This window comes from Mesorhizobium sp. M1406, assembly GCF_040317555.1.
Lineage (GTDB): Bacteria > Pseudomonadota > Alphaproteobacteria > Rhizobiales > Rhizobiaceae > Mesorhizobium.
This window is the reverse complement of record NZ_JAMYKW010000020.1, coordinates 1-56,200: the sequence shown is the minus strand read 5'-3', so window position 1 is coordinate 56,200 and position 56,200 is coordinate 1. Positions and strand designations below refer to the sequence as shown.

At 64.0% G+C, this 56,200-nt stretch carries 55 protein-coding genes and 1 pseudogene (1 of these 56 cut by a window edge); 37 read left to right on the top strand and 19 right to left on the bottom strand.

Features of this window, described 5'->3' with window-relative positions; all coding sequences use genetic code 11:
* Positions 1-26, bottom strand: partial view of a ubiquinone biosynthesis hydroxylase gene (locus NKH03_RS18340; RefSeq protein ID WP_352969706.1) — the start only. 1,252 nt of this gene lie to the left of the window's left edge; only the first 26 of its 1,278 coding nucleotides appear in the window; the start codon lies at positions 24-26; the stop codon falls past the left edge of the window.
* A 99-nt stretch (positions 27-125) separates the two neighbouring features.
* Between NKH03_RS18340 and tesB the strand changes: the two genes are divergently transcribed.
* From tesB to NKH03_RS18310, 6 genes are all read left to right on the top strand, one after another.
* Entirely contained in the window at positions 126-1,001 is an 876-nt protein-coding gene (gene tesB / locus NKH03_RS18335; RefSeq protein WP_352866249.1) for an acyl-CoA thioesterase II, read from the top strand.
* Between the two features lie 217 nt (positions 1,002-1,218).
* Complete coding sequence (locus NKH03_RS18330) at positions 1,219-1,557, top strand: P-II family nitrogen regulator (protein ID WP_013528889.1); 339 nt, start codon at positions 1,219-1,221, stop codon at positions 1,555-1,557.
* A gap of 32 nt (positions 1,558-1,589) precedes the next feature.
* Entirely contained in the window at positions 1,590-2,945 is a 1,356-nt protein-coding gene (locus NKH03_RS18325) for an ammonium transporter (RefSeq protein ID WP_502913524.1), read from the top strand.
* 427 nt (positions 2,946-3,372) lie between these two features.
* A complete protein-coding gene (locus NKH03_RS18320) occupies positions 3,373-6,027 on the top strand; it encodes a DNA translocase FtsK (RefSeq protein WP_352969640.1) in 2,655 nt (884 codons plus the stop codon).
* A 152-nt stretch (positions 6,028-6,179) separates the two neighbouring features.
* Positions 6,180-6,863: an outer membrane lipoprotein carrier protein LolA gene (locus NKH03_RS18315; RefSeq protein WP_352866246.1), complete on the top strand. Its 684-nt coding sequence runs from the start codon at positions 6,180-6,182 to the stop codon at positions 6,861-6,863.
* A gap of 171 nt (positions 6,864-7,034) precedes the next feature.
* On the top strand, positions 7,035-7,841 hold the full coding sequence (locus tag NKH03_RS18310; protein ID WP_352969638.1) for an exodeoxyribonuclease III: 807 nt from the start codon (positions 7,035-7,037) through the stop codon (positions 7,839-7,841).
* Positions 7,842-7,890: 49 nt separating this feature from the next.
* Here NKH03_RS18310 and NKH03_RS18305 read toward each other — a convergent pair whose 3' ends face one another.
* The 3 genes from NKH03_RS18305 to NKH03_RS18295 form a co-directional block, all read right to left on the bottom strand.
* Positions 7,891-8,985 carry a glycosyltransferase family 9 protein gene (locus NKH03_RS18305; protein WP_352969636.1) on the bottom strand — a complete coding sequence of 365 codons (1,095 nt, stop codon included), beginning with the start codon at positions 8,983-8,985 and terminating at the stop codon, positions 7,891-7,893.
* 263 nt (positions 8,986-9,248) lie between these two features.
* Positions 9,249-9,704: a Crp/Fnr family transcriptional regulator gene (locus tag NKH03_RS18300; protein ID WP_352866241.1), complete on the bottom strand. Its 456-nt coding sequence runs from the start codon at positions 9,702-9,704 to the stop codon at positions 9,249-9,251.
* Between the two features lie 120 nt (positions 9,705-9,824).
* Positions 9,825-10,508: a response regulator transcription factor gene (locus NKH03_RS18295; protein ID WP_352866240.1), complete on the bottom strand. Its 684-nt coding sequence runs from the start codon at positions 10,506-10,508 to the stop codon at positions 9,825-9,827.
* 165 nt (positions 10,509-10,673) lie between these two features.
* Here NKH03_RS18295 and NKH03_RS18290 point away from each other — a divergent pair, with 165 nt between their 5' ends.
* A complete protein-coding gene (locus tag NKH03_RS18290; protein ID WP_352969634.1) occupies positions 10,674-11,189 on the top strand; it encodes a L,D-transpeptidase family protein in 516 nt (171 codons plus the stop codon).
* Positions 11,190-11,261: 72 nt separating this feature from the next.
* Here NKH03_RS18290 and NKH03_RS18285 read toward each other — a convergent pair whose 3' ends face one another.
* Positions 11,262-11,513, bottom strand: coding sequence for a hypothetical protein (locus NKH03_RS18285; protein ID WP_352879839.1), 252 nt, complete (start codon positions 11,511-11,513; stop codon positions 11,262-11,264).
* A gap of 130 nt (positions 11,514-11,643) precedes the next feature.
* Between NKH03_RS18285 and gcvA the strand changes: the two genes are divergently transcribed.
* Positions 11,644-12,564: a transcriptional regulator GcvA gene (gcvA, locus tag NKH03_RS18280; RefSeq protein WP_352969632.1), complete on the top strand. Its 921-nt coding sequence runs from the start codon at positions 11,644-11,646 to the stop codon at positions 12,562-12,564.
* A gap of 12 nt (positions 12,565-12,576) precedes the next feature.
* Here gcvA and NKH03_RS18275 read toward each other — a convergent pair whose 3' ends face one another.
* The 6 genes from NKH03_RS18275 to tsaD are packed head-to-tail and all read right to left on the bottom strand — an operon-like array spanning position 12,577 to position 16,604.
* Complete coding sequence (locus NKH03_RS18275; protein WP_352969631.1) at positions 12,577-12,993, bottom strand: DUF1761 domain-containing protein; 417 nt, start codon at positions 12,991-12,993, stop codon at positions 12,577-12,579.
* Between the two features lie 51 nt (positions 12,994-13,044).
* Positions 13,045-13,743, bottom strand: coding sequence for a class I SAM-dependent methyltransferase (locus tag NKH03_RS18270; RefSeq protein ID WP_352969629.1), 699 nt, complete (start codon positions 13,741-13,743; stop codon positions 13,045-13,047).
* Positions 13,698-14,123: an EVE domain-containing protein gene (locus NKH03_RS18265; protein ID WP_352879847.1), complete on the bottom strand. Its 426-nt coding sequence runs from the start codon at positions 14,121-14,123 to the stop codon at positions 13,698-13,700. The genes NKH03_RS18270 and NKH03_RS18265 overlap by 46 nt, the downstream gene beginning before the upstream one ends.
* Before the next feature lie 42 nt (positions 14,124-14,165).
* A complete protein-coding gene (locus NKH03_RS18260; protein ID WP_352969627.1) occupies positions 14,166-14,462 on the bottom strand; it encodes a YciI-like protein in 297 nt (98 codons plus the stop codon).
* A 37-nt stretch (positions 14,463-14,499) separates the two neighbouring features.
* Entirely contained in the window at positions 14,500-15,522 is a 1,023-nt protein-coding gene (locus NKH03_RS18255) for an NAD(P)H-dependent glycerol-3-phosphate dehydrogenase (RefSeq protein ID WP_352969625.1), read from the bottom strand.
* Positions 15,519-16,604: a tRNA (adenosine(37)-N6)-threonylcarbamoyltransferase complex transferase subunit TsaD gene (gene tsaD / locus NKH03_RS18250; protein WP_352969704.1), complete on the bottom strand. Its 1,086-nt coding sequence runs from the start codon at positions 16,602-16,604 to the stop codon at positions 15,519-15,521. Before tsaD ends, NKH03_RS18255 begins: the two co-directional genes overlap by 4 nt.
* Positions 16,605-16,704: 100 nt before the next feature.
* Here tsaD and hemC point away from each other — a divergent pair, with 100 nt between their 5' ends.
* The 6 genes from hemC to NKH03_RS18220 all read left to right on the top strand — a co-directional run bounded on the left by hemC (position 16,705) and on the right by NKH03_RS18220 (position 22,896).
* The gene (gene hemC, locus NKH03_RS18245; protein ID WP_352969623.1) at positions 16,705-17,631 is read left to right on the top strand and encodes a hydroxymethylbilane synthase; all 927 of its coding nucleotides are present in this window, start codon (positions 16,705-16,707) and stop codon (positions 17,629-17,631) included.
* A 1-nt stretch (position 17,632) separates the two neighbouring features.
* Positions 17,633-18,349: a uroporphyrinogen-III synthase gene (locus NKH03_RS18240; protein ID WP_352969621.1), complete on the top strand. Its 717-nt coding sequence runs from the start codon at positions 17,633-17,635 to the stop codon at positions 18,347-18,349.
* A gap of 109 nt (positions 18,350-18,458) precedes the next feature.
* Positions 18,459-19,946, top strand: coding sequence for a COG4223 family protein (locus tag NKH03_RS18235; RefSeq protein WP_352969619.1), 1,488 nt, complete (start codon positions 18,459-18,461; stop codon positions 19,944-19,946).
* Positions 19,947-19,956: 10 nt separating this feature from the next.
* Positions 19,957-21,558: a heme biosynthesis protein HemY gene (locus NKH03_RS18230; RefSeq protein WP_352969617.1), complete on the top strand. Its 1,602-nt coding sequence runs from the start codon at positions 19,957-19,959 to the stop codon at positions 21,556-21,558.
* Between the two features lie 127 nt (positions 21,559-21,685).
* The gene (locus NKH03_RS18225) at positions 21,686-22,165 is read left to right on the top strand and encodes a tellurite resistance TerB family protein (RefSeq protein ID WP_352969615.1); all 480 of its coding nucleotides are present in this window, start codon (positions 21,686-21,688) and stop codon (positions 22,163-22,165) included.
* 14 nt (positions 22,166-22,179) lie between these two features.
* Positions 22,180-22,896 carry a glutamine amidotransferase gene (locus NKH03_RS18220; RefSeq protein ID WP_352969613.1) on the top strand — a complete coding sequence of 239 codons (717 nt, stop codon included), beginning with the start codon at positions 22,180-22,182 and terminating at the stop codon, positions 22,894-22,896.
* 6 nt (positions 22,897-22,902) lie between these two features.
* Here NKH03_RS18220 and NKH03_RS18215 read toward each other — a convergent pair whose 3' ends face one another.
* The 6 genes and pseudogenes from NKH03_RS18215 to gnd form a co-directional block, all read right to left on the bottom strand.
* Positions 22,903-24,141 carry an MFS transporter gene (locus NKH03_RS18215; RefSeq protein ID WP_352969612.1) on the bottom strand — a complete coding sequence of 413 codons (1,239 nt, stop codon included), beginning with the start codon at positions 24,139-24,141 and terminating at the stop codon, positions 22,903-22,905.
* A gap of 223 nt (positions 24,142-24,364) precedes the next feature.
* Positions 24,365-25,465: an aminotransferase class I/II-fold pyridoxal phosphate-dependent enzyme gene (locus tag NKH03_RS18210; protein ID WP_352969610.1), complete on the bottom strand. Its 1,101-nt coding sequence runs from the start codon at positions 25,463-25,465 to the stop codon at positions 24,365-24,367.
* A 193-nt stretch (positions 25,466-25,658) separates the two neighbouring features.
* Entirely contained in the window at positions 25,659-26,120 is a 462-nt protein-coding gene (locus NKH03_RS18205; RefSeq protein WP_352866216.1) for a Ros/MucR family transcriptional regulator, read from the bottom strand.
* 215 nt (positions 26,121-26,335) lie between these two features.
* Positions 26,336-26,797 (bottom strand): annotated as a pseudogene (locus NKH03_RS18200) (hypothetical protein).
* 12 nt (positions 26,798-26,809) lie between these two features.
* Positions 26,810-28,186: a glucose-6-phosphate dehydrogenase gene (gene zwf / locus NKH03_RS18195; RefSeq protein WP_352879854.1), complete on the bottom strand. Its 1,377-nt coding sequence runs from the start codon at positions 28,184-28,186 to the stop codon at positions 26,810-26,812.
* Positions 28,187-28,206: 20 nt separating this feature from the next.
* Positions 28,207-29,214: a phosphogluconate dehydrogenase (NAD(+)-dependent, decarboxylating) gene (gene gnd / locus NKH03_RS18190; protein WP_352969608.1), complete on the bottom strand. Its 1,008-nt coding sequence runs from the start codon at positions 29,212-29,214 to the stop codon at positions 28,207-28,209.
* A gap of 409 nt (positions 29,215-29,623) precedes the next feature.
* Here gnd and NKH03_RS18185 point away from each other — a divergent pair, with 409 nt between their 5' ends.
* From NKH03_RS18185 to NKH03_RS18145, 9 genes are all read left to right on the top strand, one after another.
* Positions 29,624-30,910 (top strand): sensor histidine kinase, encoded by a 1,287-nt coding sequence (locus NKH03_RS18185; RefSeq protein WP_352969606.1) that lies wholly within the window; start codon positions 29,624-29,626, stop codon positions 30,908-30,910.
* A complete protein-coding gene (locus tag NKH03_RS18180; protein WP_352879859.1) occupies positions 30,910-31,635 on the top strand; it encodes a response regulator in 726 nt (241 codons plus the stop codon). The genes NKH03_RS18185 and NKH03_RS18180 overlap by 1 nt, the downstream gene beginning before the upstream one ends.
* A gap of 150 nt (positions 31,636-31,785) precedes the next feature.
* On the top strand, positions 31,786-32,787 hold the full coding sequence (locus NKH03_RS18175; protein ID WP_502913523.1) for a YihY/virulence factor BrkB family protein: 1,002 nt from the start codon (positions 31,786-31,788) through the stop codon (positions 32,785-32,787).
* Between the two features lie 254 nt (positions 32,788-33,041).
* Positions 33,042-33,932, top strand: a complete 891-nt coding sequence (locus NKH03_RS18170; protein WP_352969603.1) for an SMP-30/gluconolactonase/LRE family protein — start codon at positions 33,042-33,044, stop codon at positions 33,930-33,932.
* A 97-nt stretch (positions 33,933-34,029) separates the two neighbouring features.
* Positions 34,030-35,043, top strand: coding sequence for an ABC transporter substrate-binding protein (locus NKH03_RS18165; RefSeq protein ID WP_352969601.1), 1,014 nt, complete (start codon positions 34,030-34,032; stop codon positions 35,041-35,043).
* A 49-nt stretch (positions 35,044-35,092) separates the two neighbouring features.
* Entirely contained in the window at positions 35,093-36,562 is a 1,470-nt protein-coding gene (locus tag NKH03_RS18160; protein ID WP_352969599.1) for a sugar ABC transporter ATP-binding protein, read from the top strand.
* A gap of 1 nt (position 36,563) precedes the next feature.
* On the top strand, positions 36,564-37,544 hold the full coding sequence (locus NKH03_RS18155) for an ABC transporter permease (RefSeq protein ID WP_352866199.1): 981 nt from the start codon (positions 36,564-36,566) through the stop codon (positions 37,542-37,544).
* 3 nt (positions 37,545-37,547) lie between these two features.
* Positions 37,548-38,495 carry an ABC transporter permease gene (locus NKH03_RS18150; protein ID WP_352969597.1) on the top strand — a complete coding sequence of 316 codons (948 nt, stop codon included), beginning with the start codon at positions 37,548-37,550 and terminating at the stop codon, positions 38,493-38,495.
* A gap of 155 nt (positions 38,496-38,650) precedes the next feature.
* On the top strand, positions 38,651-40,723 hold the full coding sequence (locus NKH03_RS18145; RefSeq protein WP_352969596.1) for a 3-hydroxyacyl-CoA dehydrogenase NAD-binding domain-containing protein: 2,073 nt from the start codon (positions 38,651-38,653) through the stop codon (positions 40,721-40,723).
* Between the two features lie 27 nt (positions 40,724-40,750).
* Here NKH03_RS18145 and NKH03_RS18140 read toward each other — a convergent pair whose 3' ends face one another.
* Positions 40,751-41,563: a helix-turn-helix transcriptional regulator gene (locus NKH03_RS18140; RefSeq protein WP_352969594.1), complete on the bottom strand. Its 813-nt coding sequence runs from the start codon at positions 41,561-41,563 to the stop codon at positions 40,751-40,753.
* 106 nt (positions 41,564-41,669) lie between these two features.
* Between NKH03_RS18140 and NKH03_RS18135 the strand changes: the two genes are divergently transcribed.
* The 10 genes from NKH03_RS18135 (at position 41,670) to NKH03_RS18090 (ending at position 50,879) form a co-directional block, all read left to right on the top strand.
* A complete protein-coding gene (locus NKH03_RS18135; protein ID WP_352969592.1) occupies positions 41,670-42,806 on the top strand; it encodes an ABC transporter ATP-binding protein in 1,137 nt (378 codons plus the stop codon).
* The gene (locus tag NKH03_RS18130; RefSeq protein WP_352969590.1) at positions 42,787-43,950 is read left to right on the top strand and encodes an ABC transporter substrate-binding protein; all 1,164 of its coding nucleotides are present in this window, start codon (positions 42,787-42,789) and stop codon (positions 43,948-43,950) included. Before NKH03_RS18135 ends, NKH03_RS18130 begins: the two co-directional genes overlap by 20 nt.
* A 75-nt stretch (positions 43,951-44,025) precedes the next feature.
* On the top strand, positions 44,026-44,889 hold the full coding sequence (locus NKH03_RS18125; protein WP_352969588.1) for an ABC transporter permease: 864 nt from the start codon (positions 44,026-44,028) through the stop codon (positions 44,887-44,889).
* The gene (locus NKH03_RS18120; protein ID WP_352879878.1) at positions 44,889-45,701 is read left to right on the top strand and encodes an ABC transporter permease; all 813 of its coding nucleotides are present in this window, start codon (positions 44,889-44,891) and stop codon (positions 45,699-45,701) included. Before NKH03_RS18125 ends, NKH03_RS18120 begins: the two co-directional genes overlap by 1 nt.
* Before the next feature lie 10 nt (positions 45,702-45,711).
* The gene (locus NKH03_RS18115; RefSeq protein WP_352969586.1) at positions 45,712-46,473 is read left to right on the top strand and encodes an SDR family NAD(P)-dependent oxidoreductase; all 762 of its coding nucleotides are present in this window, start codon (positions 45,712-45,714) and stop codon (positions 46,471-46,473) included.
* Between the two features lie 299 nt (positions 46,474-46,772).
* Positions 46,773-47,519: a hypothetical protein gene (locus tag NKH03_RS18110; protein WP_352969584.1), complete on the top strand. Its 747-nt coding sequence runs from the start codon at positions 46,773-46,775 to the stop codon at positions 47,517-47,519.
* A 113-nt stretch (positions 47,520-47,632) separates the two neighbouring features.
* Positions 47,633-47,821, top strand: coding sequence for a hypothetical protein (locus NKH03_RS18105; RefSeq protein WP_352969582.1), 189 nt, complete (start codon positions 47,633-47,635; stop codon positions 47,819-47,821).
* A 42-nt stretch (positions 47,822-47,863) separates the two neighbouring features.
* Positions 47,864-48,187 (top strand): hypothetical protein, encoded by a 324-nt coding sequence (locus tag NKH03_RS18100; RefSeq protein WP_352969580.1) that lies wholly within the window; start codon positions 47,864-47,866, stop codon positions 48,185-48,187.
* 5 nt (positions 48,188-48,192) lie between these two features.
* The gene (locus NKH03_RS18095; RefSeq protein WP_352969578.1) at positions 48,193-49,575 is read left to right on the top strand and encodes a glutamine synthetase family protein; all 1,383 of its coding nucleotides are present in this window, start codon (positions 48,193-48,195) and stop codon (positions 49,573-49,575) included.
* A 2-nt stretch (positions 49,576-49,577) separates the two neighbouring features.
* On the top strand, positions 49,578-50,879 hold the full coding sequence (locus NKH03_RS18090) for an NAD(P)/FAD-dependent oxidoreductase (protein WP_352969576.1): 1,302 nt from the start codon (positions 49,578-49,580) through the stop codon (positions 50,877-50,879).
* A 265-nt stretch (positions 50,880-51,144) separates the two neighbouring features.
* Here NKH03_RS18090 and NKH03_RS18085 read toward each other — a convergent pair whose 3' ends face one another.
* Positions 51,145-51,915, bottom strand: a complete 771-nt coding sequence (locus tag NKH03_RS18085) for an IclR family transcriptional regulator domain-containing protein (protein ID WP_352969702.1) — start codon at positions 51,913-51,915, stop codon at positions 51,145-51,147.
* A gap of 115 nt (positions 51,916-52,030) precedes the next feature.
* On the opposite strand from NKH03_RS18085, the gene NKH03_RS18080 reads away from it, so the two are divergent.
* The 4 genes from NKH03_RS18080 (at position 52,031) to NKH03_RS18065 (ending at position 56,076) form a co-directional block, all read left to right on the top strand.
* Entirely contained in the window at positions 52,031-52,888 is an 858-nt protein-coding gene (locus NKH03_RS18080) for a CoA transferase subunit A (protein ID WP_352969575.1), read from the top strand.
* A complete protein-coding gene (locus tag NKH03_RS18075; protein ID WP_352969573.1) occupies positions 52,885-53,691 on the top strand; it encodes a CoA-transferase subunit beta in 807 nt (268 codons plus the stop codon). The genes NKH03_RS18080 and NKH03_RS18075 overlap by 4 nt, the downstream gene beginning before the upstream one ends.
* Before the next feature lies 1 nt (position 53,692).
* Positions 53,693-54,898, top strand: a complete 1,206-nt coding sequence (gene pcaF / locus NKH03_RS18070; RefSeq protein ID WP_352969700.1) for a 3-oxoadipyl-CoA thiolase — start codon at positions 53,693-53,695, stop codon at positions 54,896-54,898.
* Between the two features lie 146 nt (positions 54,899-55,044).
* A complete protein-coding gene (locus NKH03_RS18065; RefSeq protein ID WP_352866160.1) occupies positions 55,045-56,076 on the top strand; it encodes a BMP family protein in 1,032 nt (343 codons plus the stop codon).
* Positions 56,077-56,200: the final 124 nt, after the last annotated feature.

The window sequence follows — 56,200 nt, the reverse complement described above, 5'->3', positions numbered from 1 at the left end:
GTTTTAGCGTCCGCCTTGCGTTCCATCATCTTCGCTCCTTGCGCGCCGGCCGGGTCTTCAACCCTTGACTGCATGTCCGTCCTGTCGGAAACCGCCATAACACTTCCGCGGCGAGGGCGAGAAATATGACGGCAGCCATGGACGAGCTTCTCGGCATTCTCGACCTCGAGAAGCTGGAACACAATCTGTATCGTGGTCGCAGCCCCCTGCTCGACTGGCAGCGCGTTTTCGGCGGCCAGACCATCGCGCAGGCGCTGGTCGCGGCGCAGCGGACCGTCGATCCCGATCGCCACGTGCATTCGCTGCACGGCTATTTCATGCGGCCCGGCGACACCAAGGTGCCGATCGTCTACGAGGTCGACCGCATCCGTGACGGCGGCTCCTTCACCACGAGGCGCGTGGTGGCGATCCAGCACGGCCAGGCGATCTTTTCGCTGGAAGCGTCGTTCCAGCAAGACGAGGTCGGTCTCGAGCACCAGGTGCCGATGCCGCAAGATATTCCGGGGCCAGACACCTTGCTGTCGCAGCGCGAATTGCTGGGCAAATTCGGCGAGGCTGTGCCCGAAGGCATCAAACGTTACTGGGACCGCGACCGGCCGATCGAGATGAAGCCGGTGATGCTGAAGCATTACACCAGCCGCGAAAAGCTGGAGCCGAAGCAGAACATCTGGATCCGCACCACCGGTCCGGTGCCGGCGGATCGCGCCATCCAGTCGGCGGTGCTCGCCTATCTCTCCGACATGACGCTGCTCGACACGTCGACCTTCGCGCATGGCCGCGCCATTTTCGATCGTGACATCCAGGCGGCGAGCCTCGACCATGCCATGTGGTTCCACCGCGGCCACGCGCTCGACGACTGGATGCTCTACACGCAGGACAGCCCGTCGACACAGGGCTCGCGCGGCTTCACGCGCGGGTCGCTGTTTGCCCGCGACGGCACGCTGATCGCCTCGGTTGCGCAGGAAGGGCTGATCCGGCTCAAGCGATCGCCTGCAGAGTAGGCATTTTGCGAAAATTGCCTAATTTTTAAGCAGATGCTTCGCCGCAGCTATGGGCAGGTTGCATCGCGACACTTCCCAATCTCTTTGTTTACAACGGGTTAACCCCCTGCTTCGGCACTTGGCACGGAGCTTGAATCCTCGTGGGCACTCTCCGGCTCTTTGGGATCGGTGAAGTCGTACAAACGCGGGGGACCGCAACAGCAAAGGGTGAAACCTTATGAAAATCGTGATGGCAATCATCAAGCCGTTCAAGCTCGACGAGGTACGCGAAGCGCTTACCGCCGTCGGCATCCAGGGCCTGACCGTCACCGAAGTCAAAGGCTACGGGCGTCAGAAAGGGCATACGGAAATCTATCGCGGGGCGGAATACGCGGTCAGCTTCCTGCCGAAGATCAAGATCGAAGTCGCGGTTAGTGCCGACATGGTCGACAAGGCCGTCGAAGCCATCACCGCCGCCGCCAAGACCGGCCAGATCGGCGACGGCAAGATCTTCGTTTTCGGCATCGATCAGGCGGTGCGCATCCGCACCGGCGAAACAGACACCGACGCACTCTGAGCGGCGAACACGTATTCCAAATGGAGAGTTCAATGAATATTCCTTCCACCTTGAAGACGACGGGACGCGCCGCCCTTTTGGGCACGCTCGCTCTCGCGGCATTGGGCACGGTCGCCGCCTTCGCGCAGGAAGCGGCTCCCGCCGCCGCCGCGGCCGCGCCGGCTGCTGCCCCGACCCCGGTGCTCGACACCGGCAACACCGCCTGGATGCTGACCTCGACGGCGCTCGTGCTGATGATGACCGTCCCGGGTCTGGCGCTGTTCTACGGCGGCATGGTGCGCAAGAAGAACGTGCTCGCCACCATCATGCAGAGCTTTGCCATCACCTGTCTGGTGACGGTGCTGTGGTTCATGTTTGGCTATTCGCTGGCCTTCTCCGACGGCGGCGGCATGAACAGCTATCTCGGCGGCACCTCGAAATTCTTCCATAACGGCATCACCACTGCTTCGCTGTGGCTGCCAGGCGTCGCGAACATTCCTGAATTCGTCTTCTCGATGTTCCAGATGACCTTCGCCATCATCACCCCGGCGCTGATTGCCGGCGCCTTTGCCGAGCGCTTCAAATTCTCGGCGCTGCTGATCTTCATGGCGCTGTGGCTGCTCGTCGTCTACGTGCCGATCGCGCATTGGGTCTGGGGTGGCGGCTTCCTCGGCACGGCTGGCGTGCTCGACTTTGCCGGCGGCACGGTCGTCCACATCAATGCCGGTGTCGCGGGTCTTGTCTGCGCACTGGTTCTCGGCAAGCGCGAAGGCTACGGCACCACCAACATGGCGCCGCACAACCTGGTCTATTCGGTGATCGGTGCTTCGCTGCTGTGGGTCGGCTGGTTCGGCTTCAACGCCGGTTCGGAACTGGCCGCGGACGGCCTTGCCGGCGCTGCCATGCTCAACACCCAGGTCGCAACCGCCGCGGCGGCTCTGGCCTGGATGTTCGCCGAATGGATCGTCGCCAAGAAGCCTTCCGTGCTCGGCATCATCTCGGGTGCGGTTGCCGGCCTCGTGGCGGTGACTCCTGCCTCCGGCTTCGTCAACCCGACCGGCGCCTTCATTGTCGGCATCGTTGCCGGCGTCGTGTGCTATCTCTCGGCGGTCAAGGTCAAGCACATGTTCGGCTATGACGACTCGCTCGATGCCTTCGGCGTACATGGCGTCGGCGGTGTGATCGGCGCCCTGCTCACCGGCGTGCTCGCCGACCCGGCGATCAACAGCCTCGGTGCAGGTGCTTCGCTAGGCAAGCAGATCTACGGCGTTGCCGTCACCATCGTGTGGACGGCTATTGCCACCTTCGTGATCCTCTACATCGTCAAGGCGCTGGTCGGCCTGCGTCCGACGACCCAGGAAGAGGTCGAAGGCCTCGACATCTCCCAGCATGGCGAAGTGGTGCCGTAAGGCCAGCTTAGCCGCGGGGCCGGTGGAACCTCCTTCCGCCGGCCCCAAGAATCCCGTCGTGACGCTCCCGAAAGGAGTTTCACGCATTGAGGCCCGGATCACGTCCGGGCCTCTTTTTTGGCAAACCGTTCCGGCAAGGGCCGGTTTGGCGCAATCACGTGATCAAGATTTTTCAGGAACCGTCGACCGTATCGGTTCCGAACTGTGGGGACGATCGTCGTTCTGAACGGCCACCGTCAGGACCGCGGCGATCAGGATCCGCAGGCCGAGGTCCGGCATTCGAAGCGGCTCAACCGGTGGTAACGAGGTTTGATCACCTCAACCCCTTATAGTTAATGCGCCTTTAACCTTCCCACCGATAGTCTGAGACCCGAATCTGCCGGAGTGCGCCACGCACCCGGCGAGTCCATGACAGACGGGGAAGAGCATGCGTTCAGGGGCTTCAGCACCGCTCGCGCTGGCCGATACGGGGCACGGCATCCAGGCGTTCGCGCGGCGTCAGGTCGGGCGGCTGGTCGGCGCCGGGCTGTTCGCGCTCACCGCCTTTGGCGTTGCCAGCCTTGCCACCTGGAACGTCGCCGATCCGAGCTTTTCCCACGCGACGAACAACCCCGTCACCAACGCCATGGGCTATGCCGGTGCCGTGTTCTCCGACCTCGCCATGCAATTCTTCGGTCTTGCCGCCGTCGCGGCGCTGGTCCCGACGGTCATATGGGGGTTCCTGCTGTTTTCCGCGCGCGGCGTCGACAGGCTGCCCAAACGTGGGCTGTCCTGGTTCGGCTTCGCCCTGCTGGCCGCTGCAATGGCGGGCTGCGTGGTGCCGCCCAAGACCTGGCCACTGCCCACCGGCCTCGGCGGCGTGTTCGGCGACATGGTGCTGAAGATCCCCAGCATCGTCATCGGCGGCTATCCGACCGGGCTGATCGCCAGCATCATCGCCATCCTGCTGGCCGCACCCGCGCTGTGGCTCTTCGCCCATGGCTCGGCGCTGATCGGACGCAAGAACGGCTTTGCCGTCATGGAGGACGAGCCCGCCGCCGATCCGCGTGAGGACGACCTTCTATTCGACAATGACGAGGACGAAGGCGACGAGGGCATCCTGGCGCTCGGGGCAATTACTCATTGGTGGCTCTCGTTCCGCGCGTGGATGCACCGCCGCGCCGTGCGCCGCAGGCAGGAGCGCGACGAGTACGAGCCGGAGATGGAACAGCGCTCCACCGCCTGGCGGCGCGCCGCCGAACGGGTCGAATCGGCCGAGTTCGCCGAATTGCGAATGAGCCCGGATGGCCGCGCCCGCGTCGAGCCCGAATTCTTCGCCGCCATGGTCAATGACCGAGGCGCCTCGCTCGATCCCGACGATGCCGATATCTTCGAAGTCGGCGACGACATGGATTTCGAGCCGGAACAGGAGCCCGTCAGGCGCGGTACCGCCAAGGTCCAGCCGTTCCGCTCCGATGCCGCCACCCGCGTCGAGGCACCGGCACCGCGCCCTGCTCCGGGCGCCCGCGTGCAGCGCGAGGCGCAGACATCGCTGATCGGCTCGGAAAAATTCGAAATGCCGTCGCTGCATTTCCTCTCCGAGCCGAAGAACGTGGTGCGCGACGCCAGCCTGTCCAAGGATGCGCTGGAGCAGAATGCGCGCCTGCTCGAAGGCGTACTGGAGGATTTCGGCGTCAAGGGTGAGATCATCGCCGTCCGTCCGGGTCCGGTGGTCACGCTCTATGAGCTCGAGCCGGCGCCCGGTATCAAATCGTCGCGCGTTATCGGCCTGTCCGACGACATCGCCCGCTCGATGAGCGCCATCGCCTGCCGCGTCGCCGTGGTGCCAGGCCGCAACGCCATCGGCATCGAACTGCCGAACGCCAAGCGCGAGACCGTATATCTGCGCGAGATTCTGGCCAGCCGTGATTTCGAGACGACCAAGGCCAAGCTGGCGCTGGCGCTGGGCAAGACCATCAATGGCGAGGCGGTCATCGTCGACATCGCCAAGATGCCGCACGTGCTGGTCGCCGGCACCACCGGCTCGGGCAAGTCGGTCGCCATCAACACCATGATCCTGTCGCTGCTCTACCGGCTGACGCCGCAGGATTGCCGGCTGATCATGATCGATCCGAAGATGCTGGAGCTCTCGGTCTATGACGGCATCCCGCATCTGCTCACGCCCGTTGTCACCGATCCGAAGAAGGCGGTGGTGGCGCTGAAATGGACCGTGCGCGAGATGGAGGACCGCTACCGCAAGATGTCCAAGGTCGGCGTGCGCAACATCGACGGCTTCAATGCCCGCGTCAGCCAGGCCGACAAGAAAGGTGAAAAGATCTCACGCACCGTGCAGACCGGCTTCGACCGCCAGACCGGCGAGGCGATCTACGAGACCGAGAACCTCGATCTCGAGCCGATGCCCTATATCGTCGTCATTATCGACGAGATGGCCGACCTGATGATGGTCGCCGGCAAGGACATCGAGGGTGCCGTGCAGCGCCTGGCGCAGATGGCGCGCGCCGCCGGCATCCATGTCATCATGGCAACGCAGCGCCCGTCGGTCGACGTCATCACCGGCACCATCAAGGCCAATTTCCCGACCCGCATCTCCTTCCAGGTAACGTCGAAGATCGACAGCCGCACCATTCTGGGCGAGCAGGGCGCCGAGCAGCTGCTCGGCATGGGCGACATGCTCTACATGGCCGGCGGCGGCCGTATCCAGCGCGTGCACGGCCCGTTCGTCGCCGACGAAGAGGTCGAGAGGATCGTCGCGCATCTGAAGCTGCAGGGCGTGCCGGAATATCTCGACGCCATCACCGAGGATGACGGCGAGGACGACCACGAGCCGTCCGGCAAGGGCGGTTCCGGCGGCGGTGGCGGCAACAGCAATTTCGAGGATTCCGACGATCCTTACGATCAGGCGGTTTCCGTGGTGCTGCGCGACGGCAAGGCCTCGACGAGCTATATCCAGCGCCGGCTGGGCATCGGCTACAACCGCGCCGCCTCGATCATCGAGAAGATGGAGAAGGAAGGTATCGTCGGCCCGGCCAACCATGCCGGCAAGCGCGAGATCCTGGTGCCGACCGAAGAGGACAAGTTCTGACCAGAAGGCCTGACCCTTGTGACATCCCGGTCTCGCAACCTTGAACCTTTCAAGACGTTGAAGCGACTGAGGGACGCCCGACCCGCCAAACTTCAGCCTAACTGGGGGTCCAAGCACCAGAGCAACTCAGGAATCAGATGAGAGTGACCGACATGAGAAATGATCTTTCAGCACTCAGCAAATTTGCTCCCTCCCGGCGTCGGTTGCTGGGCCTCGGCTTGGCGTTCGCAGGGGCGGCAGTCTTCAACGCGGTGCCCGGCTTCCAGGTGCTGGCTTCGGCGCAGGCGGCCGTGCCGGCCGCGGCACAGAAGATCGCCGACCATTTTTCCTCGGTCAAATCGATGAGCGGCGAATTCGTTCAGTTCGGTCCCAAGGGCGAGCAAACCGGTGGCAAGTTCTTCCTCGAACGGCCGGGCAAGATTCGCTTCAACTATGACGGCTCTTCAAACTTCCGGGTGATTTCAGACGGCAAGTCGGTGGTCATCCTGAACAAGAGGCTCAACACGTCCGATCTCTATCCGCTGTCGAAGACGCCTTTGAAGCTGCTGCTCGACAACAGGATCGACCTCTCCGGCGACCGTGTCAAAAGCGTCAAGGAGGAGGATGACCTCACCACCATCCAGCTCGCCGACAAATCGGTGTTCGGCAATTCGAGGATCACGATGATGTTCGATCCGAAAACCTTCGATTTGCGACAGTGGACGATCACCGATGCGCAGGGCAAGGATACGACGGTGATGATCTTTAACACCAAGGAAGGCGTCAGCTTCGCGCCGGACACCTTTGCCATCGACTACACGGCGAACCGCGAACTCAACACCAACAAGCCGCGCTAGGACCAATCGCTCCAATAGCTGTGGAAAGCACCGGGCCGCGCCTTGTTGGGCGTTGCCCGGCTTGTCTTTGCGGCTTGTGGCTGGCAGTTTCCCAGACTGACTCCGTCAAAAGGCGTCTTCCCCGTCAGGGCCCACTGGTTCTGCCGGCTGTACGCTGTCCTGGATTGCCAAATGCCCCTTTCCATCGCCACCTGGAACATCAACTCCGTTCGGCTGCGCATGCCGATCGTCGAACGCCTGCTTGTCGAGCATGCGCCCGACGTGCTCTGCCTGCAGGAAACCAAGGTTCCAGACGAGCTGTTTCCCGAAAAGGCCTTCCGCAAGCTCGGCTACGAGCACATCGCCTTCCATGGCCAGAAGGGCTATCACGGCGTCGCGACGGTAGCGCGGCGGCCGATCGAAGTGGTCGAGAAGCGACGCTTCTGCGAGATCGAGGACAGCCGGCACCTCTCGGTGAAGGTGCGGGCCGGCGGCAAGGCGATCCTGCTGCACAATTTCTACGTCCCGGCGGGCGGCGACGAACCGGATCCCGTCATCAACAGGAAGTTCAAGCACAAGCTCGATTTCGTCGCCGAGATGAATGCCATCCGGGCCGAGCATGGCGAGGTGTCCGGCTCGGTGCTGGTCGGCGACCTCAACATCGCGCCGCTCGAACACGATGTCTGGTCGCACAAGCAATTGCTCAACGTGGTCAGCCACACACCGGTCGAGACGGAGAATTTCGAGGCCATGCGCCTCGCCGGCAACTGGGTCGACCTGATGCGGCTCAACGTGCCGCTTGAGCAGAAGCTCTACACCTGGTGGAGTTACCGCGCGCGGGATTGGGAAGCGTCGAACCGCGGCCGGCGGCTCGACCATGTCTGGTCGTCGCCAAATCTGGTGCCCAGCTTCTCCGGCTACGAGATCCTGCGCCTGGCGCGCGGCTGGGAGCGCCCGTCGGACCATGTGCCTGTCATCGCGCGGTTCGATCTGGATTAGGTGTGTCGATATTCAGGTGAGGCCTGCCTGACGCTGCGGCCAAACAAATTCAAACGGCGCGCCTCAAGTCCTTGTCTGTGTCAGTGTCCCGAAACTGCTGCGAAGGTAGGCCTTCTGTCTTGTCCGCGTGATCCAGCAGATTGGGATGGTCGCGGTGGCGCGTCGCCAGCATTCGCCGGGCCGCTTCTATGATCTTCGGCGCCGGGACATTGGCGACCAGGCCGGTTGGACTGGCATGGCGGGACTCGATCACGTCCACGTTGTTCGAAAGCGGCCTCCAACGGGCCATGTTGGCGCCGCCGCTGACGATAATCATCGGCGTCATCACCGTGGCCATGAGATGCGCGATACCGCCTTCGGCGCCAATGTAGAGATCGGCAAACTCTCCGAGCGCCAGCAGAACATCACTGACATCGACACCCTCGACCGTGCTGGTATCGACAAGCCGCACCTTCGGCACGCGTTGAGCCAGTTCAGCCATGTCCGGGCCGTCACCCGGGGTTTTCACATAGATAAGGTTCGCACCGTCGGCGATCATTCTGTCGGATACCGCGACAACCTGATCCGCGGTCAGTCGCTTGCCGCCATCACCATGCGCCGCGATAATGATCAACGGAGCATGCTTGCCTTCCACCAGACCCCTGGCCGTCGCCCGCGCGGCCGGGGCGGGTTCCAGCCGGTGATCGAAAGGCAGCCGTCTGCCGGCAAGACGCTCGATGAGGCGGTGGTAGCGCCATGCATTGCGCTCGGGCCGTGCTTCGGGTTTCTGACCGGGGCGCCAGGAAAGAGCGAAGGCCGGAAAGTTGGCTTCATAGGCGATCCCGCGGCCGAGAAGCGAGCCCCAGGTCTGGATCAGCCAACGCCCCGAGATGCGGAAATCGACAACGGCCAACCGCTCCTTGCCCTTACGGTGGCTGGCCACGAGTTGCATCAGCGGCGTCCGGACATTGATGGCATCGACCAGATGGCCGGCATGGCGATTGAGGACATGTTCAAGGGTCGATGGCCCGGTGGTCCCGTAGACGATAAAGCTGTCGGGGAAAGCCGTTCTGGCGGCGCGCAGAGCCGGAATCCGGACCAGTCCGTCGCCGAACGCGTCGTTGCGGGCATACAGGATGATCGTCTCGTACCGAGCTGGCAGCATGCCTCGCTCCCCCGGGAGCCTGGTGGTGGCGGTGCCTATTAAGCCGCCCGCCTTCGAGGGGTTCTGTAGGATTTCACCTCTTGCCTGTCAACGGAACCGCGGGTCCTCGGGTCCGGGCAGCGGGATGACCGAACTGTCGGCTTTTCTCCCACTCACCCCAGTGGCTGACAAAGGCATTATGAGCCTCGCCCCGTTCCGTCGCCATGAACAGCAGGTCATTTTCGGTAGTGCGTAAAAGCTGGAAGTCTATTTGCGCCTCCGCCTCAGCCGGAGAAGCGCGGCGCCAGCTTTTCGATGCGGCGGATCATCGCCTGAAAATCCTCCAGGATGCGCTGGTGCAACTGCACCGCCACTTCCGGGTATTCCTCCAGGATGCGGCGGAACATCTTGCGGCTGAGCCGTATCACTTCCGAATCGATTTCGGCCGACGCGCTGGTCAGCCGGTTGGTGTCGGCGATCAATGCCAGTTCGCTCAGGATCGTGCCGGGGCCCGCCGTGCCTATCGGGATGCGTTCGCCATCATGCTCCCGATAGAGCACGATGCGGCCGCTGACCACGATATAGGCCGAATCGGCCTCGTCCTCCTCGCGGTAAAGCTTGTGGTTGGCACCCAGCCTGGTGTTCTCGGCGCCAAAGGCGAGCAGGCGCAATTGTTCCTGCGTGAAGCCCTCGAAGAGCCTCACGGCGGACAGGATGCGGATGTCGTCATCCAGCGCCATCTAGCTGTGTCCCCGAACGGTCAGTCCAATCCCTCCTTTGCGGGCAGATCCAGAACCCCCTCCAACTGGATCGTACCCGAAAGCGGCCCCGCCCCGGCCGCTCATTGGATAATGAAATGTTTAAGGAACCAGCTTGTAGCCACCGCTTTCTGTCACAAGAATTTCAGCATTGGAAGGATCGCGCTCGATCTTCTGACGCAGCCGGTAGACATGGGTCTCCAGCGTGTGCGTGGTGACGCCGGAATTGTAGCCCCACACTTCCTCAAGCAGCACGTCGCGCGTCACCACCTTCTGGTCGGCGCGATAGAGATATTTGATGATCGAGGCCTCCTTCTCCGTCAGTCGCACCTTGGCGCCGCGCGGGTCGATCAGCAGTTTCTGGCTGGGCTTGAAGGTGTAGGGCCCAACCGAGAAGGTGGCGTCCTCGCTCTGCTCATGCTGGCGCAATTGCGCGCGGATGCGGGCGAGCAGCACGGCGAAGCGGAACGGCTTCGTCACATAGTCGTTGGCGCCGGCTTCGAGACCAAGGATCGTATCCGAATCGGTGTCGTGGCCGGTGAGCATGATGATGGGCGCCTTGTAGCCGCCCTTGCGCAGGATCTTCACCGCTTCGCGGCCATCCATGTCGGGCAGCCCGACATCCATGATGAGCAGATCGATGAGGCCGCCGCGCGCGGCGGCGACACCTTTTGCCGCCGTCGATTCCTGCAGCACGTCGAATTCCTCGTAAAGGGACAATTGCTCGACCAGTGTGGCGCGCAAGTCGTCATCGTCGTCGACGATCAGAATGGTGCGTGAAGTCATGGATCAATCCGTTGTTTTGAAAAGAAAATTCAGTTGACCGCTGCCTGTTTATGCGGAAGCTGACCGGCACAACAGCCGATCACAGTGATTTGTTCCGTGGCACGATCATACAAGAAAAAACACGATCGCAATGCAGCCGGCGCAATTTTGCGAAAAGGGCTGCGCGTGCTCACGGTGCGCGCCAGGCCCGGCCATCCAAGCCAGGGCCTGCTGCAGGCCGGAAAAACGGTGTTTGCCTGCGCGCTGGGGCGGGGCGGTATCTCGGCCGACAAGCGCGAAGGCGACGGCGCGACGCCGCTGGCCTCGATGCGGATCCTGTCGGGATATTTCCGGGGAGATCAGTTTTCCAGCGGCCGCAAGACCCGTCTGGCGATGACGCCGATCGGGCCTGATCTGGGCTGGTGCGAAGTGCCTGACGACCGCAACTATAACAGGCCGGTCAAGATTCCTTATGGCGCCAGCCACGAACGCATGCGACGCGACGACCGGCTCTATGACGCCTGCCTGGTGCTCGACTGGAACCTGGCGCCGCGCCGACGCGGGCGCGGCAGCGCCATCTTCTTCCATCTGGCGCGTCCCGGCTTCACGCCGACGCAAGGCTGTGTGGCCGTTACGGCTCGAACGATGGCGCGGCTTCTGCCGCTGCTGTCGGATCGGACGGTGGTGAGGGTGGTGAGGTAGGCAGTAGGCAGTAGGCAGTAGGCAGTAGGGCTAGCCGTCGGCGCTGACCTAATTGTCCCTACTGCCTATTTCCTACTGCCTATTCCCTGACCTTCGCGGCTGCTGCCAGCCGATGTCGAGAAGGCCGAGGCGGCCCATCTCGCGGTCCATGGCACGTGCGATGTCCTTGCGCCTGGCGCCAACGTCGCGGAGTTGCCGATCCGACAGGTCTTCGACGTTCTGGTGCGGGAGATTGATTGCGACCCTGGCATGACGCAACCAGTCAAGGGTCTCGGTCAGCCAGTTCGGACGGCGTGTCGATGAACTCAGAACGATGATGGACATGATGTGATCCGTTGTCTCCGGATATCAAATCCGGCTTGATGATGTCTCGATAGCTGGATCATGCCAGATTGAAATCGCTATGAGAAACGAGTAGTTTTCGCTTGATCATCAAGTTTTCTTTGAGGATACCATGACTCGCCTGCTGCCCGGAACTCGCGCCTTGAGGACGCTGGAGGCAGCGGCCCGGCACCTCAATTTCACCCGTGCCGCCGATGAACTGGGCCTGACGCCGGCCGCCGTCAGCCACCAGATCAAGGAAATCGAGGATCAGCTCGGGCTGGTGCTGTTTACGCGCACCAGCCGCACCATCCGGCTGACCGAGGCGGGCACGGTGCTGTTCGAGGCCTCGACCGACGCGCTCGACCTGCTTGGCCGCGCCGTTTCGCGGGCGCAAAAGCTGACGCGCGGCACCGCGCTGCTGAAAGTGACTCTTGATGCACAGTTCGCGTCAAAATGGCTGATGCGGCGCGTCGACGATTTTCGCAAGCATCAGCCCCATATCGAGCTGAGATTCGACATCGCCTATGAAGTGCGGGATTTCGAACTCGACGACATCGATGTCGGCATCCGTTTTGGCGCCGGAAAATACCCGGGCCTTCGCGCCCACCGGCTGTTCGACAACGTCCTCATTCCGGTGTGCAGCCCGAGCCTGTTGACCTCCGGTCCGCCGCTGCGCGAGCCGCGCGATCTTTTCAATCACACGCTTGCCCATATCGAATGGTCGCGACAAGGCGTGACATGGCCGAACTGGCGCATGTGGATGGCGGCGGCAGGCATCAGCGATTTCGATGACAGCCGGACCGTGGTGTTCGGAAACTCCACCGATGCCGTCCAGGCAGCGCTCGACGGCAATGCCGTCGCACTCGCCGATTTCGCCATGGTGGCGAACGACCTTTCCCAGGGAAGGCTGGTGCAGCCTTTTGAACTCGGCCTGCGGGTGGCACCCGAGTTCGCCTATTTCCTGGTCTATCCCGAGAGTACCGCCGATGATCCGCGCATCATCGCCTTTCGCGAATGGATTCTCGAGGAAGTCGCCAAGACGCGGACCTGAAGATAGGTGGCGTCAGCTTGCCGCGGCGCCGAACCAGCCGATCACCGCGCCGATGATCAGCAGCACACCGAGCCAGTGGCCGCCGTCGATGAGGGTCAGGTCCCAGCCGAAATTCTCGTAGCGATGGTTGACCGAGAGCGTCGTGGCGACGAAGCCAAGCCAAAGCACGAAGCCGAAGACCAGCCCGGCGAGCAGTGTCGGCTCGCCGCCGGTCATCGCGCCGACGACCAGGGCCATAATGTAGGCCATGACCAGTTCGGCGATGAAGCTGATCACGAAGGGCAGCGGCGATTTCTTCATCGTCGCCGGATCAAGCTTGGCGGCTTTCAGCCACGGCTTGCTCAGGCCCATGTACCAGGCGGCGCCGAACAGCCATGCCAAGACAGCGGCGGCGATCACCGCCAGCCAGTTCACTGCTGAAAAATCCATGAGCTTCCCCCTCCAGATGCGAACTGATGGAACGCCTGTTCGGCGATGGCGTCAAGCAAACCGCCAGATCGTCGTGCGCTTGACCAGCGAATCCTCCAATGCCCGCGTGACGGCCACCTCATAGACCGCAAGCGGTTCCAGCCCGGTCCTCGGCATGTACGACCGGCCGGGGTCGCCGACGAGAATCTCGGCGCCGCGCGCCTTCAGGGTTGAGAACCACGGCATCAGCCGGTCGGCGAAGGATTTGTCGTAGAAAACGTCGCCGGCCAGGATCACGTCCCAACCCGCATCGGTGCCGATGCAGTCCGCGCCGAGGAATTCGATCAAGACATCATTGGCCTCGCCATTCAGCCGGATCGCGGTCGCGCAGAACGGATCGATGTCGGTGGCGATCACCTTGGCAGCACCTGCCTTGGCCGCGGCAATGGCGACAAGGCCGGAGCCGGAGGCGAAGTCGAGGACGCGCTTGCCTCGCACCGTGCCGGGATTGTCCAGGACATAGCGGGCAAGGCCCTGGCCGCCGGCCCAGGCAAACGCCCAGAAGGGCGGCGGCAGGCCGATCTCGACCAGCTCATCCTCGGTCCGCTGCCACAGATCGTGCGCCTCGTCGGCAAGATGAAGCAGGATTTCCGGCACATGCGGCGGCGCGATCAGCGCCGTGTTGTCGAGGATGAATTGTTTGGCGCTGTTCGGCGTCAGCGCCGTCACGGAGCAGGCGTCAGGCCGCCCATGCGGCAGACTTCCTTCCATTCGGCCGGCGTCACCGGCTGCACGGAAAGCCGTCCGAGCCGCACCAGCGCCATGTCGGCAAGTTTTGGATTGGCCTTGACCTCTTCCAGCGTCGGCGGGTTGGGCACATCCTGGACAGCGCGGATGTCGACGCATTCCCAGCGCGGATCATCCGACGTGGTGTCGGGATGGGCCAGTGCGCAGACCTCGGCGATGCCGACCACGTTCAGCCCCTCGTTGGAATGATAGAAGAAGCCGAGGTCGCCGATCCGCATCGCCTTCATGTTGTTGCGCGCGGCGTAGTTGCGCACGCCATCCCATTGCGTGCCGGCCTTTCCCTTGGCCTTCAGCGCCTCGAAGGAGAAGACCGAAGGTTCGGATTTGAACAACCAGTAGTTCATGTCTTTGCTCCTCCTTGCGGGTCATCCACCGGCGACCGGGAGTTAAGTAGCCGCCGGCTTGTTGAACGTCCAGTTCCACGGGTGGATTTCGACGCTCTCGAACAGGCCGGCCTTCGCGTACGGGTCGGCGGCCGACAAGGTCTGCGCACCCGCCATGTCGGGCGCCTCGACGACGACGAGGCTGCCGTTGGGCTTGCCTTCGGCGTCAAGGAACGGACCGGCGAAAGCCAGCTTCTTGTCGCCGTTCAGTTCTTCCAGGAAGGCGATATGCTCCGGCCGCGTGTCGAGACGCACCTGCACGCTTCCCGGCTTGTCCTTGCAAATCACAGCAAACAGCATGGTCTCTCTCCTGGTCGTTCGATCAAAATCGTGGGGATCAATCGTTGGTTTCGGTCTTCAGCGGCCGGGTCATCAAGGCCGTCACAGCCTGCCGGATGGTGATGGTGCCGTCCAGTATGGCGGCGACGGCGGCAATGATCGGCGCGTCGATGTTGCGCTCGGTGGCGATGCGGGCAGCGATCGCCGCCGTCGGCACGCCCTCGGCCAGCGGCAATCCGGAAAGCTCCTTGCCTTGTCCGAGCGCCAGCCCATAGGCGAAATTGCGCGACTGGGTCGACGAGCAGGTCAGCAACAGGTCGCCAAGGCCGGAAAGCCCCATCAAGGTCTCGGGCCTGGCGCCGAAGGCGGCACCGATGCGGCGCAGTTCGACAAAGCCGCGCGTCACCATGGCGGCCTGGGCGCTGGCGCCGAGACCGGCGCCGGTGACGGCACCCGCGGCAATGGCGAAGACGTTCTTCAAGGCGCCGCCGATCTCGACGCCGGTCAGGTCGTCGCTCGAATAACAGCGCAGGTTCTCGGCGGAAAAGCGGGCGGCGAGTTCGGCGGCCAAGGCCTCGTCGCGGGCGGCGACCACCACGGCCGTCGGCAGGCCGCGCGCAACATCGGTGGCGAAGCTTGGACCCGACAGAGCGGCGACCGGGTTTTGCGGCAGGATTTCTTCGACAATCGCCGACAGCAAGGCGCCGGTATCGCTTTCGATGCCCTTGGCACAGAGAACGAGCGGGATACCGGCCGGTATATGGTCCTTCGCGGCGGCCAGGGTGGCCCGCAGCGACTGCGCCGGCGTCACCGCCAGCACACAATCGGCACCGTCGAGCGCGGCTTGGATGTTGCTCGTCGCCACGATGCCGACCTGGAGCGTAATGCCCGGCAGATAGCGTGGATTTTCGCCGCGGTCGATCGCGGCGACGGTCTCTGGGTCGCGCGCGTAAAGGCGGACGAAATGACCGGCGCGAAGCATGGCCAGCGCCAAGGCAGTGCCCCAGGCCCCGCCGCCGAGCACGGCAACGCGCCAGCCGGTTGGCGCTGTGTCGTTGCCGCTCATTGCACCCTCGTTCATGCCTTTGCTCCGCGCCGGCCGGAGCCGACCATCGGGGTCGAGATGCTGTCCAGCGGCCAGCGCGAGCGCGGCACGAAATCGAAGCCGTTCTCCTGCGCCATGCCTTCACGCAGCCGCTCGATGCCGGCCCAGGCGATCATCGCCGCATTGTCGGTGCAAAGTTTTAGCGGCGGTGCGATGAAGGTGAAGCCGGACTCGGCGCACTGCCGCTCCAGCATCGCCTTGATCGTGTGGTTGGCGGCGACGCCGCCGGCGACGACCAGCGCTGGTGTCCTGGTGGCGGGAAAAGTCTCCCGAAAGCGCGTCAGCGCGCGAGAAACGCGGTCAGCCAGCGCGTCGGCGACGGCCGCCTGGAACGAGGCGCAGATGTCGACGACGTCCTGGTCGCTCAAGGGCGCAATGGCGGTCGCCGCCTGGCGCACGGCGGTTTTCAGGCCGGAGAAGGAGAAGTCGGGCTGGGCCGAGCCCTTCATCGGACGTGGAAAGGCAAAGCGCGATGCGTTGCCGGCCTGCGCCGCCTTCTCGACATTCGGTCCGCCGGGATAGGGCAGGCCGAGCATCTTGGCCGTCTTGTCGAAGGCCTCGCCGAGCGCGTCGTCGATGGTGGTTGCCCAGCGCTGATAGTCGCCGACGCCGCGCACGGCGAGGATCTGCGTGTGGCCGCCGGAAACGAGCAGCAGCAGATAGGGGAAATCGAGCCCGTCGGTCAGCCGTGCCGTCAAGGCATGGCCTTCGAGGTGGTTGATGGCGATCAGCGGCTTGTTCGCGGCCGCGGCAATCGCCTTGGCCGTCATCAGCCCGACGATCAGCCCGCCGACCAGACCGGGACCGGCGGTGGCGGCAATCGCATCGATATCGGCCAGCGCCACGCCCGAATCGGCAAGCGCTGCCTCGATAATGCCATCCAGCGCCTCGACATGGGCGCGTGCCGCGATCTCCGGCACGACGCCGCCGAATGCGGCATGTTCCTCGATCTGGCTGAGCACGATGTTGGACAGGATTTTTGGCGCGGCATCGCCGTCCAGCACCACGACACTGGCGGCGGTCTCGTCACAACTCGTCTCAATGCCCAGAACGCGGATCAATTCGTCGCTGTCCCTAAAGATTGTATCATGAGGCTTTCCCCGTTAGGAGAAGCCCGGAAAAGCCTCGCTTGCCGGGGGTTATCACGGACCGCGCGCCATGCAAACAATCTTGAGAATCGGAACACGGGGCAGCCCGCTGGCGCTGGCACAGGCGCATGAAACGCAGGCGCGGTTGATGGCCGCGCACGGCATGCCTGCGGAAGCGCTCGAGGTCGTCGTCATTTCGACCACCGGTGACCGCATCCAGGACCGGCCGCTGTCGGAAGCCGGCGGCAAGGGCTTGTTCACCAAGGAGATCGAGGAGGCGCTGCTGGCGGGCCGGATCGACATCGCCGTGCATTCGTCGAAGGACATGCCGACGCAACTGCCCGACGGTCTCGAACTCTCGGCCTTCCTGCCGCGCGAGGATGCCCGCGATGCCTTTGTCGGCAAGGCCGCGAAGACGATCGCCGAACTGCCGCGGGGAGCGAAAGTCGGCTCGTCGTCGCTGCGGCGGCAGGCGCTGATCCGCCGCATGCGGCCCGATCTCGACGTGGTGATGTTCCGCGGCAATGTACAGACGCGGTTGCGCAAGCTCGACGAAGGCGTCGCCGCCGGCACCATTCTCGCCTATGCGGGGTTGAAGCGGCTTGGGCTCGAGCATGTCGTCACCGACCTGATGCCGCTCGACATCTTTCCGCCGGCGCCGGGCCAAGGCGCGATCTGCATCGAAACTCGTATCGGCGACCGCGACGTCGAAAAGATGCTGGCGGCCATCCATGATGTTCCGACCGGCCAGGCGCTGGCCTGCGAGCGCGCCTTCCTGGCGGCGCTTGATGGTTCGTGCCGCACGCCGATCGCCGGCTACGCGGCGATCGAGGCCGGAAAACTGTCGTTCGCCGGACTGATCATCTCGCCCGACGGCGTGCAATCGCACACTGTCGAGCTGCAGGGACCGGCGCGGGACGCCGCCCATATCGGTGCCGAAGCAGCCCGGACAGTACGGGCCAAGGCCGGCGAAAAGTTCTTCGACGGCTGGCTCTGAAATGCTTCGCGTCCTGGTGACGAGACCGGAACCCGGCGCCTCGCGCACAGCGCGGCAGCTTGAGAAGACAGGATTCCAGCCGATCCTTTTGCCCCTGACCGAAACGGTGGCGCTGCCGGTCGATCGCGGAGTGGTTCCACACGATGCCGTCGCCGTGGCCATCACCAGCGCCAATGCCGTGCGCCATGCCCCAAAAGAGCTGATAGTGGCGATCACAGCGTTGCCTTGCCATGCCGTCGGCGAAAGGACGGCGCAAGCCGCGCGCGAAGCAGGGTTTTTGTCGGTCGGCGAAGGCCCGGGCAATGCCGAAGCGCTTGCCGAGAGTCTTGCCGCGGATCACTCGGGCAAGACGATCGTCTATCTCTGTGGACGCGTGCGGTTTCCCGCATTCGAACGGGGGTTGGAGACGGCGGGCGTCCGGGTCCGTGCCGTCGAGACATATGACACATTCGCGGTGAGTTATTCGGACGAGGCCATTGTTGCGCTGTTGTCGGGCGAACCTGTCGATGCGGTGCTGTTCTATTCGGCCAAAGCGGCCGCCGCGCTACAGGTTTTGGCCAGGCGGCCTGCTCTGCAAGGGCTGTTTGAAAAGACATGGTTTTTCGCGCTTTCGGCGCGCATCGCGGCAGCCTTCGGCGATACCGCCCGTGAAAGGCTCCGCATTGCCGCGCAGCCTGACGAGGAAGCGCTGCTGGCACTTTTGCAGGCGCGGCTCTGAGCCGCGTCATCACACCGCCCCTTTTCACCGCTTGGTGATGTGCTAGACCCTTTCTGAACCATCATGCGCCGCAAGGCGTTGAGACGAAGCGAATTGTGCGGAGCCAGGCATGGTCAAGACGCCGAAGGTGCGACACTCGAAAAGCCGCCGCGAGCCGGTGACCATCGATCTGGAGCCGGGCGCCGTTTCACGCGTCGCCGATGAGGGCGCGGCCAGGGCTCAGACAGACGAGGCGAAGGCTGAGGAAGCAGAGAACGCTTCGCAGGCTGAGCTTCCCGAAGAGCCGGTGCATGCCGACCAGACCGACCTCGAGCCCTGGGAGCATGCCGATGCCAAGGCCGAATCGGAGCAGCCAGCGGCGGCGGGCAAGGGCGGCAGCGAGGCTGAGCTCCCCTATCCCGGATCGTCCGACGATCCCGGGTCGTCCGACGTGCCGGCCGATAAAACCAAAGCTTACGACTACAATTTCGAGGACGCATCGGCGAAGCCCACACGGACCGGCGGCGACAAAGCCAAAACCGAGACACGGGACGAGAAAATGGTACCGCCCCCGGCAAAGCGTGGCGGCTTCAACGGCATCGCCGCCGGCCTGCTCGGCGGCGTCATCGCGCTGGTTGGCGCCGGCGGGCTGCAATTTGCAGGCCTGCTCGGCGCGCCGGGCTCGGGCTCCAGTGTCTCGCTCGAGGGCGTCAATGGCGAGATCGCTTCGCTGAAGAGCGAAATCGCCGGTTTGAAGGAAGCTGGCGGCAACAGCGATGCGGCGGCCAAGGTGGCCGGGCTGTCCTCGGGCCTGGAGCAGGTCAAGGCCGATGTGGCGGCGCTGAAATCGGCGGTCGAATCCGGCGGAGCAGGCGACACCGCCGGGCTTGCCGCACTGGGCGACAAGATCAAGCAGATCGAAACGGCGGTCGCGGCCCTTGGCAAGACCGGCGGCACGGCGCCGGTCGATCTCGGCCCGCTCAACGAAAAACTGGCCGGTCTCGACGCGCAGGTGAAATCCGCCGGCGAGGCGACGACGGCGCAGGATGGCCGGCTGACCGCACTGGAGCAGTCGGTGTCGCAGCTGGCCGGCAAGGTCGAGGCGGCGGCAGGACAGCCGAAGATCGCGCTCGCCATCGCCGCGTCGGCGCTCAAGGCAGCGCTTGACCGTGGCGCGCCGTTCTCGGCCGAACTCGAAACCTTTGCCGCGATTTCTCCAGACGCGCCGCAGCTTGCGACCTTGCGCCCCTACGCCGAAAAGGGCGTTCCGACCCGCGCCGAGATCGCATCGCAAGCGGATGCCGCCGCCAATGACATGGTCGGCGCGGCGACCCCTGTCGATGAGAGTGCCGGCTTCCTGCAGAACCTTTTGTCGAGCGCCGAATCGCTGGTCAAGGTCAGGCCAATCGGCGCTGTCGAAGGTGCTGGGGTGCCCGAAATCGTTGCGCGTATGGAGGCGGCGGTCAAACAAGGTGACTACGCCAAGGCACTCAGTGAATACGATACGCTGCCGCAAGCCGCCAAGGCTGCAGGCGCCGACTTTGCCGGCAAACTGAAAGCGCGCGTCGAGGTCGAAACCCAGGTCGACGCGCTGATTTCGGGCGCGATGAAGGCATGAGGGCAACACGATGATCCGCTTGCTCGCCTTCCTCGTCGTCGTCTTCGCGCTCGGACTGGGCTTTGCCTGGCTGGCCGACCGGCCGGGCGACATGGTCATCACCTTCAGCGGCTATCAATACCAGGTCAGCCTGATGGTGGCGGCGGTGGCCGTCGTTGCCGTCGTCGCCGCGGTGATGATCCTGTGGTGGCTGCTCAAGTCGCTGTGGAATAGCCCCTACACCATCTCGCGCTATTTCCGTGTCCGCCGCCGCGACCGCGGCTATCAGGCGCTGTCGACCGGCATGATCGCCGCCGGCGCCGGTGACGGCGCGCTGGCCCGCAGGAAGACCAAGGAAGCGGCCAAGCTGATCCGCTCCGACCAGGAGCCGCTGATCCATCTGCTGGAGGCGCAGGCGTCGCTGCTCGAGGGCGATCACGAGGGCGCGCGGCAAAAGTTCGAGAGCATGCTCGACGATCCCGAAATGCGGTTGCTCGGCTTGCGCGGGCTCTATCTCGAAGCCGAACGGCTCGGTGATCGCAACGCCGCCAGGCACTATGCCGGCCGCGCCGCGGTAATGGCGCCGCAGCTGGCCTGGGCCGCCGAATCGACGCTAGAAGAGCTGGCGGCGCGCGGTGACTGGGACGGTGCCTTGAAACTGGTCGACGCGCAGAAGGCGACACGCCAGATCGAGCGCGAAGCCGCCAACCGCCGCCGCGCCGTGCTGTTGACCGCCAAGGCGCAGGCGCTCGCCGACACCGATCCCACCGCCGCCAGAACCGCGGCGATCGAGGCCAACCGGCTGCGGCCGGACTTCGCGCCCGCCGCCGTTGCCGCCGCTGCGGCGTTTTTCAAGCAGAACGACGTGCGCAAGGGCTCAAAGATCCTCGAGGCGGCGTGGAAGGCCGAGCCGCAGCCGGAGATCGCCGAGATCTATACCCACGCAAGGCCTGGTGACGCCGTGCTCGACCGCCTCAACCGGGCGAAGAAGCTGCAGGAGATGAAGAAGAACCACGCCGAATCATCGATGACAGTGGCGCGCGCCGCACTCGACGCGCAGGACTTCTCGACCGCCCGCCGCGAGGCGGAGGCCGCGATCAGGATGGACCGCCGCGAGGGCGCCTATCTGCTGCTCGCCGACATCGAGGAGGCCGAGACCGGCGACCAGGGTAAGGTGCGGCAGCTGCTGTCGAGGGCGGTGCGGGCGCCGCGCGATCCGGCCTGGGTCGCCGACGGCGTGGTGTCCGAGCGCTGGGCGCCGGTATCGCCGATCACCGGTCGGCTCGACGCCTTCGAGTGGCGCGCGCCGATGGAGCGGCTCGGCCAGCTGATCGACAGCCATGAGGATGCACCAGCCAGCGCGGCGCCGGTCATTGAAGCACTGGCAACGCCGACGAGTGAAAAAAGGCCGGTCGAGGTGATCGATGACGCCGGTCAGGGCGAGGTGGCGGGCAAGGACGCAGAGAGCCACGAGGATCATGTCAGGCCGATCACGGCGGCGGCCTTCGCTGCGGTGCCGACCGATGCCGAGGGTGTCGAGCCGGCCGAGGAGCATGCGCGGCTGCCGGACGATCCCGGCGTCGATCCGGACGAGGAAGCGGAAAAATCGTCGCGCCGGTTTCGGTTGTTTTGAATTGGGCCGGCCGTCAAGCCCCCCCTTTGACTCAAGAAGATAGAGCATGATGTCTGGACAAACGGGTCCCGTTTGTCCGAGAAAACCGCTTCACACTTTTCGGCATCATGCTCTGAGGAATGGATCTATGTTTGAACGCGTTCTGTCATTTCTCAGGGATTTGCCGGCCGGCACTACCGCGCAGGCCAGCACGGACGATCCGCGCATCGCTGCATCGGCGCTTCTCTACCATGTGATGAACGCCGATGGCGTGCGCCAGGATGTCGAGTGGGAGCGGTTCAAGGCGGTGCTGGCGCAGAGCTATTCGATCAGCGGCGCCGAACTCGAAGCGCTTGTCGCCGCCGGTGAGCGGGCCGACAATGAGGCGATCGATCTCTATGCCTTCACCAGTGTCTTGAAGCGCCACCTCGATGCCGATGCGCGCAAGGCTTTCATCGGCCTGATGTGGGAGATCGTCTATGCCGATCGCGAGCTGCACGAGTTGGAGGACAACACGGTCTGGCGCGTCGCCGAACTGATCGGCGTCGAACGCCGCGACCGTGTCGAGGCGCGCCGCAAGGCGGCCGCACTTGCACCTGGCGCCACCGGAACATCGAGCGACGAATAGGTTTTCGCCTTCCCATGCCGCGCCAAATGAGTTCGAAGCCAAAGATCCTGATCGTGCTGCATCAGGAGAATTCGAGCCCCGGACGCGTCGGCCACATGCTGCTGGAAGAGGGTTTTGATCTCGACGTCCGCCGTCCCCCGCTGGGCGACACTTTGCCGGATACGCTGGATGGTCACGCCGGCACGGTGGTGTTCGGCGGGCCTATGAGTGCCAATGACGAGGATGAATTCGTCCGCCGCGAGACCAGTTGGCTGGAAATACCGCTGAGGGAGAACCGGCCGTGCCTCGGCATCTGCCTTGGCGCGCAGATGCTGGTCAACCATCTCGGCGGCAAGGTCGAGGGTCACGGCGAAGGGCTGGTCGAGATCGGATGGTACCCGCTGAAGGCGACCGAAGCCGGCAGGGAGCTGATGCATTGGCCGGAGATGGTCTATCAGTTTCACCGAGAGGGCTTTTCGCTGCCGAGGGACGCGACGCTGCTGGCGACGGCCGAGACCTATCCCAACCAGGCCTTCCGCTATGGTGACAATGCCTGGGGCATCCAGTTCCATGGCGAGCTGACCAGGGTGATGATGCAGCGCTGGGTGGTGCGCGGCGCGCATCGCTTCGAGCTGCCGGGCGCGCAGCCCGGCCGCGATCATCTCGGCGGCCGGCTGATCTGGGACATGCATCTCAAGCGATGGCTGGACGAGTTCCTGCGGCTGATTTTCGGCAAGCCGGCCGCTCGATAAGGCGCGTCAATTGCGCCCGCTGAGATGGCGCACCCTGCGTAGTTGAGGGAACAACACCACCCACAATCCGGCGACGGCGATCGCGCCGACGCCGCCGACCACGACAGCCGGTACCGTGCCGATCAGTGCCGCCATCGTGCCGGCGCGGAATTCGCCCAGTTCGTTAGAAGCGCCGACGAAGACCTGGTTGACGGCGTTGACGCGGCCACGCACATGATCGGGCGTCCACAGCTGGATCAGGGTCTCCCGGATGTAAACGCTGAACATGTCGGTGGCGCCAAGGAAGGCGAGGGCGACGATCGACAGCCAGGTGATGGTCGACAGGCCGAACAGCACGGTAAAGGCGCCGAACGCGGCGACAAAGCCGAGCATGATCGTGCCGGCGTGGTTGCGGATCGGATGGCCGGCCAGCCAGATGGCGACGCAGATGGCGCCGACGCCCGGTGCCGAGCGCAGAAGGCCGAGACCCCAGGGGCCGAGCTGGAGGATGTCGCGCGCGTAGACAGGCAGCAGCGCCGACGCGCCGGACAGGAGCACGGCGAACAGATCGAGCGAGATGGCGCCCAGCACGATCTTCTCGCTCCAGATGTAGCTGAATCCCCCGAAAAGGTTCTGCATCGTCGGCTTTTCGGTCTCCGTGCGTTGCGACGGCTTCGGGATGGTGAAGATCAGCAGCCCGGACACGAGCATCAGGACGGCGGCCGTGCCGTAGGCCACTTCCGGCGACACGCCGTAGAGCAGGCCGCCAGCAACCGGTCCGACGATGGTCGCCGTCTGCCAGGCCGATGAATTCCAGGCGATGGCATTCGCGAAATCCTCAGGCGGCACCAGATTGGCGAACAGGGAGGCGGAGGCCGGACCGAAGAAGGCGCGGGCGACGCCAAACATGGCAAGTACGGCGAAGATCGGCAGCGGTCCGCTGATGCCGCGCAGCGTCAGAAGCAGCAGCGTCAGCGCGCAGATCGCTTCCAGCACCACCGCCAGCGCCATGATCAGCCGCCGCCCGAAGCGGTCGGCGACGACGCCGGTGACCAGCACCAGCAGCAGCGAAGGCAGGAACTGGACGATGCCGACCAGGCCGAGATCGAGCGGGTTCCGGGTCAGGTCGTACATCTGCCAGCCGACAGCGACGGACACGATCATGGTGGCGAAGGTCGTGAGGAAACGCGCCGCCCAATAGCTCAGGAAGGAACGATGGCGGAACGCGGCATAGCGCTGGTCGGGCAATATCTGTTCGGTTGTCATGGATTTAAGAGGCCCGTTGCGATGGCATTGGAGCGACGTGCGTCCAATTGGACGCACAAAATACGCTCCAACACTTGTTAGCTTTCGCATCGTGGCGGGGCACTTCCACGATGGGCGCTGGTCCGGCTGGCGGAACTGTTTGCCCAGATTCGATGCGGATATGCGTTAAAATCGGTGCTGGATCAAGGAATTTTCAACCTGCTCCATCGATCGCATGGGGAGTTTACTGCTTCAGCGCGGCGGAGATTACGTCGAGGCCGCCGCGTAGTTCGGCTTCCGTCGGCCAGCCAAAGCCGACGCGGAAAAAGCGCTTCTCCATTTCGAACCAGTGGCCGGGCCCAACATACGTGCCGTGGTTCTCCAGCAGGTTCACGTAGAACCGGTCGAGGTCGAAACCGCGATCGACATTCAGGCGGGGGAAACCGACGACACCACCTTCGGGCCGCACCCAGTCTACCAGTGGCTCGCGGTCGATCCAGGCCTGGACGATGTCGCGGCGCTTCGCCATTTCGGGCAGCAGCGTCGCCAGGAAGATATCCCGGCGCTCAAGCACGCCGCGTGCGATGCCTTCGTCGATGACGCTGCCGCAGATGCCGATCTGCTCCTTGGCGGCGAGGAACTTTTCCTGAAGCTCCGCATCCCTGGTGATCAGCCAGCCGATGCAGATGCCGGGAATGCCGAAGGACTTGGACAGTGACGAGACGCTGATCGCCTTCCGGCTCAGCGATGCCGCCGACGGCAGCCGCTTGCCATAGGAGAGGTCGCGGTAGGTCTCGTCGACCAGCAGATGGCAGTTGCTGCTTTCGGCGAGCGCCACCAGCGCATCGAGATCGGTCCGGCTCATCATCGTGCCGGTCGGATTGTGCGGGCAGGTGACGCTGATCAGCCTGGTGTTCGGCTGCATCGCCGCCTTGACGCGCTCGACATCGATGGCGAAGTCTTCCTCGAAGGCCAGGTCGACAAAGCCGATGGCGCAGCCGATCGCCCTTGGGGTTTCGATGTTGGTGGCGTAGTTGGGCCTGATGACGACGAGATGGTCGTTCGCCGACAGAAGCGAGGTCGAGATGATGAACAGCGCGCCTGCGGCACCGGCGGTGACCAGGACATCATCAGGCGAGATGCCGGCGTCCTGCGCCGCAATCAGCGCGCGCAGCTCCTTGTCGCCGCGATGCTCACCATAGAAAAGCGTGAGATCAGGCAGCGACAGGCCGATGTCGGAGAGCTTCTGGTCGGCGATCGAACTTTCGGAGAGATTGTAGCGGATACGGTCGTAGCCGTACTCTTCCGGCGCCTCTTTCTCGATCACCATCCGGGTGTAGTTCATGACTTCCCCCTCAAAGAACCCGTCCGGTTCATCCAAGCCATAAAAACATGAAGCCTGCCAAGGCGATTCGCCGGCAGGCTTCAATCAATCTATTGGCTCAGCGCCGAATTCGGTCCTTGCCTCAGGAGGTCGTTGTCCCAAACCGTTGGACACCCTCGGTCAAGCCCGAGGGCATGCTCTTGGGGGACATGCCTCAGGCTGAAACCTTGGCCTTCCTGCCCTTGACAGGTGCCTTCACGGGGGCGGCCTTGCGGCCGAGACCGATCGATTTCGCCAGCAGCGAGCGCGAGGCGGCATAGTTGGGGGCGACCATCGGATAGTCCGACGGCAAGCCCCATTTGGCGCGGTAGGCGTCCGGCGTCAGGCCGAAATGCACGCCGAGGTGACGCTTCAGCGATTTGAACTTCTTGCCGTCTTCGAGGCAGATGATGTAATCGGGCGTCACCGACTTCTTGGGGTTGACCGCCGGGACCAGCGGAGCAGCCAATGGGGCCACCGGCTTGCCGAGCCCGCTTATCGAGGCGCTGACGCTGGCGATGAGGTCGGGCAGGCCGGAGGCGGGCAAGCGGTTCTTCTCGACGTAAGCGGACACGATGTGAGCGGTAAGCTCGAGCAGGTCGATGTCTTTACGGGCGCTGTTGCTATCGTCGGTCACTCTATCTCTCCGTCTAAAGCGAATGACCTGAAAATCGGATTCGATTCCCGGAAAGGATCATGCGCAAAATCAAAATGCTAAAGCGTCCTTTGTGCATCCACGGGACGGGCAGCGTTGTTGTGGCGCGGAATTCCTAGTCGGCAAATCTGCGCAATGCAATGACTTGGCATCATATCACACGTTATTTTGAACAACTATATTAAACAATAACAATATCAGACTATCAGCGCCTTGTCGCGCCACAATCGAAATCCGCCCTCGAAGGCGCGTGTGTTGTCGCCGCGCCTGGAGTCGGCGGGCAATTCATCGAGCTTGTCGACATTGCCGCCGCCAAATGACGGCATAGTCAGGCTGCATCGCGGCACGGAGCCGGTCGACGACGTCGAAGACATATCGGCGCCATTTCTTCTTGCCGCGCTTTACCAGGCCGCGTTCGCCGACCGGGCCCGGGATAGCCCCATCGAGATGACGTCATAGGACAGGCCCCCGGCGAGTTCTTGACCGCATCGATCATCTGCCGAGGCGTCAGGTCCGGCCCGGAGCCGGCGCGGCGCTCCTCGCCGCCGGCGCTTGGTGAGGATCTTGACGTGCGAGCCGCCAATATCGATCGAAAGCACGATCTTTTCAGGGCCTGACTTCTCAGGACCCGATGCCGGTTGTTTCACCGCCTTGGCCATCATGTCACCCTCTCACTTTACCGGATCGATCCAGCCGTTGGGCGGCCCGAACCCGGCCATGACGTCCGCGGGACCCCATGTGCCCGGCTCGTAGAGATGCGGTGGCGTGGTGTCGCCAAGCACCGGGCCGACGATGCGCCAGGCCAGTTCGCTGGCATCCTGGCGGGTGAACAACTGACCGTTGCCGTTCATGGCGTCGCCGATCAACCGCTCATAGGGCGGCATGTCGCCCTTACTGTCGTCGAGCGCCGTCAACTCAACCTGCTCGCCGATCATGTCGTCGCCCGGCGCCTTGCGCTGGGCGCCGATGGCGATCACCACTTGCGGATCGATACGGAAGCGGACGTAGTTCTGGTCAGCGGGCTTGATCGGGTCGAAGACGTCGAGCGGCGGCCGCTTCAGCCGCACCACCACTTCGGTGACATGCACCGGCATGTTCTTGCCGGCGCGGATGAAGAACGGCACGTCCTGCCAGCGCCAGGTGTCGACGAAGAAACGCACCGCCGCGAAGGTCTCGACCGGCGAGTTCGGCGCCACGCCCGGTTCAGTGAGATAGCCGGTGAACTGGCCGCGCACGACATCGTCCCTGGTCAGCGTGCGGATGGCGCGCAGCACCTGCACCTTCTCGTCGATCAGGTCGTCGGCGGAACGGCCGACGGGCGGCTCCATGGCAAGCAGCAACAGGATGTTGAGCAGATGGTTCTCGATGACGTCCCTGATGCAGCCGACATCGTCATAGAAGCGACCACGACCCTCGACGCCGAAATCCTCGGCCATGGTGATCTGCACGCTCTCGACGAAATTGCGGTTCCAGATCGGCTCAAGGAAGGAATTGGCGAAGCGGAAATAGAGCAGGTTCTGGATCGCTTCCTTGCCGAGATAGTGGTCGATGCGAAAGATCGACTGTTCGTCGAACACCAGATGCAGAACCCGGTTCAGCCAGCGCGCCGATTGCAGATCATGGCCGAAAGGCTTTTCCACCATCAGCCGCGCGCCCTGGGCCGTGCCCGATTGCTCCAGCCCCTGGACGACGATCTCGAACATGGTCGGCGGCACCGCCATGTAGTGCAGCGGCCGCTGCGCCGTGCCGAGCGCGCTTTTCAGCTTCTCGAAGGTCGCTCCATCGCGGTAGTCGCCGCTGACATAGCGCAGTTGCGAGGCGAACTGTGCGAACACCTTCTCGTCGATCTTGCCGAGCGCATTGACGATGCCGTCGCGGGCACGGGCCTGCAATTGCTTGATGTCCCAGGCGTCGAAGGCGACGCCGATCACCGGTTCGGTGAGCGTGCCCTTGGCGACCATCTGGTAAAGCGCTGGAAATATCTTCTTGTGGGCAAGGTCGCCGGTCGCTCCGAAAAGCACCAGCGTGTCGGAGCGTTCCTGGCTCATGCGCGTCTCCCCCGCCGCCGTCACTTGCTGGCCTTTTCGACATGGCCGCCGAAGGCAAAGCGCATGGCGGACAACAGCTTGTCGGCGAATTCGGATTCGCCTTGCGAGGAGAAGCGGTCGAACAGCGCCGAGGACAGCACCGGCGCCGGCACGCCGGTGTCGATCGCCGCCTTCAGCGTCCAGCGGCCTTCGCCGGAATCCGAGACGCGGCCGCCGAAATTCGCCAGGCCCGGATCGCTCTTCAGCGCGCCGGCCGTCAGGTCGAGCAGCCAGGAGCCGATGACGCTGCCATGCCGCCAGACCTCGGCCACCTGGGCAAGGTCGATGTCGAACTGGTAGTATTGCGGGTTTTCCAACGGGCTGGTCTCGGCGTCCGCCGTTCGTTGCCGCTTGCCGGCATTGGCCGACTTCAGGATGTTCATGCCTTCGGCATAGGCGGCCATGACGCCATATTCGATGCCGTTGTGCACCATCTTGACGAAGTGGCCGGCGCCGCTCGGTCCGCAATGCAGATAGCCAAAGGCCGCGGTCCCGGCATCCTTGGGCGGATTGGAGCCGGCGTCGGCGCCCGGCGCCAGCGTGGCGAAGACCGAATCGAGATGTTGCACCGCCTCATCGGGCCCGCCGATCATCAGGCAATAGCCACGCTCCAGCCCCCAGACACCGCCGCTGGTGCCGACATCGACAAGATGGATGCCCTTGCCAGCCAGCTTCGCGGCCTGGTCGACGGCGTCGTGATAGTAGGAATTGCCGCCGTCGATGAGGATGTCGCCGGGCTCCATCAGCGCCGCCACCTGATCGATGATCCTGCCGGTGATGGCTGCCGGCAGCATCAGCCACACACAACGCGGCTTGGCGAGCTTGCCGACGAATTCTTCCAGTGAGGCCGCCCCTAGCGCGCCGTCGGTCACCAGAGCCGCGACGCTGGTGGGATTGATGTCGTAGACGACGCATTCATGGCCGTCGCGCATCAGGCGCCGGACCATGTTGGCGCCCATCCGGCCCAGTCCCATCATTCCGATCTGCATGGTGTCGTCCCTGTTTCCTAAGAGATTTTCGGGGTTTATCGAGGAAGGATCGCCTGGCTATTCCTGGGCGCCGATATGACGGAGAAGTCGACATTCTCCCAATCGCCGGTCCCGGGCCAGAAAAAAGTGAAGATCGTGCTTCCCTGCGGGAGGCTGGCCAAGCGACGTTTCGACGCCACTCGTGGCGCTCGGCGTCCATCGTGCCGGAATTCCCGGGGCGCCGGAGCAATGGTTGGCGTCCAAGTCACTGGCATTCTGTGTCGGTCTCCTGACCCGTCTCCCTAGACCAGGACGCGAAACCTTTTCAATCACCGCACCGCAAGTTGATCGGCTCCGCCAGCCAAGCCGTCGTTGACAGCGGTGCCGGCATGCGTCCACTATTTCCCGGCACGGGAGGATCGTGAAAGCCATGCCGGAGGTGTCCCTGGTCCTGATCGACCGGCTGTTGGCGATTTCGCGGGCGCTTGCCGGCCATATCGATCCCGGCACGGCGTTCCGCGCGACAGCAATCGAGATCGGCTCGCTCATTCCGCACGACCACATGGATCTGGCGGTGCTGTCGCACGACGGCCGCCGCCACGCCTGTTATGAAGCCGGCTTCCACACCAGCTGGAGCGAGCTTGCCCAGCATCCGCTGCCGACCGAAGTCAGCCCGATACGCTCCGTGCTGTGGGGCGAGGTGCCCTATCTGCTCGCCGATGATGCGCTGCGCGACGAGCGCTTCCATTTCGCCACCGCCATCGATGGGCCGATCTTCGCCGCCCGATTGCGCAGCCGCATCGTCGTGCCGCTCAGGGCACGCGGCGGCATCATCGGCGCGCTCAACATCAGCCGGCATGAGATCGATTGCTACACGCTTGCCGATGTCGCCGTTGCCCAGCAATGCGCGGATCTGATCGCGCCCTATATCTTCGCGCTGATCCAGACCGAGGAGGCGCGCCGTGCGATGCTGGCCGAGAGCGAGGCGCGCAACCGCGTCGAACTGCTGCGGGTCGGCGCCTCGCAATTGACCGAAGGCATGGAGCGCGAACGCCGGCGCATGGCCATGGACCTGCACGACCAGACGCTCGCCGACCTCGCCCGGATCGCGCGCCAGCTTTCGGCCTTGCGTGGCCAGGGCGTGGCGCGGGCAGCGCAGCTTGCCGATCTCGAGCAGGAGGTCGCCGGTTGCCTGACGGAACTGCGCCACATCGTCGACGACATGCGGCCGAGCGTGCTCGAACTGTTCGGCCTGCGCGACGCGGTCGAGGCGCACCTCAACCGCAGCGTCGCCAGGGCCAAGCCGCCGATCGCCGTGCGCATCGCCGACACCAGCGACGGCGGCGCCGACAGCCTGCCCGAGCCTGTCCGCACCGCGCTCTATCGGATCGTGCAGGAAGCGATCAACAATGCCGTTCGCCACGCTGCGCCGCGCCGCATCGACGTGCTGCTGGCGTCGACAACGAGCGTGCTTCGGGTCATCGTCACCGATGACGGCCAGGGATGCGGCGCCATCGATCCGGCGGCCCATGGCGGCATCGGCCATATGCACACGCGGGCCGCCCTTATCGGGGCACGGCTGAGAATCGGCCAGGCCGGCCGCAAGAGCGGCGGCACGCGTGTCGTCGTCGAGATCGACCGCCAGCCTTTGCCAGAGTTGGCCATGACGGCGGCTGCAACAATACCCGGCGAGCTCGCCGTGTCGGAGGCCATGTGATGCTTGTGATGATCGCCGAGAATGACGGGCTGCACCGCACCTTCGCGCGCCGGACCGTCGAGCAATTGTGGCCCGGCGACGTCGAGGTGATCGAAGCGAGCGACGGCGAGGACGCCATCAACCTGGCGGCCGAGCGTGAGCCGCCGCATGTCGTGCTCGACCTGCAGATGCCGAAGGCGACCGGGATCGAGGTCGCCAGGGCGATCTGGAACCGCCGCGCCGGCACGCACATCCTGTTTTGGTCCAATTTCGCCGACGAGGCCTATGTGCGCGGCGTGGCGCGTATCGTGCCGCCCGGTTCGGTCTATGGCTATGTGCTCAAATCGGCGACGGAGGAAGGCATGCGCTCTGCCTTGCGCGGCGTTTTCCGCGATGGCCACTGCATCATCGACCGCGAGATCCGTGGCATCCAGCACCGCGTGCAGGATAGGTTCGAGGGCATCACGGACGGCGAATATGAAAGCCTGATCGACATCGCGCTCGGCCTGACCGACCGGGCGATCGCGGCACGCCGCGGCCTGTCGATCCGCGGCGCGCAGAGCCGCATCAAGCATGTCTACGACAAGCTCGGCATCGTGCCGGCGGAGGACGGCGCCAGCGATGCTTCCGTGTTCAACTCTCGGACGCGGGCGATCTATCTCGCGATGGCGCGCGGCCTGATCAACATCGACGCGCTGCGCCGCGAGCAGGGCCGGCTCGACGCCTGGCTGGCGGGGCAAGAGTAGGCCTTCCCCTACACGCCTCACCTCACGGCTGGGAGTCCGCACCAGATTCCGATCCAATTCCTGAACCAGCGGCGCGGCCAGACCGGAACATCGGAAGGTCTGGCGCATTGCTAATGAACGCCATTCCAACCCACTGCCCGCGGACCCGAAGTGCGACCCTCAATCACAAATTCATGGCACTTGGTGCGTGAAAGCGTAGCCGGCTTCATCAACGACAATGCTCTTAGTCATGGTGCCGCGATGGCTTTCTATGCCGCCACCTCGCTGGCGCCGATTTTGCTGATCGTGGTTGCTGTCGCTGGTCTCGTCTTCGGTCATGATGCCGCACAATTGGCTTTGTCGGCCCAGATCTCCGGACTGATGGGGCCGGAAAGCGCCGATCTCCTCCAGGCTGCGCTGGAAAGTGCATCCAGCAAGCTGTACGGGACCTGGGCCGCGGTCATCGGGCTCGTCACCTTGTTGGTGGCCGCGTCTGGCGTCTTTGGCGAAATGCAGCAGTCGTTGAACGCAATCTGGAAGGTTGAAGCACAGGGCAACTCCTTGTCGCGTCTGGTGCGGGCACGAGCCGCCAGTCTGGGGTTGGTGGCCGCGCTCGGGTTCCTGTTGCTGGTCTCTCTCATAGCAAGCGCCGCGATTTCGGCGCTGAGCGATTTTATCAACGTCCATCTGCCGTTCGGAACGATCATACTCGGCGTGATCAACGGCGTCGTTTCGTTTGCCCTGATCTCCCTGATGTTCGCCGCCATTTACAAAGTTTTGCCCGATCGAACCCTGGAATGGCGCGATGTAAGGATCGGTGCTGTTGTGACGGCTGCCCTGTTCACGTTGGGAAAATCGCTGATCGGCTGGTATATCGGAACCAGCGCGATTGCGTCCTCGTATGGCGCCGCCGGTGGACTGCTCGTCATACTGCTCTGGGTTTACTACTCATCGGAAATCTTCCTTCTCGGCGCCGAGTTCACACGCGCCTATTCAGTTCGGCACGGCAGCAGGTCCGATCTGAAGGCCTTGGTTGACAGTGCTTTACCCGCGCGGCGCGACTCGTTTCGCGCAGGGCAAAAGTCCAACTCTGCTGGCGTGGTCGCGCTCGTGGCGGTGGCGTGCGCGAGCGCAACATTGACCGCGTTTTTGCTGGGTGTTCGCCGGTCCTAGTCCGACGTCGCCGCGTCGCAACCCGATGCGACAAGGTGTTCGCCAATTTTATCGGGCTTATCGCCGCTATCACTACGCCGCAATTGGGCCCTGCGCGACTGTGCAAACGCACAGTCGGCCGTGCGCTTTGACCCGTATCGCCATGCCGGCACCGCAACTACGCTCGACCCATAAAAAGACCATATCGGGAGAGCGCTCATGTCATTCGTCACCATGCGGGTTCGCACGACTGTCGGCGCCGCCGGGAGCCAGTGATGTCGGTTTCGGCGCGCGCCCGCCATTCCGGCTTCGACGACGTCGTTGGCGATGCAGCGATCGAAACGCTGGCGAGCGGCTTCGGCTTCCTCGAAGGGCCGGTCTGGCACCCCTACGAGAAATGGCTGGTCTTCTCGGACATTCCGGAAAGCCGCATGTACCGCCGTGGCGTGGCGGGCGAGATCGAGCTGTTCCGCGAGCCGAGCCACAAGGCCAACGGCAACACGTTGGACCGCCACGGGCGGCTGGTCACCTGTGAGCACGCAACGAGCCGCGTGACCCGCGCCGAGGCCAACGGCAGCGTGACGGTGCTTGCCACACACCACCAGGGCAAGCAGCTCAACAGCCCCAACGACATTGTTATTGCCACCGGCGGATCGATCTATTTCACCGATCCGGGCTATGGCCGGGTGGAGTTCTATGGCGTGCCACGCCCTCAGGAACTGCCGTTCCAGGGTGTCTACCGCGTCGATGGGGACGGCGCACAACTGACATTGCTGGCCGACGATTTCGTCCAGCCGAACGGGCTTTGCTTCTCGCTGGACGAGTCGCGGCTGTTCATCAACGACACCGAACGCGGACACATCAGGGTGTTCGGCGTCGAAGCCAATGGCGATCTCAATGGCGGCGCGGTGTGGGCGGTGACCGAGGGCGACGGACCGGGAGCGCCCGACGGCATGAAGATCGACAGTCGCGGCAACCTTTACTGCACCGGGCCCGGCGGCATCCATGTCTTTGACGCGTCGGGCGGCATTCTTGGCGTCATCCGGACGCCCGAAGATTGCGCGAATTTTACCTTCGGCGACGACGACCTTCAAAGCCTCTACATTACCGCGTCGACGTCATTGTACCGGCTCCGGGTGCGCGTGCCGGGATTGAGACTGTTTTGAGCCCGCGACAATTCGTGCTCAAATCAGAGTTGGGAGTGAGGCCGGGGTCAAGCCCGGCGGGAATTGCAGCAGTCAACACATCTGGGAGGATTACGACATGAAGAAACTGTTCGTTCTGGGCGCTCTGGCGGCAATGCTCGCCTCGGGCACGGCGCTGGCCGACACCAGTGGCAAGAAGATCGCCTTTTCCAACAACTATGCCGGCAATTCCTGGCGGCAGGCCATGCTCGACAGCTATGGCATCGTCACCAAGAAGGCGGTCGCCGACAAGATCGTCGGCGTGGCCGACATCTTCACCACCGCCGACAAGGAAGTGCCGACGCAGGCGGCGCAGGTGCAGAACCTGATCCTGCAGGGCTATGACGCGATCGTCATCAACGCCGCCTCGCCGGATGCGCTCAACGGCGCCATCAAGCAGGCCTGCGACGCCGGCATCGTCGTCGTCTCCTTCGACGGCACCGTCACCGAACCTTGCGCCTACCGCGTCGTCGTCGACTTCAAGGACATGGGCAAGCAGGAAGTCGAGCAGATGGCCAAGTTCCAGCCCAAGGGCGGCAACCTGCTGGAAATACGCGGCCTCGCCGGCACCTCGATCGACGATGCCATCCATGCCGGCATCCTTGAAGGCGTTGCCGCCCATCCCGAGTTCAAGATCGTCGGTTCGGTGACCGGCGACTGGGATCAGACGACGGCGCAGAAGGCGGTGGCGACCATCCTGCCGTCGCTGCCCGAGATCGTCGGCATCGTCGACCAGGGCGGTGACGGCTATGGCGCGGCACAGGCCTTCGCCGCCGCCGGCAAGCCGCGCCCGACCATCATCATGGGCAATCGGCAGGACGAGCTGCAGTGGTGGAAGGAACAGAAGGACAAGGACGGCTACCAGACCTGGTCGGCCTCGATCGCGCCCGGCGTCTCGTCACTCGCCTTCTGGGTGGCGCAGCAGGTGCTCGACGGCCGCAAGGACATTCCGCACGATCTGCTGGTGCCGTATCTGGCCTTCACCCAAGACGATTTCGAGGCCGAGTTGCCGAAGATCCCCAAGGGTGGCGTTGCCAGCCACGAATACACGCAGGAAGATGCAATCGCGGCCATCAAAGCCAACATCAAGTGAGCATCACGGCAGCGTTGCCGTCCGTATCGCCGAGCGGATATCGTTGAGCATGCCTGAAGGGAACGCTGACATCATCAGACTGAACGGCGCCGAAAAGCATTTCGGCGCCGTTCGCGCACTGGGCGGCGTCGATTTTCGCGTCGGGCCCGGTGAATGCGTCGGTCTCGTCGGCCACAATGGCGCCGGCAAATCGACGCTGATGCACATGGTGGCGGGCACGCTGGTGCCCGACAGCGGGCAGATCGGCGTGCATGGCGGCATCGAGGCGAACTACTCGGTGTCACGGGCGCAGCAGCTCGGCATACGCTGCGTGTTCCAGGAGCTGTCGCTGTGCCCCAATCTCAGCGTCGCCGAGAACACGCGCATCAACCATGCTTCGCTGCGCGGGCTCGGCTGGCGGCGCAAGGCGGCGGATCTGATCGCGGCCAAGCTCGACGAGATTTTTCCGGGCCACAGCATTTCGCCGTCGGACATTGTCGGCGATCTCTCCATTGGCCGACGCCAGATGGTCGAGGTGGCGCGCGCGTTCACGGTCACTCAGGATCGGCTTGACCTCGTCATCCTCGACGAGCCGACATCGTCGTTGGACGCGCATACGGCTGGCCAGCTGCTGGCCTTCGTGCGCCGCTTCGTCGCCGGCGGCAAAAGCTGCATCCTGATTTCGCATGTGCTGGGCGAGGTGCTGCGCAATGCCGACCGCATCGTGGTGATGCGCGACGGCAAGGTGGTTGTCGCAGACGCCGCCAGTGCCTTCGACCGCGACCGGCTGGTGACGGCGATGGGCGGAGCGGAAGCGCGCCAGAAGATCGCCGCCGAAATCGCTGCCGCCAAGATCGGCGCCAGCCCGCTGCGGGTTCGGGCGCGGCCCGCCGCGCAGAAGGACGGTACCGACCTTGTCGCTTGCGCCGGCGAGATCATCGGCCTTGCCGGGCTGGCCGGCCATGGCCAGACCGATCTGCTGCTGGCGATCTTCGCCGCGGCGTCGCGCGCCCGGACCGGCATCGAGGTGACGGCACCGGTGGCGCTGGTCGCCGGCGACCGCCAGGCGGACGGCATTTTTCCGCAATGGTCGATCGCGCAAAACATCGGCATCCGCTCGCTGGCGCGCCTGCGCAACGGGCTGTTGATCTCGCCGCAGCGCGAGGCGGAGCTTGCTGCATTTTGGCAAAAGAAGATCGGCATCCGCACGCCGGACATGAACAACAACATCTTCTCGCTATCGGGCGGCAACCAGCAGAAGGCGTTGTTTGCCCGCGCCCTCGGCTCGGATGCACAGATCGTGCTGATGGACGATCCGATGCGCGGCGTCGACATCGGCACCAAGCTGGAAGTCTACGACCTCGTGCGCGAGGAAGCAGGCCGCGGCCGTACCTTCCTCTGGTACACCACCGAAACCGAAGAGCTCGACAATTGCGACCACATCTATGTTTTCAAGAACAGCCGCATCGTCGCCAATCTGCGCCGCGACGAGTTGACGGAAGAGAAGATCATCCAATCCTCGTTCGGCGATGCGGCCTGAGATGACGGCCGCCAGTCTCGAAACCGCTGCCAGGACTTCCGCCGAGCGTGGCGCGCTGGCCCGCGCCCGCCTGTTGCGCGGGCTGCTGCCGGCGCTGTCGTTGGCACTGGTGCTGCTTGCCATCGCCTGGCTCAACCCGCGCGCCATCAGCTATTTCGGCTTCAGCTTGATGCTCAATTTGGCGATCCCGATCGCGCTGGCGACGATCGCGCAGATGTTCGTCATATCAGGTAACGAGCTCGACCTGTCGATCGGCACTTTCGTCGGCTTCGTCGGCTGCGTCACCGCGACCTGGCTGAAGGACGCGCCGCTCATCGGCGTCGTCATCCTGCTCGGGTCGATCGGCGTCTATGCGCTGCTCGGCGCGCTGATCCATCTGCGCAACCTGCCTTCGATCGTGGTGACGCTCGGCATGAGCTTCGTCTGGCAGGGGCTGGCGATTCTCATTCTGCCCAAACCAGGCGGCAAGGCGCCGGACTGGCTGCTTGGGCTGATGGCGTTCAAGCCGCCTTTCGTGCCGTTCCCGATCATCGCCGCGCTGCTGATCGGGCTCATCGTTCATTTCGGCCTCATGCGCACCTCCTATGGCGTGATCCTGCGCGGCTCGGGCGGCAATCCGGCGGCACTCGGCCGCGCCGGCTGGTCGCTGCTCAAGACCAAGATCGTGCTGTTTTCGTTGGCCGGTCTGTTCGGCGTGCTGTCGGGCATGGCGCTGATCGGCATCACCACCTCGGCCGACGCCAATATCGGCAATGGCTATACGCTGCTGGCGATCGCCGGCGTCATCCTCGGCGGCGGCGAGTTCGTCGGCGGCCGAGTGTCGCCCATCGGCGCGGTGATCGGCGCGCTGACGCTGGCGCTGGCGGCTTCGCCGCTGCTCACCTTCATGCACATCCCACCCGACTGGCAGGTGGCCGCCAACGGCGCCATCCTGATCATCGTGCTGGCGGCGCGGGTGCTGATCAGCCGCAGGGAGAGGTGAGCGATGGCATCGGTGAAATCGCTGCTCGCCAAACCCTGGATCTGGTCTTTTCTCGGCGCGCTTCTGGTCTGGCTGGCGACGATCGTCTTCACCGGCGGATACGGCGGCGGCGGCATGGTCACCGCCGCCCTGTCGCTGGCGGTGTTCACTGTCATCGTCGGTGTCGGCCAGATGTTCGTCATCACGCTCGGCCCGGGCAATGTGGACCTGTCGCTGCCCGCCAATATCGGCCTCGCCAGCGCCGTCGCCATGAAGGTGATGGACGGCAACGATTCCATGATCGCGGTCGGGCTGCTGGCGGCGCTTGCCTGCGGTGCGGCGGTCGGCGCCGTCAACTATCTGCTGATCTGGGCGCTGCGCATTCCGCCGATCATCGCAACGCTGTCGGCCAGCTTCATCATCCAGTCGATCGACATCAGCTATGGGCGCGGGCTGCAGATCAAGCCGCCGCCGGGCTTCGCCGATTTCGCCAACTGGCAGGTGCTGGGCATTCCGGTGCTGGCGATCCTCACCGTGCTGTTTACCGTCGGGGCTGCCATCGCACTGCAGCGCATGATCTATGGCCGCTCGGTGCTGGCGATCGGCCAGAACATCCGTGCCGCGTGGCTCGCTGGCGTCAATGTCGGCCGCATACGCTTCCTAACCTACACGCTGTCGGGCTCGCTCGGCGGCATCGACGGCGCGCTGCTCGCCGGCTATTTCCGCGGCGCCAATGTCGACATCGGCAATGAGTACCTGCTGGCTTCGATCGCCGTCGTCGTCATCGGCGGTACGTCGGTGGCCGGCGGCAAGGCCAATGTCCCCGGTGTCTGGGGCGCGGCGCTGTTCCTGGTGCTTTTGCTGACCATGCTCAACACCTTCGGCGTCAGCGCCGGCGTGCGATTGCTGCTGACCGGGCTGATCATCGTCGGGGTGATTACGGCGGCCGGCGGGCAGAAGGCGCTGCGGTGAGGTGGTGGTGGGATAAACGTCGATGCTGGCGGGACAGCACCCCCCTCTGTCGGCTAATCATTGTGCCAGGCCGGCATCCGGTTCCTATCCGCGCCATGGCGCTGTAAATCCGGTTTGCGCGGCCATGGCTGCTGATTAGTGCTGGGAGGTTTTGCGTGTCCGATTTCCTCAGGATCAACCGCGATGGCGGTGTCGCCATCGTCACCATCGACAATCCGCCGGTCAATGCGCTGAGCTTCCACGTTCGCGAACCACTGATGCAGGCGCTGGTTGAGCTGCGCGACGATGCGTCGGTTGCTGCCGTCGTCATCGCTTGCGCCGGCCGGACCTTTGTCGCCGGGGCCGACATCACCGAATTCGGCAAGCCGGTGCAGCAGCCCGATCTGCGCGCCATCGTGGCGACGCTGGAAACCATCACCAAGCCGATGATCGCCGCCATTCATGGCACCGCGCTTGGCGGCGGCCTGGAATTGGCGCTCGGGTGCCATTTTCGCGTTGCCGATACCGGCGCCAAGCTCGGCCTGCCGGAGGTGAAGCTTGGTCTCTTGCCAGGCGGCGGCGGCACGGTGCGGCTGCCGCGCCTTGTCGGCGCGCTGAAGGCCTTGAAGATGATCGTTTCCGGCGTCCCGATCGGTGCGACCGAGGCGCATGCCGCCGGTCTCGTCGATGCCGTCTTCGAGGGCGATCTGACCACGCATGCCGTCAACTTTGCCAGGGAGCTAGCCCGCAAGGGTGGCCCCTTCACCCCGGTGCGCGATCGCGATGACGGGCTCAAGGAGACCGACCTGGCGGCTCTCGACGCCGAGGCGGCGGATCTTGACAGGAAGGCGCGCGGCCTCGATGCGCCGATCGCCTGCGCACTGTCGGTGCGCAATGCCGTCACGCTGCCCTTCGACGCGGCGCTGGCGGCGGAGCGCGCGCTGTTCGTGAAACTGGTGGGCAGCGACCAGTCGCGGGCGCAGCGCCATCTGTTCTTCGCCGAACGTGAGGCGGCGAAGATTTCGGCCAAGGATGTCGTCAAGCGCAGGATTGCCCGCATCGGCGTCATCGGCGCCGGCACGATGGGCGGCGGCATCGCCATGGCCTTCGCCAATGGCGGCTACCCCGTCACCTTGCTGGAAACCAGCCACGAGGCGTTGCAGCGCGGATTGGCGACCATCGACAAGAACTACTCGGTGTCCGTCACGCGCGGCTCGTTGACCGAAGATGCCAAGCGCCAGCGGCTCGCCCAGTTCACGGGTTCCACCGACTATGCCGATCTCGCCGATTGCGACCTGATCGTCGAGGCGGTGTTCGAGGACATGGCGGTCAAGAAGGAGGTGTTCGGCAAGCTCGAAGCGGTGGCGAAGCCCGGTGCGATCCTCGCCACCAACACGTCCTATCTCGACATCGACGAAATCGCCGCCTCGACCTCACGGCCGCAGGATGTGGTCGGGCTGCATTTCTTCTCGCCGGCCAATGTCATGAAGCTGCTGGAGATCGTGCGGGCGCAGAGGACCGCGCCCGACGCGCTGGCGACCGTCCTCGACCTGGCGCGGCGGATCGGCAAGGTGGCCGTGGTCGTCGGAGTCTGCCATGGCTTCGTCGGCAACCGCATGCTGGCGGCGCGTGGTTCGGAATCCGAAGCGCTTCTTTTGGAAGGCGCTACCCCGCGCCAGATCGATCAGGTGTTCACCGATTTCGGCTGGCCGATGGGACCGTTCCAGATGGGCGATCTGGCCGGCCTCGACATCGGCTGGCGAAACCGCAAGGCGCGCGGCCAGACAGCCGTCATCGCCGACACGCTGTGCGAGCAGGGACGGTTCGGCCAGAAGACCGGCAAGGGGTTTTATCTCTATGAGAACGGTTCGCGCACACCGGTTCCGGACCCGCAAGTCGAGGCGCTGATCCGCGCCAAGGCGGACGAAAAGGGCATCGCTCCGCGCGCGATCAGTGCGGAAGAAATCATCGAGCGCACGCTCTATCCCCTGATCAATGAGGGCGCGAAGATCCTGGAAGAAGGGATCGCGGCCCGCGCGTCCGACATCGATGTCGTCTGGGTCAACGGCTACGGCTTTCCCATCGGCAAGGGCGGCCCGATGTTCTGGGCCGGTCTCGAAGGGGCGGGCAAGATTATCAAGCGGCTCGAGTACTGGCATCAGCGCACCGGCAAGGACGTTTTCAAGCCGGCGCCACTGCTCAAGACAATGGCCGAGACGGGTTCCTGGGAAGCCGGCGCAACAGCCTGATCGAGCGGTGATTCAAGGCCGGAGAAATTACCGGATCCGCGCGTCGATGATCTCGACGAAGCGCGCGAAGAGGCCGGCCTGCGACTTGATCTTGAGCTTGCGGTAGATGTTGCGGCGATGGACTTTCACGGTTCCCGGCACGATGCGCATGGCCCGGGCGATCGACTCGGTGGAGTGCCCCTGCAGCACCAGATCAACGACATGCTTTTCGCGCGGCGTCAGCGACAGGCTCTGCCAGATATGGGCGCGATCGAATTCGTTGACCGGCGCTATCGTCTCGTCCTGCTTCACCTCCGCCGGTTCGTCGGCCGGTAGGGCGGGCCAGCGCAATCTGGCGAAACTGATCACCGCCGACGCCATGTCGCGCAACAATCTGGCATCGGCGGTGCCGAACGGGCCCGAGGCGCGCAGCCGCATCAGTGAGAGCACAAGCGCGTCCTTGCCGGGCAGCGGCACGAAGAAGCCGACCTCCTCGGCCAGCCTGGTCTGGCTGTAGTAGGAGCGAAAATACTCGCTGGCGTAGAAGCGGTCCGGCGCCAGTTCGCGCATGCGCCAGAACCCTTCCTTGCGCTCGACCGCCGCGTGATGGAACGGGTCGAGCAGATACGGCCCTTCCTGATAGAGCGCGACGAAGACGTGACTTTCGGCTGGCGAGAACGTCTCGAAGAGCAGCGGCGGGCGCGAGGCGCCGCGATAGCCGAAGATCACGCAGTGATCGAAACTGACATGCTGCCGAAGCCAATCGACCAGCGCCTGGCCGAACAGGTCGCCGCTGGTCTCTCGCGTTGCCGCGACCAGCGTGGCGAGCCGGCTGTATTCGTCGCTGCGGGACAAGGCCATACCCCCTTAAACGAGAAAATAGCTCAGATATACCACCTGCGAGGTATATACTAGCCGGCATTGGCTCTGGTAGCGTCTTGAAATTGCCCTGGGGAGTCCGCAGCCTTTGACCGCAGTGCCCGACATCGAGTTTCGCGGCGTCACCAAGCGCTATGGCAGCGTGACGGCAGTGAGCGGCATCGATCTTGCCGTCCCACCATCCGCTTTCGTCGCTCTGCTCGGGCCGTCCGGCTGCGGCAAGACCACCTGCCTGCGCATGATCGGCGGTTTCGAACAGCCGAGCGAAGGCCAGGTGTTCATTCGCGGCCAGGATATGGCCGGCACGCCGCCCTACCGGCGGCCGGTCAACATGGTGTTCCAGCAATACGCGCTGTTTCCGCATCTGGATGTCGAGGACAACGTCGCCTACGGGCTGCGCCAGGCAAGGCCGCGGTTGTCGTCGCGCGAGATCGGCCTGAGAGCCGGCGAGGCGCTCGAAATGGTGCGGCTTGCCGGCTATGGCCGTCGCAAGATCCACGAACTGTCCGGTGGCCAGCAGCAGCGTGTCGCGCTGGCACGCGCGCTGGTCAACAAGCCGGCGGTGCTGCTGCTCGACGAGCCGCTGGCGGCGCTCGACAAGAAGCTGCGGACCGACATGCAGATCGAGCTGCAGAACCTGCAGCGCGAGATCGGCATCACTTTCGTGCTGGTCACCCACGACCAGGAGGAAGCGCTGTCGATGAGCGATTTCGTCTGCGTCATGAATGGCGGCCGTATCGTCCAGCTCGGACAGCCGAGCGAGATCTATGACGAGCCGGCCGACCTGTTTGTCGCTGACTTCGTCGGTAAGACCAACCTCTTGAGCGGCAAGGTCGCCGGGCATACGGGCGATCTGGTGGAGGTGGCGCTAGCGGACGGCACCGTGATTGCCGCGCGCAAGCGCACCGCCTTGCAGCAAGGCGAGGCCGTGTCGGTCAGCCTGCGTCCTGAATCGCTCAGTCTCGGCATTTCAGGAAGCGGCCGCTTCAAAGGCATCGTCCGCAATCGGATTTTCCTGGGTTCGACAGCGGAATACGCGATCGAGGTCCAGGGCATTGGAACGCTGCTCGCCAAGGCCGATCATCTGATCGGCCACGGCAATCTCTTCAAGCCGGGTGAACCCGTCGCCATCGGCTTTGCCTCCCGAACGCCGCTGGCGTTTCCGGACCCCAAGAACAACGGGACCAACCAGAGGGTAGATAAACATGTCGAAATCATATCGTGATGGACTGCCGATAAGCCCTGAGAACTTTGTCGACCAGCTGATGCGTTTGAAGCGCGGCTCGATCGGCCGCCGCGATTTCCTTGGCCTCACCGGCCTTGGCATCGCGACGGCGGTGATGGCGCGCGAGATCGGAATCATGCCGACGCCGGCCTTTGCCGCTGAAAGCCTTGGCGACCGCATGTCGATCGCCACCTGGCCGAACTATCATGACCCGGCGACATTCGAGAATTTCAAGAAGGACACCGGGGTTGCCGTCGAGGTCAACGTGTTCGGCTCCAACGAGGAGATGCTGGCCAAGCTGCAGGCGGGCGCCTCGGGCTGGAGCCTTTTCGTGCCGACCAACTACACGATCTCGACCTACAAGAAGCTCGGCATCATCGAGCCGCTGGATATGGCGAAGCTGCCGAATTTCGACGGCTCGCAGGAGGACTCGCGCTTCACTGGGGAAGGCACGATCGACGGCGTGGCCTACGCCGTACCGAAAAACTGGGGCACCACCGGATTTGCCGTCAATACCAGGAAGCTGACCAAGCCGATGACCAGCTGGAAGGAGTTCTGGGACACCGCCATGGCGGAAGGCGACAGCCGCACCATGGTGCACGACTATCAGCTGACCACGATCGGCAATGCCCTGAAATATTACGGCTACTCGTTCAACTCGCTCAAATCAGACGAACTAGCCAAGGCGGAGGAACTGCTGCTGAAGGTCAAGCCGCATCTGTTCGCGGTTTCATCCGACTACCAGCCGGGAATGCGCGCTGGTGACGCCTGGATGACCATGTGCTGGACGAACGATGGCGCGCAGTTGCATCGCGACATTCCCGAGATCGCCTATGTGCTGGGCAAGGAAGGCGGCGAGATCTGGACCGACTTCTACGCCATCCCGAAGGACGCGCCGAACAAGCCCGCCGGTTACGCTCTGCTCAACTACCTGATGAACCCGCAGGTGGCGGTGAAGGAGCATCTGGCCAATGGTGCGCCATCGACCGATGCGCGGGTCAACAAGCTGCTGCCGAAGGAGGTGCTCGACAATCCGATCCTTTATCCGGCGGCGGACCTGTTGACGCCGCTGGAATTCGGCGCGGCGGCAACGCTGACCGATCCCGGCCGTGCCGAATTGATGGCGCGCTTCAAGTCGGCCTGAACCGCGCGGCCTCAAATTCGACTCAGATAACTTGACCGGCGGGTTCATTCCCGCCGGCACCGGGGCAATCTCTCCATGCACGGCAGCCGTCTTCGCAAGAACCTTCTGACCGCCATGCTGCTCGGTCCGGCGGCCGCGTGGCTGGTGGTGTTTCTGGTGCTGCCGTTCATCGCCATCGCTGTATTCAGCGTCGGCGAACGGGCGCCGGAAGGCGGCTATCAGGGGGCTTTTACTTTCGCTCAATATGCCAATCTTCCAGCGCGGGCGACCGCCTTCTGGAACACAATGGTGCTGGCGCCCGTAGGGGCGCTCGCCTGCCTGCTCGTCGCCTATCCGGTTGCCTATTACCTTGCCTTGCAGGCGCCGCAGCGCTGGCGGCTGATCCTGCTGGCGCTGGTCGTCATTCCGTTCTGGACCAGCCTTCTGATGCGGACCTATGCCTGGATGTATGTGCTGGGCGGGCGCGGCATTCCGGCATTGCTCGCCTATATCGGGTTCGAGGATGTCAGACTGATCAACACGCCGGGCGCGGTGCTGCTCGGCATCGTCTATGGCTATCTGCCGCTGATGATCCTGCCGATCTATGTCAGCCTCGAGCGGCTCGACCGCCGGCTGCTTGAAGCCTCCGCCGATCTCGGTGCAACACCGATTTCGACTTTCCTCGGCGTGACCCTGAAACTGTCGCTGCCCGGCGTGATGACCGGCTTCTCGCTGGTGATGATCCTGCTGCTCGGCGAATATCTGATCCCGACGCTGCTCGGCGGCGGCAAGGTGTTCTTCATCGGCAATGCGCTGGTCGACCTGTTCCTGCAGTCGCGCAACTGGCCGTTCGGATCGGCCATCGCGATCACGCTGGTGCTGGTCTCGGTGGTGGTGCTGATTGCCGCCAACCGCATCTCGACCCGGGTTTCGGGCGCGCGCCGGGTGGATCTGATCTGATGCGCGCCTTCGTCATTGCCGTCTTCGCCTTCCTTTATCTGCCGATCGCACTGGTCGTGCTGTTCTCTTTCAACGCCGGTCACCATGCGAGCGAGTTCACCGGCTTTTCGGTGCAATGGTATGGCAAGGCGCTGGCAAACCCGTTCCTGGTCGAAGCGCTGAAGAACAGCCTGTTCATCGCCACCACCAGTGCGTCGCTGGCGGCGTTATGCGGCACCGCGGCCGCGCTCGGCCTGGCGCGCGTCAGCGTGCGGACCCGTGCTATCTTCGATGCGCTTCTGGGTGCCGCGATCGTCGTTCCGGGTGTCGTCATCGGCATCTCGACGCTGGTCGCGCTCGTCCAGCTGTTTACGGTCGTCAACCCGTTTCTCGCCTCGATCTGGCCCGATGACAAACCGCCGCGCCTGGCGCTCGGCTATGGTTCGATCATCGCAGCGCACGGGCTGTTCTCCATGGCGCTGGTGACGATGATCGTCGGCACGCGCCTCGGCAGCCTCGACCGCAATCTGGTCGAGGCCTCGAGCGATCTCTACGCCACGCCGCTGACGACGTTCCGGTCGATCGTGCTGCCGCAGATCATGCCGGCGGTCGTTGCCGGCTTCCTGCTCGCCTTCACCTTCTCCTTCGACGATTTCATCGTCGCCTTCTTCGTCGCCGGCGCGCAGACGACGCTGCCGATCTATGTCTTCGCGTCGATCCGGCGCGGGGTAACGCCGGAAATCAATGCCATCGCGACGATCGTGCTCGTCGCCTCCGTGCTGATTGTGGTGCTTGCCCAATGGCAGCTGCGTCAGCGCAAACCATCGAACTGAAAGTCGCATCATGATCCTCAAAGACCGCATCGCCGTGGTGACAGGCGCCGGCTCCGGCATCGGGCGCGCCGGCGCCATGATCATGGCCAGGGAGGGCGCGATGGTCGTCATCGCCGACAGGGATGAGGCCGCTGGCGAAGCCACGGCTTCGGACATCCGGGCAGTGGGCGGCCGGGCCGAGGCGATCGCGACCGATGTCGCTGAGGACGCGGCGGTCGAGCAACTCGTTGCCGGCACGCTTGACAGGCATGGGCGCATCGACATCCTGCACAATCACGCCGGTATCCAGGTCGGCGGCACGCTGACCGAAGTCGAGACCGAAGGCATGGATGCCTCGTGGCGGGTCAATGTGCGGGCGCAGTTCCTGGCGGCGAGGTTGGTCATGCCGTCGATGGTCGCACGAGGCGGCGGTGTCATCCTCAACACCGCCTCCAATTCCGGCGTGTTCTACGACCGCGAGATGATCGCCTACGCCACCTCCAAACATGCGGTGGTGGCGATGACGCGGCAGATGTCGCTCGACTATGCCCGGTACAATGTCCGCGTCAACGCGCTCTGCCCAGGCTGGGTCGACACGCCGTTCAACGAACCGTTCATCGCCCAGATGGGCGGCCGCGAGGCGATCGAAACCTATGTCCGCACCAAGATCCCGATGGGGCGCTGGGCCAGCGCCGAAGAGATCGCCGAAGCGATCCTGTTCCTCGTCTCCGACCGCTCCTCTTTCATGACCGGCCAGGCGCTGGTGATCGATGGCGGCGAAAGCATCGGCTGAGACTATGATCTCGCCGCCAGGCCCTTTATTTCAGCGCCTTTCCGATACACTGCCCCACGACTTTTCCCTGCTGCCGGGTCGGTAGCCAGGACTATGGTCCGATCGGCATGGGACTTCAGTGCCATGGTCGCTCGTGATCGGATATTCGTATTAAATATCAGGTAGTTACCATTCCCGGCGGTTCCAGCTCGCGTATTGAGACCGCATTTGTCTAAAGTTTACTCTGAACAATTAGGGATTCCTCATACGACGGTCGCTAGCGGTTGGGCGAAGAGCGGCGATTCCCCGAGGAGGTTACCATGACAAATCGAAAAACTCTGTTCGCGGCGCTTGCCGCATTGGCGCTTCTGGCGTCTCCGGCAATCGCCGAAGCTGGCGGCAACGGGCACGGCGGCGGCAACGGCAATGGGGGTGGAAATGGCCACGGTGGTGGCAACGGCCATGGCAACAGCGGCGCTTCGCACGGCAAGTCGTCGGCTCCTGGGCAGGTGGCCAAGGCCGAAGCGGACGACTCCACGGTCGATAAGACCGCAAAGGTCTCGTCCGTGTCCAAGGAGAAGAACATCCACGCCAAGCTTGGCCGGCTGAATTCGCTGCAGCGCAACATCAACGCCTACATGAACTCCAAGAGCAAGAAGTTCGCCGCTATCCAGGCTTTCGTGACGCAGTCCGCGAAAGCCAAGGTCGCCCAGGCCGCAGCTGAGGCGGCTCAGGATAAGCTGGATGCGCTGAATTCGCAGTTGAGCGCCTTGACGTCGCTGACGGCCGAACAGATTGCGGCCATGACGCCCGAAGATCAGGCGGCCTTGCCTGGGAAGATAACCGATCTGCAGGCCGAAATCACCGCCCAGGAGGCAGAGGTCGCCGCCGCCAATGACGCGGCGACGGCGGCAGCGACCGGCACCGATGATGCATCGCTCGACGCGGCGCTGACGGACATGGCCAACAAGCCCGTCGATGCCGATGTCACCGCTTGGGCCCAAGGCGTCCTTGCCGACAAGATCGACCAGACGGCGGCAGCGATTGAAGCGGAAACGACGCCGTAGCGAATCGTCGCCGAAACGGCAGTAGCGGAGTCAAGGATGCCGCCGGGCCTCGCCCGGCGGCATTGCTGTGAGTCCCAGCCCGGCCGTCTTCAACCAGTCCGCGAAGGTGGTCATTGCCTGCGAGTTCTGACACCTGCACCGCACCGGCCGACATCTACCGTGACATCGTCGACGTCTTCCGGTTGCAGCAATCGCTGCGCGAACACCTGAATATCCTCGACCATCTTAAAAGCCGGCAGTATGAGTTGGCTGCCGATCTGCTTCGCATTCGTCTGCGACTCTCCCGCGACCCGCGACCATAGCGCTGTTCGGCATGATCAGCCGGCCGGAATGACGAGGATTAATTGACGCGTAAAGCCAGCCCGACCATCGCGCTGTTTCCCGAAGCGAGTTTCGGACCAGCTTTGAGTTGTGTCGGCTTCGCGCAGGCGCTGCGTGCGAGAGGCGCCCGACCCGGGGCCGGGCACAATGCACGCCGTGCCGGCGAGACCGGCGGTGACCATATCGGCCGTGATGCCTGGACCGAAGGAGTATTGGAGAAAGCCATTCTCGGCCTGCTGGCCGATGACGCCATGCGCGCCCGCTTGAAGCGGAATGCAGCCCAAATGGTGCTGAAACCTGGAACGGATGTGGCCGCGCAAGCCATACTCTCTCTGATACGGACATGAACGAAATGCCTGACCAAATCACGACGAATAACTCCGCCCTGAACAACGCCGATCCGAAAAGCTGGCTGGCCCTGCACGGCATCAACGAGGTCGAGTGCCTGGTGCCCGACATGAACGGTGTGCTGCGCGGCAAGGCCTTGCCGGTGGCCAAATTCCTCCAGGCGCTGGAAGACCGCGCGCTCTATTTGCCGAGCAGCGCCTTCCTGGTCAGCATCGACGGCCGCTATTCCGGCGCGATCGACGAGGGTTTTGCCTATTCGGACCCGGATATGCGCATGGTGCCCGACGTTTCGACGCTCAGCCTCGCGCCCGGCGCCGCTGCTGGCAAGGCCTATGTCTTCGCCGATGCCTTCCACATGGACGACCGGCCATGGATGGCCTCGCCGCGCCATGTACTGCGGGCCGTGCTCGATCTCTACGCCAGGCGCGGCTGGCGGGCGGTGGTGGCGCCGGAGCTCGAATTCTATCTCACCGCGCCCAATCCCGATCCCGACCAGCCACTGACCGCACCGATCGGCGCCAACGGCCGGACTGAAACCGTGCAGCATCCCTATGACATGGTGGCACTCGAGGAGTTCGAGCCGGTGATCCGCCGCATCTATGATTATGCGGCGGCGGCCGGATTGCCGCTCGACACGTTGATCCATGAATCGGGCACGGCGCAGCTGGAGATCAATTTCCTGCATGGCGATGCGCTGCCGCTGGCCGACAAGGTGCTGCTGTTCAAGCGGTTGACGCGCCAGGCCGCACAGCAAAGCGGCATGCATGCCACCTTCATGGCCAAGCCGATCGCGGCACAGGCGGGAAGTTCGATGCATCTCCACATGTCCATCATCGACGAGGCCGGCAAGACGCTGTTTGCCGGCGGCGACGATGCCGACACCGAAATGTTCGGTCATTTCATCGGTGGCCTGCAGAAATATGTCCCGGAAATCATGCTGCTGTTCGCGCCGAACGTGAACTCGTTCCGCCGCATAAGGCCGAACCACAGCGCGCCGGCCAACATCGAATGGTCGCATGACAACCGTTCCTGCGGCTTGCGCGTGCCGGCTGGTGGCCGCGCCGCGCGGCGGGTGGAGAACCGATTGCCGGGTGCCGATTCCAATCCTTACCTGGCGATCGCCGGCTCGCTGCTCGCCGGCTATCTCGGCGTCGAACAGAAACTGGCGCGGTCGACCGAGGCGTCTGGCAATGCCTATAAGATCAAGAGCACGCTGCCGAAGACCATGGAGGAGGCGCTTGACCGTTTCGCTGCTTGCGACCCGGTGCGGGCGCTGCTCGGCGAGGATTTCTTCCAGACCTATCTGCGCGTCAAGAGCGTCGAACTCGACCTGTTCCAGGGCGTCGTGACGAGTTGGGAACGCGACCACCTGCTGCTCAAGGTGTGATCATGGCCTCCAGTTCAACGGGTTTCAATTCGGGCCTCGATATCGGCAGATCCTACTATGTCGCCACCGCCAATCCATCGCCGGACCATCCGGCGCTGGTGGGAGATGTCGACGCCGATTTGGTGGTGGTCGGCGGCGGCTGCACCGGGCTGTCAGCCGCCCTTCACGCCGCCGAGCGCGGATTGAAGGTGGTGCTGCTCGAGGGCGGCAAGATCGGCTGGGGCGCCTCGGGGCGCAATGGCGGCCAGATGATCCCCGGCCTGCGCAAGGGCGCCAAGGGTCTGGTCAAGCTCTATGGGTCTGAGCGGGCAAAGGCGTTGTTCGATCTCGCCTTCGAGGCGCGCGGGCTGGTGCTCGATATCATCGAGCGCCATGCCATCGATTGCGATCTCAGGCTGACCGGCCATCTCGTCGGCGCGGTCAACGGCTCCGATCTTAGGGATCTTGAGGAGGAGGCCGAGTGCCTGGCCACGGTGATGAAGTTTCCGAATGCCGAAATCCTTTCGGCGGCGGAAGCACGCGACAAGGTCGACACGCCCTATCACGGCGCGATGTACGAACCGCTTGGCGGCCACATGCATCCGCTCAATTACACGCTCGGCCTTGCCCGCGCCGCGATAGCTGCCGGCGTCACCATCCACGAGAATTCGGTTGCCGTGCGGCTGGAGCGCGAGCCTTCGATCCGGGTCTCGACATCAAAGGGTTCGGTCCGCGCTAAACATGTCGTGCTGGCGGGCGATGCGCTGCTCAGTGGGCTGGAGCCGCGCGTCAACAGTCGCATCATGCCGGTCGGCAACTACATCGTCGCCACCGAGCCGCTGGAAGGCAAGCGCAATGTCATCCCAGCCAATGTCGCGGTGTCGGACACACGCTTCGTCGTCAACTACTACCGGATGTCGGCGGACGGACGCCTGCTGTTCGGCGGCGGCGAGCGCTACACCCCGTCACCGCCGGCGGATATCGCCGGCTTCGTGCGGCCGCATATGGAAAAGACCTTCCCTCAACTTCAGGGCTGCCGCATCGATCACGCCTGGGGCGGACTGGTGTCGGTGACGACGTCGCGGCTGCCGCATGTCGGGCACTATGGCGAGGTCTATTTCGCGCATGGCTATTCCGGCAAGGGCGTCATCCTGTCGACGCTGTCGGGGAAGCTGCTGGCCGAAGCGATCACCGGCGACGCCTCGCGGCTCGACCTGTTCTCGACGCTGACCCCGATGCCGTTCCCCGGCGGCACGGCGCTGCGCGGTCCGCTCTATGTGCTGGGGATGCTGTGGTACGCCATGCGGGATCGCATCAAGCATTGAGGCCGCGCTGCAACGGCACAAAATAGTACCCTTAGCGATCCTTCACACCCCCCTCTGTCCTGCCGGACATCTCCCCCGCAAGGGGGGAGATTGGCAGATTCAGCGCTGCGCCCACCTACATCGGCGGAGATTGGCGAAAGCTGAGATGACAGCGATCTCCCTCCTTGCGGGGGAGATGGCCGGCAGGCCAGAGGGGGGTGCTGGCCCGCCGACGCATGGACTTTGCATGCCGCGGCAGTTGCGATTGGCGGGCGAGAATATCTTACTAAACCACAAAGAAATCCTCGATGCGCTGCCTGGCTCCAAGCAGCGCTGGCAGGATTTCCCGCTCCATCTCCGCGACGGAGAAGCGGGCGGACTGGGTCGGGACGTTGATTGCCGCGACCGTGCTTCCCGAGCGGTCGCGGATCGGCACGGCGATCGAGCGCAGGCCAAGCTCCAATTCCTCGTCGACGATGGCAAAGCCGTCCGCTTTCGCCTTCGCGATAGCCTCGGCCAGCAACGGCTTTTCGGTGATCGTCTTCGGCGTCCGCCTCTCGATCGTTGCCTGGCCGAGAAATGCGTCCAATTCCTGGGGCGTCATGCCAGCAAGCAGGATGCGCCCCATCGAGGTGCAATAGGCCGGCAGTCTGGTGCCGACATCGAGCGACACGCTGAGGATACGACGACCGGGAATACGGGCGACATAGACGACATCCTGTCCCGACAGGATCGCGGCCGAGCAGGCCTCGTTCAGCTGTGCCGCCACCGCGCGCATGATGGGGGCGGCGAAGGTCCATAGCGAGGCGCCACCGAGCCAGGTGCGGGCGACCGTCAGCAGGCGCGGCGACAGCGAGAACACGCGGCCGGCCTGGGTGGCATAGCCGGTGGCGGTCAGCGTCAGCAGGAAGCGTCGGGCACCGGCGCGGGTCAGGCCCGCCGCCTCGGCCATTTCGGTCAGCGTCATACCCGAGGGGTGCTGGGCCAGGATCTCCATGACGGCAAGGCCGCGCTCAAGCGAGCCGACATGATCACGGGAAACAGCCTCTTCGTCCATCTTGTCTCCACGGAACGGCATCAGGATTGACTCCACGCCTTCGCTTGGCGTAGAAAAGTATCGCATATAAAACATATGTTCGCAATACGAACATTCTGAATCCGGAGCCGAAGCGATGGTCAAGTTCCTGCCGCTCAAACAGGCTGTTGCGGAGAATTTGAACCATGGCGACGCGGTCGCTTTCGAGGGCTTCACCCATCTGATCCCGACCGCGGCGGCGCATGAGGCGATCCGCCAGGGTTTTCGCGACCTGACCCTGATCCGCATGACGCCGGATCTGATCTACGACCAGATGATCGGCATGGGCATGGCGAAGAAGATCATCTTCTCCTATGTCGGCAATCCCGGCGTCGGCCTGCTGCGGCGCGCCCGCGATGCCATCGAGAACGGCTTTCCGCGCCCGCTCGAAATCGAGGAACATAGCCATGCCGGTATGGCCAATGCCTATGAGGCGGGTGCAGCGGGGCTGCCCTGCGCCGTGTTTCGCGGCTATCGCGGCGCCGGGCTGGCGGCGGTCAATCCGAACATCAAGTCGGTGACCTGTCCGTTCACCGGCGAGGTGCTGGCGGCTGTCCCTTCGATCCGGCCCGATGTCACCTTCATCCACGCGCAGAAGGCCGACAAGAAAGGTAATGTGCTGATCGAAGGCATCATCGGCATCCAGAAGGAAGCGGTGCTGGCGGCCAAACGCGCGGTGGTGACGGTGGAGGAAGTGGTCGACAATTTCGACGATCTGTACCCCAATCTGACGGTGCTGCCGCGCTGGACGATCGCGGCGATATCGGTCGTGCCCGGCGGATCGCATCCGTCCTACGCGCATGGCTATTATGCGCGCGACAATGCGGCCTATCTCGAATGGGACGAGATCGCCGCCGACCGCGAGAAATTCCAGGCGTGGATGCAGGCCAATGTCATCGAGAAGAGCGCCGACGATTTCGCTGCTCGGGTCGAGTATCTGAGGAAAGCGGCATGAGCGACGATCAGACCTCCTTGGGCTTTACCCCGAACGAGATGATGACGATCGCCGCCAGCCGCGCGCTGCGGAATGACGATGTCTGCTTCGTCGGCATCGGCGCGCCATCGGCCGCCTGCAACGTGGCGCGGCTGACGCATGCGCCCGACATCACCTTGATCTACGAGAGCGGCACGATCGGCACCGCGCCCGACGTGCTGCCGCTGTCGATCGGCGACGGCGAATTGTGCGAGACCGCGGTCACCACCGTCGCGGTGCCGGAGATGTTCCGCTACTGGCTGCAGGGCGGGCGCATCTCGATCGGCTTCCTCGGTGCGGCGCAGCTCGACAAGTTCGGTAACATCAACACGACGGTCATTGGCGACTATTTTCATCCCAAGACCCGGCTGCCCGGCGGCGGCGGCGCGCCGGAGATCGCGACGTCGTCGAAGGAGATCTACATCACCATGGCGCAGACCAAGCGAGGGATGGTCGAAAAGATCGACTTCTTCACCTCCTTCGGCCATGGCGAGGGCGGCGATCATCGCAAGCGCCTCGGCATCGAGACATCAGGCCCGACGTTGCTGATCACCGACCTCGCCATCTGGAAGCCGGATCCGGTGAGCAAGGAATTCACCGTGGTGTCGCTGCATCCCGGCGTCGCGCGCCAGCAGGTGCAGGAGAGCTGTGGCTGGGTGGTTAAGTTCACTGATACGCTTGACGAAACGCCGGCGCCAAGCGAACTCGAACTCAAGACATTGCGCGACCTGCAGGCCCGCACCAAGGCGGCCCATGAGGGAACCGGAAAAGCAAAGGCTGCATGACATGGCCGAGGCCTATATCTGCGACTACATCCGCACGCCGATCGGCCGTTTTGGCGGTTCGCTGTCTTCGGTGCGCGCCGACGACCTTGGCGCGATACCCCTGAGGGCGCTGGTCGAGCGCAATCCCGGCATCGACTGGCAGGCGGTCGACGACGTCGTCTATGGCTGCGCCAACCAGGCCGGCGAGGACAACCGCAACGTGGCGCGCATGGCGCTGCTGCTGGCCGGCCTGCCGAAGGAAGTTCCAGGCTCGACCGTCAATCGCCTGTGCGGCTCCGGCATGGATGCGCTGACCATTGCCGTGCGCGCCATCAAGGCCGGCGAGGCGGAGTTGATGATCGCGGGCGGTGTCGAATCGATGAGCCGGGCGCCCTTCGTCATGCCCAAGGCCGACACGGCGTTCTCGCGCAACGCCGAGATCTACGACACCACCATCGGCTGGCGCTTCGTCAACCCGCTGATGAAGAAGCAATATGGCGTCGATTCGATGCCGGAGACCGGCGAGAACGTGGCAGAAGAGTTCGCCATCTCCCGCGCGGCCCAGGACGCCTTTGCCGTGCGCAGTCAGGACAAGGCGGTCGCCGCACAAGCCAGTGGCCGGCTGGCGAAGGAAATCACAGCAGTGACCATCCCGCAGCGCAAGGGCGATCCGGTTGTCGTCACCAAGGACGAGCATCCTCGTGCCGGAACCACGGTCGAGGCGCTGGCCAAGCTGCCGACGCCGTTCCGGCATGGAGGTACGGTGACGGCCGGCAATGCCTCCGGCGTCAATGACGGGGCGGCGGCGCTGATCGTCGCTTCGGAGGCCGCGATCAAGAAGTACGGCCTGACCCCGATCGCCCGCATGCTCGGCGGGGCCGCCGCCGGTGTGGCGCCGCGCATCATGGGCATCGGCCCGGCGCCGGCGACGCAGAAACTCTGCGCGCGGCTTGGCCTGACGCCAAAACAGTTCGATGTCATCGAACTCAACGAAGCCTTTGCCTCGCAAGGCATCGCCGTGCTGCGCCAACTCGGCATCGCCGAGGACGCGGAACACGTCAACCCGAATGGCGGCGCCATCGCGCTCGGCCATCCCTTGGGCATGTCGGGTGCGCGTATATCCGGCACGGCGGCGCTGGAGCTTCGCGAACGCGGCGGCCGTTATGCGCTGGCGACCATGTGCATCGGCGTCGGCCAGGGTATCGCGATCGCGCTCGAACGGGCCTGATCGGCGGCCCTTGGCCGGCTAAGTTCAAGAATTCGGTGCGTGGTTAAATTTGACCACGTGGACAAAAGTCCGGACCCGTTCCATAGTTCCCTGTCTGATTTTTAGAACGGCCGGCTCGACACGGCTGTCAAACAGAGGGGCACGAAATGGAAGACCGGAAGAACAAATCTAATTCGACACGCGAGGGTCTTTCGCGACGTAATGTGCTGGAGCTCGGCGCGCTCGGCTTGGCCGCGGCGATGCTGCCGGGCGCTGCCTTCGGCAAGGATAAGAAGCTGAAGGTGGCGGCGATCTTCGCCACGCCGATCGAGGAGCCATGGGACAACCAGATCCATGTCGCCCTGCAAAAGGCCGAGAAGGAACTCGGCATCGAGTACAAATGGTCGGAGAAGGTGCAGACCGCCGATTTCAGCCGCGTCATGCGCGAATATGCGCAAGGCGGCTATCAGCTGGTGCTGGGCGATGCCTTCGCCGCCGAGCGTGAATCGCGTCGCACCGCCAAGCAGTTCCCGAAGACCGCCTTTCTGTTCGGCTCGGGCGCCGGGCCGGCGGAACCCAATTTCGGCGTCTTCGACAACTGGATCCACGAGCCGGCCTATCTGTCCGGCATGATCGCCGGCAAGATGTCGAAGTCGGGCACGATCGGCGCCGTCGCGGCGATGGGCATTCCGGAAGTGAACCGGCTGGTCAACGCCTTCTTCGCCGGCGCCAAGGAGGTCAATCCGAACATCAAGAAGAAGGTCGCCTTCATAGGCTCGTTCTTCGATCCGCCGAAGGCCAAGGAAGCGGCGGTCGCGCAGATCGACGCCGGCGCCGACGTCATCTACGCCGAGCGCTTCGGAGTCATCGAAGCCGCAGTGGAGAAGAAGGTACTTGCCATCTCCAACATGTCCGACCAGTCGAGCCTCGGCCCCGACACGGTCATCACCGGTCCCGTTTGGGACATGTATCCGACGGTCGAGCAGGCGATCAAACTGGTCAAGGCCGGCGTCTTCACCGCGCAGGACTACGGTGACTTCTCGCGCATGGCCAAGGGCGGCTCGTTCCTGGCGCCCTACCACAAATTCGACAAGACGCTGCCGGCGGACGTCAAGGAACTGGTCGAGAAGAAGAAGGCCGAAATACTCGAAGGCAATTTCCGCGTCGACGTGGATGAGAACACGCCGGTTTCGGATTGAGTTTTACCCTCCCCCTTGTGGGGAGGGTCGATCCGCGAAGCGGAGCGGGGGGGGGGGGTACGCGCCCCGCCCCCCCCCCCCGGCGGGTTTTAAAACAAGAACGGGGGGCCCCCGACAAATGGGG

Excerpts from the sequence above, each read along its gene's own strand:
- tesB (WP_352866249.1), top strand. The coding sequence starts at position 126 with ATGACGGCAGCCATGGACGAGCTTCTCGGCATTCTCGACCTCGAGAAG.
- NKH03_RS18330 (WP_013528889.1), top strand. The coding sequence starts at position 1,219 with ATGAAAATCGTGATGGCAATCATCAAGCCGTTCAAGCTCGACGAGGTA.
- NKH03_RS18325 (WP_502913524.1), top strand. The coding sequence starts at position 1,590 with ATGAATATTCCTTCCACCTTGAAGACGACGGGACGCGCCGCCCTTTTG.
- NKH03_RS18320 (WP_352969640.1), top strand. The coding sequence starts at position 3,373 with ATGCGTTCAGGGGCTTCAGCACCGCTCGCGCTGGCCGATACGGGGCAC.
- NKH03_RS18315 (WP_352866246.1), top strand. The coding sequence starts at position 6,180 with ATGAGAAATGATCTTTCAGCACTCAGCAAATTTGCTCCCTCCCGGCGT.
- NKH03_RS18310 (WP_352969638.1), top strand. The coding sequence starts at position 7,035 with ATGCCCCTTTCCATCGCCACCTGGAACATCAACTCCGTTCGGCTGCGC.
- NKH03_RS18305 (WP_352969636.1), bottom strand. The coding sequence starts at position 8,985 with ATGCTGCCAGCTCGGTACGAGACGATCATCCTGTATGCCCGCAACGAC.
- NKH03_RS18300 (WP_352866241.1), bottom strand. The coding sequence starts at position 9,704 with ATGGCGCTGGATGACGACATCCGCATCCTGTCCGCCGTGAGGCTCTTC.
- NKH03_RS18295 (WP_352866240.1), bottom strand. The coding sequence starts at position 10,508 with ATGACTTCACGCACCATTCTGATCGTCGACGACGATGACGACTTGCGC.
- NKH03_RS18285 (WP_352879839.1), bottom strand. The coding sequence starts at position 11,513 with ATGTCCATCATCGTTCTGAGTTCATCGACACGCCGTCCGAACTGGCTG.
- gcvA (WP_352969632.1), top strand. The coding sequence starts at position 11,644 with ATGACTCGCCTGCTGCCCGGAACTCGCGCCTTGAGGACGCTGGAGGCA.
- NKH03_RS18275 (WP_352969631.1), bottom strand. The coding sequence starts at position 12,993 with ATGGATTTTTCAGCAGTGAACTGGCTGGCGGTGATCGCCGCCGCTGTC.
- NKH03_RS18270 (WP_352969629.1), bottom strand. The coding sequence starts at position 13,743 with ATGGAAGGAAGTCTGCCGCATGGGCGGCCTGACGCCTGCTCCGTGACG.
- NKH03_RS18265 (WP_352879847.1), bottom strand. The coding sequence starts at position 14,123 with ATGAACTACTGGTTGTTCAAATCCGAACCTTCGGTCTTCTCCTTCGAG.
- NKH03_RS18260 (WP_352969627.1), bottom strand. The coding sequence starts at position 14,462 with ATGCTGTTTGCTGTGATTTGCAAGGACAAGCCGGGAAGCGTGCAGGTG.
- NKH03_RS18255 (WP_352969625.1), bottom strand. The coding sequence starts at position 15,522 with ATGAACGAGGGTGCAATGAGCGGCAACGACACAGCGCCAACCGGCTGG.
- hemC (WP_352969623.1), top strand. The coding sequence starts at position 16,705 with ATGCAAACAATCTTGAGAATCGGAACACGGGGCAGCCCGCTGGCGCTG.
- NKH03_RS18240 (WP_352969621.1), top strand. The coding sequence starts at position 17,633 with ATGCTTCGCGTCCTGGTGACGAGACCGGAACCCGGCGCCTCGCGCACA.
- NKH03_RS18235 (WP_352969619.1), top strand. The coding sequence starts at position 18,459 with ATGGTCAAGACGCCGAAGGTGCGACACTCGAAAAGCCGCCGCGAGCCG.
- NKH03_RS18230 (WP_352969617.1), top strand. The coding sequence starts at position 19,957 with ATGATCCGCTTGCTCGCCTTCCTCGTCGTCGTCTTCGCGCTCGGACTG.
- NKH03_RS18225 (WP_352969615.1), top strand. The coding sequence starts at position 21,686 with ATGTTTGAACGCGTTCTGTCATTTCTCAGGGATTTGCCGGCCGGCACT.
- NKH03_RS18220 (WP_352969613.1), top strand. The coding sequence starts at position 22,180 with ATGCCGCGCCAAATGAGTTCGAAGCCAAAGATCCTGATCGTGCTGCAT.
- NKH03_RS18215 (WP_352969612.1), bottom strand. The coding sequence starts at position 24,141 with ATGACAACCGAACAGATATTGCCCGACCAGCGCTATGCCGCGTTCCGC.
- NKH03_RS18210 (WP_352969610.1), bottom strand. The coding sequence starts at position 25,465 with ATGAACTACACCCGGATGGTGATCGAGAAAGAGGCGCCGGAAGAGTAC.
- zwf (WP_352879854.1), bottom strand. The coding sequence starts at position 28,186 with ATGAGCCAGGAACGCTCCGACACGCTGGTGCTTTTCGGAGCGACCGGC.
- gnd (WP_352969608.1), bottom strand. The coding sequence starts at position 29,214 with ATGCAGATCGGAATGATGGGACTGGGCCGGATGGGCGCCAACATGGTC.
- NKH03_RS18185 (WP_352969606.1), top strand. The coding sequence starts at position 29,624 with ATGCCGGAGGTGTCCCTGGTCCTGATCGACCGGCTGTTGGCGATTTCG.
- NKH03_RS18180 (WP_352879859.1), top strand. The coding sequence starts at position 30,910 with ATGCTTGTGATGATCGCCGAGAATGACGGGCTGCACCGCACCTTCGCG.
- NKH03_RS18170 (WP_352969603.1), top strand. The coding sequence starts at position 33,042 with ATGTCGGTTTCGGCGCGCGCCCGCCATTCCGGCTTCGACGACGTCGTT.
- NKH03_RS18165 (WP_352969601.1), top strand. The coding sequence starts at position 34,030 with ATGAAGAAACTGTTCGTTCTGGGCGCTCTGGCGGCAATGCTCGCCTCG.
- NKH03_RS18160 (WP_352969599.1), top strand. The coding sequence starts at position 35,093 with ATGCCTGAAGGGAACGCTGACATCATCAGACTGAACGGCGCCGAAAAG.
- NKH03_RS18155 (WP_352866199.1), top strand. The coding sequence starts at position 36,564 with ATGACGGCCGCCAGTCTCGAAACCGCTGCCAGGACTTCCGCCGAGCGT.
- NKH03_RS18150 (WP_352969597.1), top strand. The coding sequence starts at position 37,548 with ATGGCATCGGTGAAATCGCTGCTCGCCAAACCCTGGATCTGGTCTTTT.
- NKH03_RS18140 (WP_352969594.1), bottom strand. The coding sequence starts at position 41,563 with ATGGCCTTGTCCCGCAGCGACGAATACAGCCGGCTCGCCACGCTGGTC.
- NKH03_RS18130 (WP_352969590.1), top strand. The coding sequence starts at position 42,787 with ATGTCGAAATCATATCGTGATGGACTGCCGATAAGCCCTGAGAACTTT.
- NKH03_RS18125 (WP_352969588.1), top strand. The coding sequence starts at position 44,026 with ATGCACGGCAGCCGTCTTCGCAAGAACCTTCTGACCGCCATGCTGCTC.
- NKH03_RS18120 (WP_352879878.1), top strand. The coding sequence starts at position 44,889 with ATGCGCGCCTTCGTCATTGCCGTCTTCGCCTTCCTTTATCTGCCGATC.
- NKH03_RS18115 (WP_352969586.1), top strand. The coding sequence starts at position 45,712 with ATGATCCTCAAAGACCGCATCGCCGTGGTGACAGGCGCCGGCTCCGGC.
- NKH03_RS18110 (WP_352969584.1), top strand. The coding sequence starts at position 46,773 with ATGACAAATCGAAAAACTCTGTTCGCGGCGCTTGCCGCATTGGCGCTT.
- NKH03_RS18095 (WP_352969578.1), top strand. The coding sequence starts at position 48,193 with ATGCCTGACCAAATCACGACGAATAACTCCGCCCTGAACAACGCCGAT.
- NKH03_RS18090 (WP_352969576.1), top strand. The coding sequence starts at position 49,578 with ATGGCCTCCAGTTCAACGGGTTTCAATTCGGGCCTCGATATCGGCAGA.
- NKH03_RS18085 (WP_352969702.1), bottom strand. The coding sequence starts at position 51,915 with ATGGACGAAGAGGCTGTTTCCCGTGATCATGTCGGCTCGCTTGAGCGC.
- NKH03_RS18080 (WP_352969575.1), top strand. The coding sequence starts at position 52,031 with ATGGTCAAGTTCCTGCCGCTCAAACAGGCTGTTGCGGAGAATTTGAAC.
- NKH03_RS18075 (WP_352969573.1), top strand. The coding sequence starts at position 52,885 with ATGAGCGACGATCAGACCTCCTTGGGCTTTACCCCGAACGAGATGATG.
- pcaF (WP_352969700.1), top strand. The coding sequence starts at position 53,693 with ATGGCCGAGGCCTATATCTGCGACTACATCCGCACGCCGATCGGCCGT.
- NKH03_RS18065 (WP_352866160.1), top strand. The coding sequence starts at position 55,045 with ATGGAAGACCGGAAGAACAAATCTAATTCGACACGCGAGGGTCTTTCG.